The sequence below is a fragment of the Micromonospora sp. II genome (genome assembly GCF_001709195.1).
Classification (GTDB): Bacteria; Actinomycetota; Actinomycetes; order Mycobacteriales; family Micromonosporaceae; genus Micromonospora; species Micromonospora chalcea.
This window is the reverse complement of sequence record NZ_LYXF01000008.1, coordinates 115344-161074: the sequence shown is the minus strand read 5'-3', so window position 1 is coordinate 161074 and position 45731 is coordinate 115344. Positions and strand designations below refer to the sequence as shown.

The 45731-nt window shown below is 73.8% G+C and carries 47 protein-coding genes, 3 tRNA genes and 2 pseudogenes (1 of these 52 only partly in view); 17 read left to right on the top strand and 35 right to left on the bottom strand.

What is annotated here, in order from left to right; translation table 11 throughout:
- Positions 1–391 (top strand): transposase (locus tag A8711_RS05650; RefSeq protein ID WP_141707645.1); only part of this gene is annotated, 391 nt, incomplete at its 5' end.
- A gap of 151 nt (positions 392–542) precedes the next feature.
- Here the strand turns inward: A8711_RS05650 and A8711_RS05645 are convergent.
- The 9 genes from A8711_RS05645 to rsmD form a co-directional block, all read right to left on the bottom strand.
- Positions 543–2759: an MMPL family transporter gene (locus A8711_RS05645; protein ID WP_043325938.1), complete on the bottom strand. Its 2217-nt coding sequence runs from the start codon at positions 2757–2759 to the stop codon at positions 543–545.
- Positions 2760–2997: 238 nt separating this feature from the next.
- Positions 2998–3855: a bifunctional DNA-formamidopyrimidine glycosylase/DNA-(apurinic or apyrimidinic site) lyase gene (gene mutM, locus A8711_RS05640; RefSeq protein ID WP_043325939.1), complete on the bottom strand. Its 858-nt coding sequence runs from the start codon at positions 3853–3855 to the stop codon at positions 2998–3000.
- Positions 3848–4636 carry a ribonuclease III gene (rnc, locus tag A8711_RS05635; RefSeq protein ID WP_043325941.1) on the bottom strand — a complete coding sequence of 263 codons (789 nt, stop codon included), beginning with the start codon at positions 4634–4636 and terminating at the stop codon, positions 3848–3850. Before rnc ends, mutM begins: the two co-directional genes overlap by 8 nt.
- Positions 4633–5592: a phosphate acyltransferase PlsX gene (locus A8711_RS05630; RefSeq protein WP_176722757.1), complete on the bottom strand. Its 960-nt coding sequence runs from the start codon at positions 5590–5592 to the stop codon at positions 4633–4635. The genes rnc and A8711_RS05630 overlap by 4 nt, the downstream gene beginning before the upstream one ends.
- Positions 5593–5724: 132 nt before the next feature.
- A complete protein-coding gene (rpmF, locus tag A8711_RS05625; RefSeq protein WP_030500827.1) occupies positions 5725–5898 on the bottom strand; it encodes a 50S ribosomal protein L32 in 174 nt (57 codons plus the stop codon).
- A 5-nt stretch (positions 5899–5903) separates the two neighbouring features.
- Positions 5904–6467: a DUF177 domain-containing protein gene (locus A8711_RS05620; RefSeq protein ID WP_043325942.1), complete on the bottom strand. Its 564-nt coding sequence runs from the start codon at positions 6465–6467 to the stop codon at positions 5904–5906.
- Between the two features lie 123 nt (positions 6468–6590).
- Entirely contained in the window at positions 6591–7088 is a 498-nt protein-coding gene (locus tag A8711_RS05615) for a hypothetical protein (RefSeq protein WP_043325943.1), read from the bottom strand.
- A gap of 141 nt (positions 7089–7229) precedes the next feature.
- Entirely contained in the window at positions 7230–7706 is a 477-nt protein-coding gene (gene coaD, locus A8711_RS05610; RefSeq protein WP_043325944.1) for a pantetheine-phosphate adenylyltransferase, read from the bottom strand.
- On the bottom strand, positions 7703–8266 hold the full coding sequence (rsmD, locus tag A8711_RS05605; RefSeq protein WP_069087646.1) for a 16S rRNA (guanine(966)-N(2))-methyltransferase RsmD: 564 nt from the start codon (positions 8264–8266) through the stop codon (positions 7703–7705). Before rsmD ends, coaD begins: the two co-directional genes overlap by 4 nt.
- A gap of 249 nt (positions 8267–8515) precedes the next feature.
- Here rsmD and A8711_RS32380 point away from each other — a divergent pair, with 249 nt between their 5' ends.
- Positions 8516–9454: a cell wall anchor protein gene (locus A8711_RS32380; protein WP_069087645.1), complete on the top strand. Its 939-nt coding sequence runs from the start codon at positions 8516–8518 to the stop codon at positions 9452–9454.
- An 83-nt stretch (positions 9455–9537) separates the two neighbouring features.
- On the opposite strand, the gene A8711_RS05595 is transcribed toward A8711_RS32380, so the two are convergent.
- Genes A8711_RS05595 through A8711_RS05585 form a run of 3 tightly spaced genes read right to left on the bottom strand, consistent with a single transcriptional unit; the run spans position 9538 to position 14345 of the window.
- Complete coding sequence (locus A8711_RS05595) at positions 9538–10473, bottom strand: serine hydrolase (RefSeq protein WP_069087644.1); 936 nt, start codon at positions 10471–10473, stop codon at positions 9538–9540.
- Positions 10474–10533: 60 nt separating this feature from the next.
- Positions 10534–12735, bottom strand: coding sequence for an ATP-dependent DNA helicase RecG (gene recG / locus A8711_RS05590; RefSeq protein WP_069087643.1), 2202 nt, complete (start codon positions 12733–12735; stop codon positions 10534–10536).
- Complete coding sequence (locus A8711_RS05585) at positions 12732–14345, bottom strand: DAK2 domain-containing protein (RefSeq protein WP_069087642.1); 1614 nt, start codon at positions 14343–14345, stop codon at positions 12732–12734. Before A8711_RS05585 ends, recG begins: the two co-directional genes overlap by 4 nt.
- Before the next feature lie 210 nt (positions 14346–14555).
- On the opposite strand from A8711_RS05585, the gene rpmB reads away from it, so the two are divergent.
- Together rpmB and A8711_RS05575 are read left to right on the top strand one after the other, a co-directional pair.
- Positions 14556–14747: a 50S ribosomal protein L28 gene (rpmB, locus tag A8711_RS05580; RefSeq protein ID WP_011905179.1), complete on the top strand. Its 192-nt coding sequence runs from the start codon at positions 14556–14558 to the stop codon at positions 14745–14747.
- Positions 14748–14931: 184 nt separating this feature from the next.
- Complete coding sequence (locus A8711_RS05575; RefSeq protein WP_069087641.1) at positions 14932–16188, top strand: ATP-grasp domain-containing protein; 1257 nt, start codon at positions 14932–14934, stop codon at positions 16186–16188.
- Here A8711_RS05575 and A8711_RS05570 read toward each other — a convergent pair.
- Positions 16185–16652: a GNAT family N-acetyltransferase gene (locus tag A8711_RS05570; RefSeq protein ID WP_043325950.1), complete on the bottom strand. Its 468-nt coding sequence runs from the start codon at positions 16650–16652 to the stop codon at positions 16185–16187. The two genes, A8711_RS05575 and A8711_RS05570, sit on opposite strands and share 4 nt — an antisense overlap.
- A 62-nt stretch (positions 16653–16714) precedes the next feature.
- Entirely contained in the window at positions 16715–17665 is a 951-nt protein-coding gene (locus tag A8711_RS05565) for a thiamine-phosphate kinase (protein WP_043325951.1), read from the bottom strand.
- Positions 17666–17828: 163 nt separating this feature from the next.
- Here A8711_RS05565 and A8711_RS05560 point away from each other — a divergent pair, with 163 nt between their 5' ends.
- Complete coding sequence (locus A8711_RS05560; RefSeq protein WP_013284547.1) at positions 17829–18062, top strand: Lrp/AsnC ligand binding domain-containing protein; 234 nt, start codon at positions 17829–17831, stop codon at positions 18060–18062.
- Positions 18063–18647, top strand: coding sequence for a DUF3515 family protein (locus A8711_RS05555; RefSeq protein ID WP_043325952.1), 585 nt, complete (start codon positions 18063–18065; stop codon positions 18645–18647). It abuts the gene before it with no gap.
- A 16-nt stretch (positions 18648–18663) separates the two neighbouring features.
- Here the strand turns inward: A8711_RS05555 and A8711_RS05550 are convergent, their stop codons facing one another.
- Both A8711_RS05550 and A8711_RS05545 read right to left on the bottom strand, forming a co-directional pair.
- Positions 18664–19767 (bottom strand): D-alanine--D-alanine ligase family protein, encoded by a 1104-nt coding sequence (locus tag A8711_RS05550; RefSeq protein ID WP_043325953.1) that lies wholly within the window; start codon positions 19765–19767, stop codon positions 18664–18666.
- A 172-nt stretch (positions 19768–19939) separates the two neighbouring features.
- Positions 19940–20164, bottom strand: coding sequence for a hypothetical protein (locus A8711_RS05545; RefSeq protein ID WP_043325954.1), 225 nt, complete (start codon positions 20162–20164; stop codon positions 19940–19942).
- Between the two features lie 278 nt (positions 20165–20442).
- On the opposite strand from A8711_RS05545, the gene A8711_RS05540 reads away from it, so the two are divergent.
- Positions 20443–21288, top strand: a complete 846-nt coding sequence (locus tag A8711_RS05540) for a helix-turn-helix transcriptional regulator (RefSeq protein WP_043325956.1) — start codon at positions 20443–20445, stop codon at positions 21286–21288.
- A gap of 5 nt (positions 21289–21293) precedes the next feature.
- Positions 21294–21494, top strand: a complete 201-nt coding sequence (locus A8711_RS05535; RefSeq protein WP_064447251.1) for a DUF397 domain-containing protein — start codon at positions 21294–21296, stop codon at positions 21492–21494.
- A gap of 10 nt (positions 21495–21504) precedes the next feature.
- On the opposite strand, the gene A8711_RS05530 is transcribed toward A8711_RS05535, so the two are convergent.
- From A8711_RS05530 to A8711_RS05510, 5 genes are all read right to left on the bottom strand, one after another.
- Positions 21505–22569 (bottom strand): ROK family protein, encoded by a 1065-nt coding sequence (locus A8711_RS05530; RefSeq protein WP_069087651.1) that lies wholly within the window; start codon positions 22567–22569, stop codon positions 21505–21507.
- A 110-nt stretch (positions 22570–22679) separates the two neighbouring features.
- Positions 22680–23471 (bottom strand): putative protein N(5)-glutamine methyltransferase, encoded by a 792-nt coding sequence (locus A8711_RS05525; protein WP_043325957.1) that lies wholly within the window; start codon positions 23469–23471, stop codon positions 22680–22682.
- Between the two features lie 172 nt (positions 23472–23643).
- Entirely contained in the window at positions 23644–24762 is a 1119-nt protein-coding gene (locus A8711_RS05520; RefSeq protein WP_043325958.1) for a cystathionine gamma-lyase, read from the bottom strand.
- Between the two features lie 11 nt (positions 24763–24773).
- Positions 24774–25781 carry an NAD(P)H-dependent glycerol-3-phosphate dehydrogenase gene (locus A8711_RS05515; protein ID WP_030500847.1) on the bottom strand — a complete coding sequence of 336 codons (1008 nt, stop codon included), beginning with the start codon at positions 25779–25781 and terminating at the stop codon, positions 24774–24776.
- On the bottom strand, positions 25778–26503 hold the full coding sequence (locus tag A8711_RS05510) for a 1-acyl-sn-glycerol-3-phosphate acyltransferase (RefSeq protein ID WP_043325959.1): 726 nt from the start codon (positions 26501–26503) through the stop codon (positions 25778–25780). Before A8711_RS05510 ends, A8711_RS05515 begins: the two co-directional genes overlap by 4 nt.
- A gap of 95 nt (positions 26504–26598) precedes the next feature.
- Between A8711_RS05510 and cofC the strand changes: the two are divergent.
- The 4 genes and pseudogenes from cofC to A8711_RS05495 all read left to right on the top strand — a co-directional run.
- Positions 26599–27219, top strand: a pseudogene (cofC, locus tag A8711_RS05505) (2-phospho-L-lactate guanylyltransferase); the annotation flags it as partial.
- A 21-nt stretch (positions 27220–27240) separates the two neighbouring features.
- Entirely contained in the window at positions 27241–27438 is a 198-nt protein-coding gene (locus A8711_RS32705) for a cold-shock protein (RefSeq protein WP_043330566.1), read from the top strand.
- A gap of 54 nt (positions 27439–27492) precedes the next feature.
- Positions 27493–29805: an RNA degradosome polyphosphate kinase gene (locus A8711_RS05500; RefSeq protein ID WP_069087650.1), complete on the top strand. Its 2313-nt coding sequence runs from the start codon at positions 27493–27495 to the stop codon at positions 29803–29805.
- Positions 29806–29812: 7 nt separating this feature from the next.
- Complete coding sequence (locus tag A8711_RS05495) at positions 29813–30730, top strand: NUDIX hydrolase (protein ID WP_069087640.1); 918 nt, start codon at positions 29813–29815, stop codon at positions 30728–30730.
- 6 nt (positions 30731–30736) lie between these two features.
- Here the strand turns inward: A8711_RS05495 and A8711_RS05490 are convergent, their stop codons facing one another.
- The 4 genes from A8711_RS05490 to leuC form a co-directional block, all read right to left on the bottom strand.
- Positions 30737–32728 (bottom strand): endonuclease/exonuclease/phosphatase family protein, encoded by a 1992-nt coding sequence (locus A8711_RS05490; protein WP_069087639.1) that lies wholly within the window; start codon positions 32726–32728, stop codon positions 30737–30739.
- Between the two features lie 135 nt (positions 32729–32863).
- Entirely contained in the window at positions 32864–33469 is a 606-nt protein-coding gene (locus A8711_RS05485) for an HU family DNA-binding protein (protein ID WP_030270029.1), read from the bottom strand.
- A 159-nt stretch (positions 33470–33628) separates the two neighbouring features.
- Complete coding sequence (leuD, locus tag A8711_RS05480; protein WP_043325965.1) at positions 33629–34216, bottom strand: 3-isopropylmalate dehydratase small subunit; 588 nt, start codon at positions 34214–34216, stop codon at positions 33629–33631.
- A gap of 15 nt (positions 34217–34231) precedes the next feature.
- Positions 34232–35674 (bottom strand): 3-isopropylmalate dehydratase large subunit, encoded by a 1443-nt coding sequence (leuC, locus tag A8711_RS05475; RefSeq protein ID WP_043325966.1) that lies wholly within the window; start codon positions 35672–35674, stop codon positions 34232–34234.
- Positions 35675–35723: 49 nt separating this feature from the next.
- On the opposite strand from leuC, the gene A8711_RS05470 reads away from it, so the two are divergent.
- Positions 35724–36410: an IclR family transcriptional regulator gene (locus A8711_RS05470; protein ID WP_013284529.1), complete on the top strand. Its 687-nt coding sequence runs from the start codon at positions 35724–35726 to the stop codon at positions 36408–36410.
- Positions 36411–36558: 148 nt separating this feature from the next.
- On the opposite strand, the gene A8711_RS05465 is transcribed toward A8711_RS05470, so the two are convergent.
- From A8711_RS05465 to A8711_RS05450, 4 genes are all read right to left on the bottom strand, one after another.
- A tRNA-Glu gene (locus A8711_RS05465) sits at positions 36559–36631 on the bottom strand.
- 162 nt (positions 36632–36793) lie between these two features.
- Positions 36794–36866: transfer RNA gene (locus A8711_RS05460), tRNA-Glu, on the bottom strand.
- Positions 36867–36942: 76 nt separating this feature from the next.
- Positions 36943–37014: transfer RNA gene (locus A8711_RS05455), tRNA-Gln, on the bottom strand.
- 107 nt (positions 37015–37121) lie between these two features.
- The gene (locus tag A8711_RS05450; RefSeq protein ID WP_013284528.1) at positions 37122–37925 is read right to left on the bottom strand and encodes a fumarylacetoacetate hydrolase family protein; all 804 of its coding nucleotides are present in this window, start codon (positions 37923–37925) and stop codon (positions 37122–37124) included.
- Between the two features lie 214 nt (positions 37926–38139).
- On the opposite strand from A8711_RS05450, the gene A8711_RS05445 reads away from it, so the two are divergent.
- From A8711_RS05445 to A8711_RS05430, 4 genes and pseudogenes are all read left to right on the top strand, one after another.
- Positions 38140–39558, top strand: coding sequence for a hypothetical protein (locus A8711_RS05445; protein ID WP_069087638.1), 1419 nt, complete (start codon positions 38140–38142; stop codon positions 39556–39558).
- Positions 39559–39592: 34 nt separating this feature from the next.
- On the top strand, positions 39593–39913 hold the full coding sequence (locus tag A8711_RS05440) for a hypothetical protein (RefSeq protein ID WP_064447013.1): 321 nt from the start codon (positions 39593–39595) through the stop codon (positions 39911–39913).
- The gene (locus A8711_RS05435; RefSeq protein WP_064447012.1) at positions 39871–40839 is read left to right on the top strand and encodes a hypothetical protein; all 969 of its coding nucleotides are present in this window, start codon (positions 39871–39873) and stop codon (positions 40837–40839) included. The genes A8711_RS05440 and A8711_RS05435 overlap by 43 nt, the downstream gene beginning before the upstream one ends.
- 116 nt (positions 40840–40955) lie before the next feature.
- A pseudogene (locus A8711_RS05430) lies at positions 40956–41228 on the top strand (3-methyladenine DNA glycosylase); the annotation flags it as partial.
- Between the two features lie 24 nt (positions 41229–41252).
- Here the strand turns inward: A8711_RS05430 and A8711_RS05425 are convergent.
- The 6 genes from A8711_RS05425 to A8711_RS05400 form a co-directional block, all read right to left on the bottom strand.
- Positions 41253–42386 carry a cellulose binding domain-containing protein gene (locus tag A8711_RS05425; protein WP_064447009.1) on the bottom strand — a complete coding sequence of 378 codons (1134 nt, stop codon included), beginning with the start codon at positions 42384–42386 and terminating at the stop codon, positions 41253–41255.
- Between the two features lie 87 nt (positions 42387–42473).
- The gene (locus A8711_RS05420; protein WP_064447008.1) at positions 42474–43046 is read right to left on the bottom strand and encodes a GNAT family N-acetyltransferase; all 573 of its coding nucleotides are present in this window, start codon (positions 43044–43046) and stop codon (positions 42474–42476) included.
- Positions 43047–43095: 49 nt separating this feature from the next.
- A complete protein-coding gene (gene arfB, locus A8711_RS05415) occupies positions 43096–43521 on the bottom strand; it encodes an alternative ribosome rescue aminoacyl-tRNA hydrolase ArfB (RefSeq protein ID WP_043325975.1) in 426 nt (141 codons plus the stop codon).
- Positions 43522–43530: 9 nt separating this feature from the next.
- Positions 43531–43827 carry a hypothetical protein gene (locus A8711_RS05410; RefSeq protein WP_043325976.1) on the bottom strand — a complete coding sequence of 99 codons (297 nt, stop codon included), beginning with the start codon at positions 43825–43827 and terminating at the stop codon, positions 43531–43533.
- Positions 43828–43979: 152 nt separating this feature from the next.
- On the bottom strand, positions 43980–44840 hold the full coding sequence (locus A8711_RS05405) for a S1C family serine protease (RefSeq protein ID WP_064447007.1): 861 nt from the start codon (positions 44838–44840) through the stop codon (positions 43980–43982).
- A gap of 39 nt (positions 44841–44879) precedes the next feature.
- Positions 44880–45731, bottom strand: partial view of a VWA domain-containing protein gene (locus tag A8711_RS05400; protein ID WP_064447006.1) — the 3' portion only. Its footprint extends 108 nt past the window's final position; 852 of the gene's 960 nt are visible here — the last part of the coding sequence; its start codon lies beyond the right edge, outside the window; the stop codon is at positions 44880–44882.

The following is a 45731-nucleotide window of genomic DNA, read 5'->3' as shown; positions in this document are numbered from 1 at the left end:
CACCGACGCCCAGCAGGCCAAACTCGCCTGGATCGCCAAGACCCACCCCCGCCTGCACCGGGCCTGGGCGTTGAAAGAAGGCCTCCGACTGGTGTTCACCCTGGCCAAGACCAGCCCGACAGCCGCAGTCGAGGCCCTCGACCGATGGATCGGGTGGGCCCGCCGCAGCCGCATCGACATCTTCATCGACCTACAACGACGCGTCACCCGTCACCGCGACCAGATCATCGCCGCCATCACCCATGGCCTGTCCAACGGCCGCATCGAGTCCGTCAACGCCAAGATCCGCCTCATCACCCGCATGGCCTTCGGCTTCCACTCATCCGAAGCCCTCATTGCCATGGCCATGCTCAGCCTCGGCGGCCACCGACCCGAACTACCCCGCCCATGAACACCCGACCCACACATCCGTCACAAGACCCATAATTATGACTCTCAGGTATATCGCTCACTAGGGGATGCCGTCTCAGCCGCCAGCACGGTCCGGACCGGATGTCAAGCCGCGACGGACATGCCGCGCGGACCGGCGCCCGGACCCGGAATCAGCGGGCGCCGACCAGCTCCGGGGCCGGGGCGGGCGGCGGCTCCACCGCCGGGGCGACGACCGTACGGCGGCGCATGAAGCGTGGCGCCCACCAGTTCGCGTCACCCAGCAGCGTCATCACCGAGGGCAGCACGACCGCCCGGATGATCGTGGCGTCCAGCAGGATCGCCGCCGCCAGGCCGATGCCGAGCTGCTTGAAGTCGATCATGCTGAGCGTGGCGAAGATGGAGAACACCGCCACCATCACCACCGCCGCGCTGGTCACCACCCCGGCCGAGGAGGTGATGCCGTGCGCCACCGCCTCCCGGTTGGGCATGCCCCGGTCGATCGCCTCACGGATCCGGCTGACCACGAAGACGTGGTAGTCCATCGACAAGCCGAAGAGGACCACGAACAGGAACAGCGGCAGCCAGGTGACGATCGCGTCCATCGAGGTGAAGCCGAGGAGCCCTTCCGCCCAGGTGCTCTGGAAGACCAGCACCAGCAGCCCGTACGCGGCCCCGGCGGAGAGCAGGTTCAGCAGGATCGAGGTCAGCGCCACCACCACCGACCGGAACGTCCACGCCATCACCAGGAACGTCAGCGCCAGCACGAACGCGGCGACGATCGGCAGCTTCGCCCAGATGTGGGCGGCGTAGTCCTCGCTGGCGGCCACGCCGCCGCCGACCGCGTACTCCACGCCCGGGATGCCGCCGAGCGTGGCCGGCACCAGGTCCTCGCGCAGCTCGTGCAGCGACCGGGACGCCTCGTCGGAGCGGCTGGCGTGCGGCGTGGCCACCTCCAGCACCGACACCCGCCGGTCCGCCGACACCTGGATCTCCGGGCCGTCCCCCTCGGCCGGCGCGAAGAGCGGGTCCGTGGCGGTCCGGCCGGCCAGGTCGGTGAGCGCGGCCCGTACCCGGTCGGCCTGCTCGGCGGGCGCCCGCACGGCGACCGTGTGGCTGGTGCCGTTGCTCGGGAACGCCGCGGTGAGCCGGTCGTACGCCTGCATGGCGGCGGTGGTGCGCGGCACGTCCTCCGGGCCGGGGAACTTCAGCTTCATGCCGAGCGCGGGCGCGGCCAGCGCGAGCAGCAGCGCCACCGAGATCAGCAGCGTCGCCACCGGCGCGCGCAGCGCCGGCTTGAGCACCGCCGGCCAGAACCGGGGCCGGGCCGACTGACCGGTGCGCGGCGCGGTGAGGCGCCACAGCAGCGGCACCCGCGGCCGGTCCACCCAGCGGCCCAGCTTCGCCAGCAGCGCCGGCAGCACTGTGAGCGAGCCGATCACCGCGACCGCCACCACCAGGATCGAGCCGACGGCCAGCGAGGAGAAGATCGCGTCCTGGGCGAGCAGCAGACCGCCCATCGAGATGATCACGGCGGTGCCGGAGACCACCACGGCGTGCCCGGAGGTCTCCGCCGCGATCTCCACCGCGTCCAGACCGGAGCGGCCCTTCGCTCGTTCCTCCCGCTCCCGCCGCACGTAGAACAGCGAGTAGTCGACGCCGACCGCCATACCGATCAGCAGGATGACGCTGGCGGTGGTGTCGGTGGCCGGCACCAGGTGCGAGGCGAGCGTGGAGAGGCCCATCGCGGCCGCCACCGAGGAGAGTGCCAGCAGCACCGGCACACCGGCGGCGATCAGCGCGCCGAACGCGATGATCAGGATGGCCAGCGTCACCGGCAGGCTGAGCAGCTCGGCGCGCTTGAAGTCCTTGCCGAGCGTGTCGTCGAGCGCCTTGTCGATCGACGGGCCGCCGACCTGCTCCACCCGCAGCTGCGGGTGCGCGTCCTGCACCTTCGCGGTGGTGTCCCGCAGCGGCTGCACCCGGTCCCCGGCGGTGCCCGGGTCGCCCGACATGGTGATCGGCACCAGCAGCGCGCTGCCGTCGCGCGACGGCATCGGCGTACCGATCGACGCCACGCCGTCGACCTGCCGCAGCCGGTCGGCCGCGTCCTGCGCGGCGGCCTTCGCCGCGGTCTGGTCGAGCGAACCCGAGCGGGCGGTGATCAGCACGTTCTCGGTCGCCGGCCGGTCGAACCCGCCACTGTCGACGATCAGCTGTGCCCGTCCGAACTCGCCGATCGCCTGATCCTCGTCGGTCGCCTCGTTCAGCCCGGCGGCGCTGCCGCCCACGAAACACACCGCCACGAAGACCACCCACAACGCGATCGCGCGCCACGGATGCTCCGCACTCCACCGTGCCAGCCGCACGGTCACCGGTCGCCTGCCCATGTTCCGGGTTCCACCCTCCTGATGCCGGCCCTGCGCCGACCCAGATGACGCTAGGCAGCAGGCGGGGCCCCGGCATCGGGGAACGGCCCCCGCTCGTCCCCGATCCGGCGGGCGCGGTCCGCGCGGCCGGAACCGGCCGCACGGACCGGGCGGAAAAGGGCATCTCCGGGTACGCTCCGGCGCGTCTCCGGGGACCGTCGGGCGATGCACACCGGCGCAACCCCGAATCGGCTCGGGGTCAACCCCGGAGGGTGCCCCGGGGCCGCGGCTGGCATCGCGGGCAGCTGTAGGAGGACCGGTTCATGAACGCCTCCCGCCGGATCGGCGCGCCGCAGCGCGGGCAGGGTTCGGCCTCCCGGCCGTAGGCGTTCAGCGACCTGTCGAAGTAGCCGCTCTCGCCGTTGACGTTCACGTACAGCTCGTCGAAGCTGGTGCCGCCCTGCTTGATCGCCTCGGCGAGCACGTCCCGGACGTGCCCGAGCAGCCGCAGCGCGGCCGGGCGGGTGAGCGCGTCGGCCGGGCGGGCGCCGTGCAGCTTCGCCCGCCACAGTGCCTCGTCGGCGTAGATGTTGCCCACCCCGGAGATCAGCGTCTGGTCGAGCAGCGCGCGTTTGATCTCCGTACGCTTGCGGCGCAGCGCCGCCACGAACGCCTCGTCGGAGAACTCCGGGTCCATCGGGTCGCGGGCGATGTGCGCGATCTCGGCCGGCAGCTCCGCCCCGCCTTCGGAGACGGACAGCCCGCCGAACGTGCGCTGGTCGACGAAGCGCAGCTCCGGCCCGTCGTCGGCGAACCGGAACCGGACCCGCAGGTGCAGCTCGTCGGCCGCGCCGGCCGGCTGCAACAGCAACTGGCCGGACATGCCGAGGTGGCCGATCACCGCGTCACCGCTGTCCAGCGGCAGCCAGAGGTACTTGCCGCGGCGGCGTACGCCGGTGATCGTCCGCCCGGCGAGCACGTCGGCGAAGTGCGCGCTGCCCGGCGCGTGCCGGCGTACCGCCCGGGGGTGGCGCACCTCGACGGCGGCGATCCGCCGGCCGATCACCCACTGGGCCAGTCCCACCCGGACGGTCTCGACCTCGGGCAGCTCAGGCACGGCCGGCGCCCGCCTCGACGTCCGCCGTCTCGTCCTGCCCCGCCGTCTCGTCCCCCGCCGCCTCGGCCTCGGCCCGCTCGGTGATCATCCGCCAGGCCGACTCGGCGGCGCGCTGCTCGGCTTCCTTCTTGCTGCGCCCCTCCGCGCCGCCGTAGCGGTTGCCGGCGACCACCACCCAGGCGGTGAACGTCTTCAGGTGGTCCGGTCCGGTGCCCTCGATCCGGTACTCCGGCACGCCGAGCCCCAGCGCCGCGGTCAGCTCCTGGAGGCTGGTCTTCCAGTCCAGCGCCGCGCCCCGGCCCGCCGATTCGGCCATCAGCGGGTCGAAGAGCCGGTGGATCACGATGGCCGCGGTGTCCAGGCCGTACTGGAGGTAGATCGCGCCCAGCAGCGCCTCCAGCGTGTCGGCCAGGATGCTCGCCTTGTCCCGCCCGCCGGTGGCCTCCTCGCCCTTGCCCAGCAGCAGGTACGCGCCCAGCCCGTCCGGGCCCAGGCCACGCGCCACGTCGGCGAGCGCCCGCATGTTGACGACGCTGGCGCGCAGCTTCGCCAGCTGACCCTCGGGCAGGTCGGGGTGGTTGTGGAACAGCGCAGTGGTGATCACCACGCCGAGCACCGAGTCGCCCAGGAACTCCAGCCGCTCGTTCGTGGGCAGGCCGCCGTTCTCGTACGCGTACGAGCGGTGGGTCAGCGCGCGTTCCAGCAGTTCCGGGTCGAGCGACACTCCGAAGGCCGCCTCCAGGTGGCCGACGGGAGCACGCCGCCGCTTGTCGTTGGTCATGGTGCTACCTCGGTGTCGTGTCGGTCAGGTGCGGGTTCGTGCGCAACGTCGGCGAGCAGGGCGCGGACCGTTCCGGCGGCGTCGCGGCGCCACAGGTGAGCGGCCAGGGCGATGCCCGAGGCGACGTCCTCGGAGCCGGCCGCGCCGTGGCACACGACCACGGTGCCGCCCACCCCCAGCAGGGCGGCGGCGCGGGGCGCGCCGCCGCCGGGCGGAGGGCCACCGGCCATCGCGTACGCGCCCTCGATGGCCTTCAGCAGGACGTTGCCGGTGAAGCCGTCGGTCACCACCACGTCGGCGCGGGCGCCGAGGGAGATGTCGTACCCCTCGACCAGGCCGACGTAGCGCGCGTCACAGGGCAGCGCCAGGGCGGCGATCGCGGGATCGGTGTGGCGGCGCAGCCGGTCGCCCTTGCCGGTCTCGTGCCCGACGGAGAGCAACCCGACGCGGGGCGCGGTGACGGAGTGCGCCACTGCCGCGTAGGCGGCGCCCAGGACGGCGTGCCGGGTCAGCGTGGCGGGGCCGGGTTCGAGCGTGCCGCCCACGTCCAGCAGCACCACGGGCCCCTCGACGGCGGGCAGCGTGGCGACGAGCGCGGGGCGGCGTATCCCGGTCCAGCGGCCGAGGCCGAGCGCGGCGGCGGTGACTGTGGCGCCGGTCGAGCCGGCGGAGACCACGGCGTCGGCGAGGCCGTCGCGGACGGCCTGCACGGCCGTGCGTACCGTGCTCTCGCCGCGGGCGGCGGTGGGATGGTCGGCCATGCCGACGGCGGTCCGCACCGGGCGGACCGTGACCCGGGCTCGCTGCGCCGGGTCGAGCGCACCGATCAGCTCGCCGGCCACCTCGATCGGGCCGACGAGCATCAGGTGCAGGGCGGGATCAGTGCGTACCGCTCGCAGAGCGCCGTCAACCACGACGGCGGGAGCATCGTCCCCGCCGAGGAGGTCGACGGCGATCCGCGCGGTGCCCGGCTCCGCCGGCCCGCCGGCCGGGGGCCGGTCGGCGGTGGAGGGAGCCGGGGCACCGGGCGTGAGCCTTGGTGCGCGCGTCACCCGACCGGTGGTCGGGGACGTCACTCGGCGTCCGCGTCAGACCTCGAGGACCTGACGGCCGTTGTAGGTGCCGCAGACGGAGCAGGCGGCGTGCGGCAGCTTGGCCGACTTGCACTGCGGGCAGGCCACGGTCGCCACCGCCGAGGCCTTCCAGTTCGCCCGGCGGGCGCGGGTGTTGCTGCGCGACATCTTGCGCTTGGGGACGGCCACGGTTCTTACTCCTCTGTACGGGTCAGTTGCGTCAGGCTCGCCCAACGCGGGTCGACCTGCTGATGGCTGTGATCGGCCGGCAGATCGTCCCAGTGCACCCCGCAGTCGGGGCACAGGCCTGGGCAGTCCTCCCGGCAGAGCGGGTTCGTCGGCAGCGCCAGCACCACCGCGTCCCGCAACGCCGGCTCCAGGTCGATCAGATCGCCCTGCATCCGGCCCACCTCGTCCTCATCGGTCGTGTCGTCCGTGGTGCTGTTCTCGTACGCGTACAGCTCCTGGATCGTCACGGCCAACGATTCGTCGATCTCGCGCAGGCAGCGGCCGCACTCGCCCTTGACGGGACCGGTGACGGTCCCGGAGACGAGCACGCCCTCGGACACCGACTCCAACCTCAGGTCGAGGTCGAGGTCCGCGCCCTCCGGCACACTGATCAACTCCACGCCGAGGTCCGCCGGTGCCGGCACGACCCGCTTGTGCGTACGCAACGCGCCAGGTCGGCGCGGCAGTTCCCTCGTGTCGAGGACCAGCGGCGACCTGGGGTCGAGTGTGCTTGGCGAGTGTTTGGGCATAGTCAGACTCCGGCCGATGAGAGGCCGACAAAGAAGGTTACCTGCCTGGCGGCGGACCGTCGAACCGGGGGCGGACCTCCGGCTCGGCGGCAGCCGGCTGTCGGCGACCGGCCCGCGCGCCGCTCAGAAGGGTAGCGGGCGGTCCGGCTCGTCCCCGGCGAAGGTGCCGATCTCGCGCAGCGCGTGCATCTTGTCCCGGCCGCGCTCTATCGAGGCGAGCGCCCGGGTGAGGAACTGCTCGAAGTTCGCCAGCGCGGTGTCGACGTAGTCGTCCACCTCCTCGCGGAGGCGCTGCGCCTCGGCCCGCGCCTCGGCGATGATCCGCGCGCCCTCGTGCTCGGCCGAGACGGTGATCTCGTTGACCGAGACCAGCCGGGCGTGTTCCGCCTCACCCTCGCTGATGATCCGGTCGGCCTCGCGCTTGCCGGCCTCCATGATCTTGTCCCGTTCCTCCAGCAGCGCGGCGGCCCGGCGCAGGTCGGCGGGAAGCTCCGCGCGCAACTCGTCGAGCGCGGCGATCATCTCGCCCCGGTCGACCATGCAGTTGTTGCGCGACATCGGGACGGAGCGGGCCTGCTCCACCATGGCGATCAGTTCGTCGATGCGATCGAGCGGGTCCACCGGTACCTCACTCCTGTCTTCGTCGGCCGCCCTCCATGATGCGGCCTGCGCCCGGCTTCGGCGCTGCACACATCATGTCGCGCCCGAGCCACCCACGCCCCACCCGCCCCACCCGGCGCGTCGCCCACCCCCGGCGGAGGGTCAGGGGCGGAGGCGGGTGGCCAGCTGCTCCCGGACCAGGTCGGGGACGTGGGCGGAGACGTCGCCGCCCCACTTCGCCACGTCCTTGATCAGGCTGGACGAGATGAACGAGTAGAGCGGGTTGGTCGGCATGAACAGCGTCTCCACGCCGGCCAGGCCGATGTTCATCTGGGCCATCTGCAGCTCGTAGTCGAAGTCGCTCACCGCCCGCAGGCCCTTGATCAGCACACTCGCCTGCTGCGCCCGGCAGAAGTCGACGAGCAGACCGCGGAACGACTCGACCCGGACGTTGTCGTACGAGGCGGTGACCTCGTGGAGCATGTCGATCCGCTCCTCGACCGTGAACAGGCCCTGCTTCGACTGGTTGACCAGCACCCCGACGATCACCTCGTCGAACAGCCGGCTCGCCCGGCCGATGATGTCGAGGTGACCGTTGGTGACCGGGTCGAACGAGCCCGGGCAGACCGCACGTCTCATGATCGGCGACCGTACCAAAGAGTGGTCTCGCCGTAACGTCTGCTGCGCTCCGGAGTGACACCTTCCACCCACGTGACCGATCCGGAACGACTGGACCGCTCGACGATCACCAGGGCGTCCGGGGCGAGCCAGCCGCCGTCGACCAGCGCCGTCAGCATCGCGGTGATCTCGGCGTCCGGCACCGCGTACGGCGGATCGGCGAAGACCACGTCGTACGGGCCGTCGGCCGGACCGGCGGCCAGCACGGTGGCGACCTTGCCGGTGACCAGACGCGCGGCGGGAGCGGCCCGGAGCGCGGCGATGTTCTCCCGGATCACCCGGGCGGCACGCGCGTCGGACTCGACGAGCAGCACGTGCGCGGCGCCCCGGGACAGCGCCTCCAGGCCGACCGCGCCGGAACCGGCGTACAGGTCGGCGAAACGTGCCCCGTCCAGGTCGACGTGCGAGTGCACGGCGCTGAACAGCGCCTCCCGGACCCGGTCGGAGGTGGGCCGGGTGCCGGCGCCGGGCGGCGCGGCAATCCGCCGCCCGCCGAGCGTGCCGGCCACGATCCGGGTCACCGTCGCTCCCTGCGCATGCCCCGACGCTACGCGACCCGCGCGCCGGGGTGGATCGAGCACCCGAGGTGACGCCGGGTGACTCGACGTACATCAATGATCTCGGATTCATAACGGACCCTTTACGACCCGTCGATCTCGGTAACGCCCGCACTGTCGATCTCGCTAGGGTCTGGCCCGATTGCCGGACGGACGCGCGGCTCCGGCCCCTCCGCCCGGTCTCTCCCATCCTCCCCCTCGTCAGGAGCAGGCGTGAATCGTCTCCACCTCCGGCGTGCCGCCGCCCTCACCGCCGGCACGCTGCTCGGCCTCGCGGGCGTCGCCACCGTCGCCGGCCCGGCCGCCGCCCACCACCCCGAGCCGTCCGGCAGCTACTGCGCCACCCCGAACGGCGCGGTCACCGTCACCTGGTCCGTGACCAGCAGCGAGACCGACATCTCCGGCCGCATCACCAAGCTCGTGTCCACAGTGCCCGGCCCGGTCAGCGGGGACCTGGCGGTCGGCGCCGAGCTGAAGCCGGCCGGCAAGGGCACGCTCACCGGCACCCAGACCCACACGTTCGCCGGCGCGATTCCGGAGCTGAAGCTGACCGTCGGGGCGCACTGGGACCGGGGCCGCAAGTCGCACGAGGGCGAGCGGACCGTGATCGCCCGCCCGGCCCGCGACTGCGTGACGCCGAGCCCGTCGCCGTCGCCCAGCACGCCGCCGAGTCCCACGCCCACGCCGAGCACGCCGGCCTCGCCGACCCCGACGCCGTCGGCGTCCCTCCCGCCGAGCCCGTCCACCCCGCCGTCGCCGTCCGCCCCGCCGGCGGAGCCGATCTTCAAGCTGGACCAGGACTGCGACTCGATGACGTTCGTCGTGGAGAACCCGGCCCAGGGCGCGCCGTTCACCGCCACGCTGACCACCGAGAAGGGCGTCACCAGGACGCTCGCGTCCGAGCCCGGCAAGACCAGCTCGGTCGAGTTCGGCGCCTACCCGGGTCTCAAGGTCACGGTGAAGTACGACGTGGTCGAGGACGCCGAGACCATCCCGTACACCCAGCCGGACGACTGCTCCGGCCAGGGTGGCGGCCTGCCCGTCACCGGCCCGGCCGCCGGCGCCATCGTCGGCGGCGCCGCGCTGCTGCTAACCGCCGGCGCGGTGCTGTTCGTGGTGGCCCGTCGCCGCCGGATCCGCTTCACCGCCTGATCCGCACCCGAGGGCGCGTCGACCACCCGGTCGGCGCGCCCTCGCCGTGCCTGCCGCGGGTCCGGCACAGGGCGCGCGGGCGGTCAGACCGTGTCGAGCACCGACGTGACCGCGACCGGGTCGACCTCGGCCTGGTTGGTCAGCAGGACGAGCCGCTCGTCGGAGTCGGGCAGCCAGGCGGCGAACGCCTTGTAGCCACCGTTGTCCCCGGAGTGGTGCAGCGCCCGCCGGCCGGCCAGCGGGCCGACGAAGAACCCGTAGCCGTACGCCTCGTCGGGCCGTCCGGTGGGCGCGTGCGGCGCGGTCATCGCCGCCACCGAGGCCCTGGCGAGCAGCCGCCCCCGGCGCGGTACGTCGAGCCAGGTGAGCAGGTCCGCCCCGGTGCACCAGACGTCACCAGCGCCCATGCTCACCGTCACCAGGTCCCAGGACGGCACCGGGCGGCCGCCCTCGTGCCCGGTCGCCACGTCCGGCCGCCCCTCGCCGGAACCGGCGAAGCTGCCGGTCATGCCCAGCGGCGCGAAGACCTCCCCGGCGAGGAACTCGGCGTACGGCCGGTCGGCCACCTGCTCGACGGTCCGGGCCAGCAGCACGTAGCCGGGACTGCTGTAGTGCCACCCGGCGCCGGGCGGGAACAGTGGCGGCAGCGCCGCGAACCGGTCGAGCAGGTCGTCCGGCTCGGCCGGCCCGTGCAGGTCGATCGCCGGGTAGTCCTCCCAGTGCCCGAGCCCCGAGGTATGGGTGAGCAGGTGGTGCAGCGTGATGCCGGACCACTGCGGCGGCGGCGTGCCGGGCAGCCGGCGTACCACCGGGTCGGACAGGCTCAGCGCGCCCCGCTCGGCGAGCAGCAGCACCGCCACTGCTGCCATCTGCTTGCTGATCGAGGCGATCTGGAATCGGGTCGCCGGGGTGCAGCGCCGGCCGGACGTCTCGTCGGCGACCCCGGCGACCCGGTCCACCAGGAGCTCGTCACCTCGGGCCAGAAGCAGCACGCCGCGTTCGGGTGATGGTGTCGACATCTGCGCGAGCCTAGGCACGCCACGGGCGTGCCGCTGCCCCGCGACCGCACCGGCCCGCCGTCAGCCCTTCTCCAGGTATTCGGCGCGTTCCTCGTCGACGAGCGCGGCCACCGAGGCCGCGAGCGCCGGATGCCGGGCCAGGTCCGGGTCCTCCTCGACCAGTTCGATCGCCTCGGCCCGCGCGTCGCGGATCAGCTCGGCGTCGCGTCTCAGCGACAGCAGCCGCAGGTGCGAGCGCCGGCCGGACTGGGTCGCGCCGAGCACGTCGCCCTCGCGGCGCTGTTCCAGGTCGAGTTCGGCCAGCTTGAACCCGTCGGTGGTGGAGGCGACCGCGTCCAGCCGTTCCCGCGCCGACGAGCCCTCGACCGCCTCGGTGACCAGCAGGCACAGACCGGCGGCCGAGCCCCGGCCGACCCGGCCGCGCAACTGGTGCAGCTGGGAGACGCCGAACCGGTCGGCGTCCAGCACGATCATCACCGTCGCGTTCGGCACGTTCACGCCGACCTCGACCACTGTGGTCGCGACCAGCACGTCCAGCTCGCCGTCGGCGAACGCGCGCATCACCGCGTCCTTCTCGTCGGCGGGCAGCCGCCCGTGCAGCACCCCGATCCGCAGCCCGTGCAGGGGCCCCTCGGCCAGCAGCGGGGCCACCTCGGTCACCGCCAGCGGCGGGCGCCGGCCGTTGTCGTCCTCCCGCGGCGCCTCCTCGTCCGACACCGGACCCTCACCGATGCGCGGGCACACCACGTACGCCTGGTGGCCCTTCGCGACCTCCTCGCGCAGCCGGCGCCAGGCCCGGTCGAGGAACGCGGGCTTCTCGGCGGCCGGTACGACGTGCGAGGCGATCGGCGAGCGACCCTGCGGAAGCTGGGACAGCGTGGAGGTCTCCAGATCGCCGTAGACGGTCATGGCCACCGTGCGCGGAATCGGGGTGGCCGTCATCACCAGCACGTGCGGCGGCTGGTCGGCCTTGGCGCGCAGCGCGTCGCGCTGCTCCACGCCGAAGCGGTGCTGCTCGTCCACCACCACCAGGCCCAGGTCGTGGAAGTCGACGCCCTCGTAGAGCAGCGCGTGCGTGCCGAGCACGATGCCGGCCCGCCCCTCGGCCACCTCGGCCAGCGCCCGGCGCCGGGCCGCCGCGCCAAGCGAGCCGGTGACCAGCTCCACCCGGGTGGCGTCCTCGGCGGCGCCCAGCTCACCGGCCCGGCCGAGCGGGCCGAGCAGGTCGAGGATGCCCCGGTGGTGCTGGGCGGCGAGCACCTCGGTCGGCGCGAGCAGCGCGGCCTGCCCACCGGCGTCGACGACCTGGAGCATGGCGCGCAGCGCCACCACGGTCTTGCCGGAGCCCACCTCGCCCTGCAGCAGCCGGTGCATCGGGTGCGCGGCGGCCAGGTCGGCGGCGATCTCCCGCCCGACGACCTGCTGGCCGGAGGTCAGCTCGTACGGCAGCCGGGCGTCGAACGCGTCGAGCAGGCCGCCCGCCTTCGCCGGCCGGGCCCGCGCCGGCCACGCCGCGGCCCGGTGCTTGCGCTGCACCAGCGTGAGCTGCACGGCGAACGCCTCGTCCCACTTGAGCCGCCGACGCGCCCGGTAGAGCGCCTCCTTGCTGGTCGGGCGGTGGATCTCGCGCAGCGCGGTGCCGATGTCGGCCAGGTTGCGGGTGGCCCGCACGGTGGCCGGCAGTGGGTCGTCCGGCGGGGTGAACGTGTCCAGCACGACGCGCACGCAGCGGGCGATCACCCAGGTCGGTACCGCCGCCGCGGCCGGATAGACCGGGATCAGGGCACCGGCGAACTCCTCGACCTCCTCGTTCGCCGCCGCCTCGCCCTCGCCGCCCTCGCCGAGCAGGACGTACTCCGGGCCGTTGAGCTGCCGCTTGCCCCGGAACTCGGTCACCTTGCCGGCGAACAACCCCCACCGGCCGGGCCGCAGCTCCCGCTCCCGCCACGCCTGGTTGCCGAAGAACGTGCAGGTGAGCACGCCGCCGGAGCCGTCGCCGACGGTGACCTCCAGCAGGTTGCCGCGCCGCTGGCGCATCGGGCGCACGGCGGTGCGCTGCACCTGGGCGAGCACTGTGACCTGCTCCCCCACGTCGAGCGAGCGGATGTCGGTGTGCTCGCCGCGCTCGTCGTACCGGCGCGGGAAGTGGTAGATCAGGTCGCCCGCGGTGTGCAGGTCGAGATGCCCGGCCAACGCCTTCGCGGTGCGCTCGCCGACCAGCTTCTTCAGCGGCGTGTCCACAGTGGCCGCCTCGCTCGTCATTCGACCCCCACCAGGAGCGGATAGTGCGGCTGCCCGCCCTCGTACGCCTGCACCTCGACGAACGGCCAGGCCCGCTCGACATGCTCACGGACCCGGTCGGCCAGCCCGGCCGGCGCATCCGCGCCGCACAGCAGCGTGACCAGCTCACCGCCACCGCCGAGCATCCGGTCCACCACCGCGATGCAGGTGTCGGTCAGATCCTGCCCGATCAGGTGCACCTCGCCCTCGACCAGCGCCAGCACGTCACCCGCGCGGGCCGGGCCGGCGACGGTGAGCGCCTCCCGGGCGGCGTGGCACACCTCGGCGTACCGGCAGGCGCCGGCCGCCTCGGCCATCGCGATCACGTCGTCCTCGAAGCGCCGTTTCGGGTCGCGTACTGCGAGCGCCGCGAGCGCCTGCACCGGGGAACGGGTGGGCACCACGCTCACCTTGACGCCGAGGCCGTACGCCTCCTTCGCGGCCGCGCTCGCCACCGACTGCGTGTTCGGGTCGTTCGGCAGCACCACCACCCGGGCGGCGCCGGTGGCCCGGATCGCGTTCAGCAGCTCACCGGTGGACGGGTTGGCCGGCACCACCACGGCGCCCTCGGCGGCGAACAGCTCGGCGATGCCCGCGCCGGTGGCCACCACCACGGCGGCCCGCCCCTCGGGCAGCGGCGCCTGCGGCCCCGGCGCCGGGGCGGTCTGGTCGGCGAAGCGGGTCACGCCGATGCGGTGCGGCCGGCCGGCGACCACGCCCGCCTCGATCGCCGCTCCGACGTCGTTGACGTGCACGTGCACGTTCCAGGTGCCGGCGCCGTCGCCGACGATCGCCAGCGAGTCGCCGAGCACTGCCAGCTCGGCGCGCAGCCGGGCCACCGCCTCGTCGTCCGCGTCGAGCAGGTACTGCACCTCGTAGGCGTACACGTCGGAGCCGCTCTCCCGCACGGCGGTGGCCGGCGGACGGCGGGTGGGCGGCGCGGGCGCCGGCTGGGCCGGGCTCTCCCCCGTGACCACCTCGACCAGCGCGTCAAGCAGCAGACACAGGCCGCGCCCACCGGCGTCGACCACGCCCGCGCGGGCCAGCTCCGGCAACTGCTCGGGGGTACGCGCCAGCGCGTGCGCCGCCGCCTCGGCCGCGGCCCGGGCCACTGTGCGCAGGTCGTCGCTGTCCACGAGACGGGCCGCGTGGGCCGCCGCGGCGACCACGCTGAGCAGCGTGCCCTCGACCGGCCGGGCGACCGCGGCGTAGGCGGCTGTGGTGGCGTCGGCCAGCGCGTCGGCGAGTTGCCGCCCGCCCACCGCGGGAGCGGCGGCGAGCGTGTCGGCGAGGCCGCGCAGGATCTGCGAGACGATCACCCCGGAGTTGCCGCGCGCCCCGAGCAGCGCGCCCCGGGCCATCAGCCGCAGCGCGTGCCCGTGCGGGGTGTGCCCGTCGTCGGGGAGGGTGCCGAGGTCCATGGCCAGGGCCTGCTGGGCCGAGGTCAGCGTGAGGACCAGGTTGGTGCCGGTGTCGCCGTCGGGCACCGGGTAGACGTTCAGCTCGTCGATCTCGCCCTGGTGCCGCCGGAGGGCGGCCAGCCCGCTCGCGCACCAGCGGCGCACCGCGGCGGCGTCGAGGGTCTCCAGCACGTCGGGAAGCCTACTGGCGCGCACCGACACGCGCCGGGGTCGTCCGCCGCGTGTCCGCCCCGCCCGCCGGCCCGGCCGGGTCGCCGGTACGCTGGGTGGGCTCGCGAAAGGGCCGGTTGGGCGTACCGACTGTCATCGGGTAACCTGACCAGGTTGCCCGGGCAGCGCCTGGCGGCGACCTCATGAACGTTTCAATCCCAGGAGTATCCCGTGGCTAGCGTGTGCGACGTCTGTGGCAAGGGGCCGGGCTTCGGCCACAACGTGTCCCACTCGCACCGGCGGACCAACCGCCGCTGGAACCCGAACATCCAGTCGGTGCGCACCCCGGCCGGTGGCGGCAACACCAAGAAGTTGAAGGTCTGCACCTCGTGCATCAAGGCCGGCAAGGTCACCCGCGCCTGACGCGGTAGCGCCACCGAACATCGTCGGTCGCCGGCGGATCCCTCGGGATCCGCCGGCTTCTGTCGTATCCACCGACCCGCGCCGCACACCTGACCGACCGTACGGCGACCGGCTGGTACGGGCCGGTTAGGGTGCTGCTGCGCCGGCCGTCCGGTTCCGGCGCGAGCCGTGGGGAGGGTGACCGGTGGACCTCGATCTGGGTCGCGAGCAACTGGTGGTGGTGGGCGCGTCGTTCGGCTCACTGAGCTGGTTCGACCAGCAACTGCCGGCCGGCACCGTGGTACTGGTCGAGGAGCCGGACGTGATCGCCCGCCGCGACCTGGCCCGGTTCGCCGAGCGGCTGCCGATGATCGGGCGACTGGTCGAGGCCGAGTACCAGACCGGCTTCGACGCCGACGCCCTGCTCGCCCGCGAGCCCGCCCTGGCCGACGCCCGGCTGGTCCTGCCCGGCCTGGAGTACGCGGTCGGCGCCGCCGCCCGGCTCGCCGAGCGGCTCGGGTTGCCCGGCGCCGGGGCGGAGGCCGCTGACATCTTCTCCGACAAGCACCGGATGCGGCTGCTCGCCGACCGGATCGGACTGGCCAACCCCGTCTACGAGCTGGTCGACGACCCGGCGCGGGCGGTGGAGTTCGCACGGGCGCACGGCGGCCGGTGCGTGCTCAAGCCCACCCGCCGTTCCGGCAGCCTGGGCGTGCAGCTGATCACCGACCCGGCCGAGGTGCCCGCCCGCTGGGCGGCGAGCGCCGCGCCGCCGGACCCGGCCGAGGCCACCGAGCGCGGCCTGCCCACCGGCGTGCTGGTGGAGGAGCTGCTGGTCGGCTCCGAGCACAGCGTCGAGCTGCTGGTCGCCGACGGCGAGGTGATCTTCGCTAACGTCACCGACAAGCGGATCGCCGGTGGCCGGTACCCGGTCGAGACCGGCCACACCGTGCCGTCCGCGCTGCCCGCCACCGAGCACGACGCGCTGCGCGCCGCCGCGGTACGCCTCGCCGAGGCGGCCGGCTTCCGCAGCGGCATGCTGCACAGCGAGTGGATCCTCGTCGACGGCGTGCCGACGCTGGTGGAGTGCGCGGCCCGGATGCCCGGCGACATGATCACCGCGCTGATCTCGATCGCCTACGAGCGCGACGTCATCGAGGCGTACCTGCGGGTGCTGCGCGGCGAACGGCCGACGTTGCCGGCGCGGCCGACCGGCGCGGCGGCCATCGAGTTCCTGATCGCGCCGCCCGGACAGGTCACCGCCGTCGACGGCAAGCGCGACGCGCTGCGCGTGCCGGGCGTGCTCGACGTGCAGGTCGAGACGAAGGTCGGTCAGACCGTGCCGGAACTGCTCTCCTCGGCGCACCGCAGCGGGCACCTGATGGCCTGGGGCGCGACCCCGGACGAGGCGGCCAGTGCCGCGCGCCGCGCCGCGAACGAGATCCGCATCACCGTCGGCTAGAGCGTGCGGCCGTAGGACAGGCAGCCCGGGGCGTCCTTGTAGTAGCCGAAGTTCGGGATCCGCTCGTAGCCGGACGAGGTGTACATGGCGATCGCCTCGGGCTGCTTGTCGCCGCACTCCAGCACGATCCGTTTGCGGCCGTGGTCACGGGCGGAGCGCTCGACCGCGCCGAGCACCGCACGGGCCACGCCCCGGCCCCGGGCCGCCGGGTCGGTGTACATCCGCTTCAACTCGGCCGTGTCGCCGTCCTCGCCGTGGCTGCGCCAGCCGCCGCAGCCCACCGGACGCCCGTCGAGGTAGGCGACGAGGAACGCGCCGTCCGGCGGGGTGAACTCGGCCGCGTCGACAGGGGTGTCGTCGCCGCTGCCGCCGTAACGGGCGCCGAGGTCGGCCAGCGCCGCCCGGATCAGCGCCTGCGACTCGGGCGCGTCGAAGCGCCGCTCCCGGATCTCGATCTCGCTCACCGTGCCAGGTTACGACCGCCTCCGACCCCCGCCCGGCCGGGCGGCCGGGGGTCGGACGCAGATCACTCCGCCGTTCGGCGGAAGTGGTCCCAGCCGCGCGGGCCGTCGTACCCGGCGCCGTCGACGGTGACGCCGGCGCCGGCCGCCACCCGCCCGACCGGCCGCCAGCCGTCGGGCAGCGCGGCGTCGGGCGGGAAAGTCGCCGCCAGGGCGTGGTCGTCGCCGCCGGCCAGGATCCAGGTGTACGGGTCGACGCCGAGCGCCGCCGCCGCGTCGCGCATCTGCCGGGGCACCTCGAACGCCTCCCGGCTCAGGTCGACGGCCACGCCGCTGGCGGCGGCCACGTGCCCGAGGTCGGCCAGCAGCCCGTCCGACACGTCGATCATGGCGGTGGCGCCGGCCGCGGCGGCGGCCGGTCCGGCCGCGTACGGCACCTCCGGGCGGCGGAACGCCTCGACCAGCAGCCGGGGCGTGCGGAAGCCCCGGGACAGCACCGTGTAGCCCGCCGCCGCCCAGCCGGTGCGCCCGGCCAGCGCCACCACGTCGCCGGGCCGGGCGCCGGAGCGGACCACCGGTGGCCGCCCGGCCAGGTCGCCGAGCGCGGTCACCGCGATGGTGAGCGTCGGGCTGGCCGACATGTCCCCGCCGACCACGCTCGCGCCGACGAGCGCCGCCTCCGCGCCCAGCCCGTCGGCCAGCTCCTCGGCCCAGGCCGGGTCCAGCTCGGCCGGCATGCAGAGCGCGACGAGCAGCGCGGTCGGGGTGGCGCCCATGGCGGCGATGTCGGCGAGGTTGGCCGCCGCCGCGCGGTGTCCCACGTCCCGCGCCGCCGACCAGTCGCGCCGGAAGTGCCGTCCCTCCACCAGCACGTCGGTCGATGCGACCACCCGCCGGTCCGGCGCCGCCACCACCGCGCCGTCGTCGCCGGGGCCGAGCAGGCAGCTCTGTCCCTGTGCCAGCCGGGCGGTCACCCGGTCGATCAGCCCGAACTCGCCGACATCCGTGACCGTCATGCCGTCCCCTCGATCCGCTGCGTCGTTGCGCACGTTCCACCCCTGTCCGCGCCGGCGTGTGCTCGCTCACCGCGTACGACCGGCAACCGATAGGGATCACTGCCGCTCAGTACGGTAGTTTCACCCTTCGGGTCGCCCGGAGGCGACGGACGGAGGTCGAGTCGTGGTACAGGCGTACATCCTCATCCAGACCGAGGTCGGCCGGGCGCGTGACGTGGCCGGTCTGATCGCGGACCTGGCCGGCGTGGTACGGGTCGACGCCGTCACCGGGCCGTACGACGTGGTGGTGCTCACCGAGGCGAACACCGTCGACGAGCTCGGCAAACTCATTGTCAGCAAGGTGCAGATGGTGCCCGGCATCACCCGCACCCTCACGTGTTCGGTGGTGCGGCTGTAAGTGGACGAGAAGACTTCCCCGCGCCCGGACCGCTCCACCCGCCGCGCCGCGCTCTGGGCGACTCTGGTCGCCGTGCCGGTGACGGTGGCGGTGGCCGGGTTCACGTTCGCCAAGCTGGCCCCGGAGTCGCCGGACGCCGGGCCGAGCGCGTCGGCGAGCCCCCGGGCACAGTCGAGCGCGCCGGTCGAGATGGCCGCCCCGGCGCTGGCCGAGCGCCCGACCGTACTCTGCCGTGCCCTGATGTCGCAGCTTCCGGACAGCGTGCGTGACCTGCCGCAGCGTCCGGTCACCGCGGGCCCGGAGCAGAACGCCGCGTACGGCGACCCGGCGCTGACGGTGGCCTGCGGCGGCAGCCCGGCGCAGTTCCCGCCCACCGACGAGGTGTGGACGGTGAACAAGGTCTGCTGGCACGCGGCCGAGGAGGCCGACGCCACGGTGCTGACCACCGTCGACCGGGAGACGCCGATCCGGGTGCGGGTGCCGAAGTCGTACGAGCCGCCGCTGCAGTGGGTGACGACGATCTCCGACACCATCGTCAGCTCCGTGCCCTCGGCGAAGCAGGCCCCCTCGGGCTGCTCCGCCTGACGCCCGGCCGGCCGGTTCAGCGGCCGGCGCGGCGGTGCAGGGCGGTACGGATCAGCCGATTGACCAGCTTCGGGTACTCCAGCCCGCTGGCCGACCACATCCGCGGGAACATCGACGTCGGGGTGAAGCCCGGCATCGTGTTGATCTCGTTGAGGTAGACGTCCATCTGCGGGGTCACGAAGAAGTCGACCCGGGCCAGGCCGGAGCAGTCGAGCGCGGTGAAGGCCCGGGTGGCGTAGTCGCGCACCTGCCGCGCGACCGGCTCGGGCAGGTCGGCCGGTACGTCGTACTCGCAGACCTCGTCGGCGAAGATGTACTTGGCCTCGAAGTCGTACCAGTCGCGGTCGCCGATCATCCGCACCTCGGCGAGCACCGAGGCCTCCGGCGCGCCGCCGGCCTCGCCCTCCAGCACACCGCACTCGATCTCGCGGCCGACCACGGCGCCTTCGACGAGCACCTTGCTGTCGATCTCCCGGGCGGTGACGAGCGCGGCGTCCAGGTCCGCCCAGTCGTCGACCTTGGTGATGCCGAACGAGGAGCCGGCCCGGGACGGCTTGACGAAGACGGGCAGCCCGAGGCGCTCCTTGTCCTCCTCGCTCAGCGACATCCCGGCGCGCAGCACCGCGTACGGGCCGACCGGGATGCCCTCGGCGGCGCAGAGCTTCTTGGTGAACTCCTTGTCCATGGCCGCGGCGGAGGCGAACACGTTCGCGCCGACGTAGGGGATGTCGGCCATCTCCAGCATTCCCTGGATCGTGCCGTCCTCGCCGTACGCGCCGTGCAGCACCGGGAAGACCACGTCCACGTCGGCGAGCGCGACCGGCCCCTGGGCCGGGTCGAGCACCATCAGGCCGCCCGCGGCCGGGTCGGCGCGCAGCACCAGCTCGGCGCCGGACCCGGCGGTGATCTCCGGGAGCTTCCGGTCGGTGATGGCGAGCCGGCTCGGTTCGCCGTCGGCGAGCACCCACTGGCCCTGCCGGGTGATGCCGACCGGCACCACCTCGAACTCGTCCGGGTCGAGCGCGGCCAGCACGCTGCCGGCGCTGACGCAGGAGATGCCGTGCTCGGGGCTGCGGCCACCGAAGACGATCGCCACACGGGTCTTGCCTGGGGTGGTCATGGTCACCTCATCGTCGCGACTGCGGCTGGCCGTGCTCGCCGGTGGCGCTCACCCGATTGACCTTACTGTGCGTTGTCGGCGGGGGTGGTCGATACCCGGGGAGACGCGGAGCCGCGTGGCAAACGGTCAAGGTGACATATACAGGGAGTAACCATACGAGGGTGGCTCCGACTCAGAAGGCCGGGTGCCGGGGCCGGCGGCCGACCGCGATCACCTTGACGCGCTGCCGGCCGGCCCGCACCATGCCCAGCGCCATGAACGCGCCGGCGATCCGGTCGGCCGCCTCCCGGCTGTTCGCGCCGACGACCTGCCGTCGGCGTTCGGGGCTGGTCCGCTCGTCGCGCCCGGCGCCGTCCGGGGGTCGCACGTCGGTGAGGACCACGAGGAACCGGGTCATTCCCGGCCACCTCCGCTCCGCAGGCGGCAGGCCGTCACCGTCATCGCGGAACCCCTCCCCATCTCGTGGACCGGCAGGGGCACGCGGCGGCCGGATCGTGGGGGAGTAGAAATCCGACCACCGCGCGCCMCATCCCCTCCGGTCGCTCACCGCCACCGTCGCCACGACAACCGGCGGTGAGGACGCCGTCACAGGTTGACAGGTTCACGGGCGTGAATGCAACTCTCATCGACTTTCTCTCACGCACATTTTCCCACCAGATGTGCGACCATCGATGCATGGCGCCGAAGACCGCCCGGGCCCGACGGCTCGGCATCGCACTGCGGACCCACCGGGAGGCCGCCGGCCTCACCCTGGAGTCCGCGGCCGACGAGATCAACAGCACCCGGAGCACGCTGTCCCGCTACGAGAACGCGCAGACGCTGATCAGTCCCGCCACCGTGCGCGCGTTGCTGACCAGCTACGGCGTGGGCCCGGACGAGATCGCCGCGGCCGTGGAGCTCGCGAAGGACGCCCGCAAGCCCGGCTGGTGGGTGTCCTACTCGTACCTGCTGGACCGCCGCACCATCGACTTCATCGCGCTGGAGGCCGAGGCCACCGGCATCGCGAACTTCGAGCCGTCGGTGGTGCCCGGTCTGCTGCAGACCGCCGACTACATCCGCGGCGTGATGCGCGGCGGCCCGCACACCCTCAGCGACGAGCAGGTCGAGCAGCGGGTGCAGCTACGGCTGGACCGCCAGCAGCGGCTCTCCGGGGACGAGCCGCCGATCCTCGACGCCATCATCGACGAGGGCGCGCTGCTGCGCCCGGTCGGTGGGCCCTCGGTCATGTCCGCCCAGCTCCAGCACCTGGTGAAGATGGCCGAACTGCCGAACATCACGGTGCAGGTGATCCCCCTGGCCGCCGGTTACCACCGCGGCACCCGGGGCTCGCTGCACATGCTGGAGTTCGCCGACCCGGAGGACCCGATCATCGCCTCGGTGGAGACCGTCGCCGGGCAGATGATCCTCGATCGGCCGGGCGACCTGCGTACCTGCACCAAGATCATGGAGCACCTGCGGACCGTGGCGCTGAGCCCGGCGGCCAGTCGGGACCAGTTGCTCCGCCTGCTGAACGAGAGGTGACCCAGATGAACGGCACGAACCGTCCGCACCCGACACCGGCCGGCTGGCGCAAGAGCAGTCACAGCGGCGACGAGGGCGCATGCGTGGAGATGGCGCCGCTGCCCGGCTCGGTGGCGGTCCGCGACTCCAAGGACCCGGCCGGCCCGGTGCTGGTGTTCCGGCCGCACGCCTGGGCCGCGTTCACCGCGGCGCCGCCGCGCCCCTGACCGCGGCTCCTCAGGCGGACGCGCCGCCCGGCCGCAACGGCGCGGCCACGGCGGCGGCACGCACCACCTCCAGAGCGGCGATGGCCACCCCACGCGCCCCGGCCATGTCCCGGTCCGGCACCAGGGCGAAGGTGGCCACCGCCCGCTGCTCCGCACGGAGCACCGTGTGCTCGGCGACAGCGGCGAGGAACCAGTCCCGGAACTCCGGCGCCGCCTCCACCACGCCCCCGCCGACGAAGTACGCGTGCGGGTCGGTGAAGTTGGCCGCGATGGTGAACAGCCGCCCCAGCGCCCGCGCCTGCTGGCCGAACACCTGGCGGGCCAGCGGGTCGCCCCGCTCGCCGTAGCCGCGCAGCAGCTTCGCGGCCCGGTCCGGCTCCTCCGCGGCCAGCGGATGCTCCGGATGCCGGGCCAGCCAGTACGGCAGCAGGTTGCGCCGGATCGCGGTCAGCGAGGCGACGCTCTCCGCGTCACCGGTGAAGCCGCACGCGCAGACCGGCGCCGCCTGGTCCGGCTCGACCAGGCCGTCCAGCGGGATGTGCACGTGCCCGAACTCGCCGGCCATGCCGGCCGCGCCGCCGACCACCCGCCCGGACTCCACCACACCCCCGCCGAGCCCGGTGCCGACGATCGCGGCCACCGAGGACCGGGCCATCGCGTCCGCGCCGAAGTGCACGTGGTGGGCGTAGAGCGCGGCGGCGTTGCCGTCGTTGGCGTACACCACCGGCAGGCCGAGCCGCCGCTCCAGCGCGGTACGCACGTCGAAGCCGCGCCAGGCCGGCTGGGAGAAGTTGGTGGAGCCCCGCGAGGAGATGACCCCGGTGGCGCTGGCCGGGCCGGGCGTGTCCAGCCCGACCGCGCGTACCAGGTCGCGGGGCACGCCGGTGTGGGCGAGCACGCCGTCGAACGCCCGCGCCAGCGCCTCCACCGCCGCCTCCGGCCCGGCGCCCACGTCACTCGGGATCTCCAGCAGCCCGTCCACCAGGAACCGGCCGTCGACGGTCAGCACAGTGGCGTTGTCGCTCGTGCCCCCGTTGTCGAGCCCCACCACCACCGGCACACCTGCGCTGCCCACCGCCACCGCCTCCCGCCGCGCCTGACCCGAGGCTAGTTCCCGTCCGGCCCACCCGCCACGCCCCCGGCGGGACTCCCCCACCGCGATCAGCCGGGGCTCCCCCGCCGCGGTCAGCCGGGACGGCGGGCGGTCACCGCTGTCGCCTCGCGTTCCTCGTCGCGGACCACCGCCGGCTCCAGCCCGGCGGCGGTGAACACGGCGCACAACTCCGGGGCCTGCGCGACGCTCACCTCGACCACCACATGCCCGCCCGGGGCGAGCCACTCGGCCGCACCGGAGGCGACCCGGCGCAGCACGGCCAGGCCGTCCGTGCCGCCGTCCAGCGCCACCGGCGCCTCGTACAGGCGCGCTTCGGCCGGCAGCGAGGTCACCGCGGCGGTCGGCACGTACGGCGCGTTCGCCACCACCAGGTCCAGCGTCCCGCGCCGGCCGGCCGGCAGCGCGTCGAACAGGTCGCCCTCGTAGACCGGGACGCCCAGTGGTTCGAGGTTGCGCCGGGCGCAGGCCACCGCCACCGGGTCGATGTCGGCGGCGGCCAGCCAGCGCGGCGTCAGCCGCTCATGCAGCACCACGGCGGCGGCGCCGGAGCCGCAGCACAGGTCGAGCACCGCGGGGGCCGGCCCGGCCAGCGCCGTCGCGGCGTCGACGAGCAGGGCGGTCCGGCCGCGCGGCACGAACACACCCGGGTGGACGGCGATCCGCCGACCGCAGAACTCGGCCCAGCCGAGCAGATGTTCCAGCGGCAGGCCGGCGACGCGACGGTCGACCAGCCGGGTCAACGCCTGCGCCGAGTCGGCGGCGGCGATCAGCAGTTCCGCCTCGTCCTCGGCGAAGACGCAACCGGCGGCGCGCAGCCGGCGGACGAGGGCCGGACGGTCGGGAGTGAACACGGTGGATGCCATGGCAGGCCTTTCGGGAAGCGCTCGTCGGCGCTCCCGGCGTCGCCTCAGCTCCTGGGCGACGCGGACTCGGAGGGAACGCCGGTCCTCTGCTGGGGGATCGGACTCACCTCCTCGGGTCGGGGCCGCACGGGCCGTGGCTGCCCGTCACGATAGCCCAGCGGACGTCGCGCCGTCAGCCCGCCGCGTCCAGCGCAGCCGCCACGTCGGCGAGCAGATCGGCGGTGTCCTCGATGCCGCAGGAGAACCGCACGAAGCCGGGCGGCGTGGCGTCGCCCCACTGGGCGCGCCGGTCGGCGGTGCTGTGCAGCCCGCCGAACGAGGTGGCGGCGGCCACCAGCCGGGAGGCGCCGAGGAACCGGGCCACCCGGCCCTCGTCGCCCAGGTCGAACGAGACCACGCCCGGCACGCGCCGCATCTGTGCCGACGCGACCGGGTACGCCGGGTCGTCCGGCCGTCCGGGCCAGCGCACCCCGGTCACGTCCGGCCGGGCCGCGAGCAGGTCGGCCAGCGCCCGCGCGTTGGCGGTCTGCCGGGCCAGCCGCAGGTCGAGCGTGGCCAGTGACCGGTGGGCCAGCCAGCAGTCGAACGCGCCGGGCACCCCACCGGTGGCGTTGCGCCAGGTGGTCGCCGCGTCCCGCAGCCCGGCGTCGCGGGTGGCCAGATAGCCCAGCAGCAGATCCGAGTGGCCGGTCAGCGCCTTGGTGCCGGAGGCGACCACCACGTCCGCGCCGAGGTCCAGCGGGCGCTGCCCGAGCGGCGTCGCGGTGGTGTTGTCCACCGCCACCAGCGCCCCGGCGGCGTGCGCGGCGGCGGCCACCGCCCGCACGTCGACGACGTCCAGGCCGGGGTTCGCCGGGGTCTCCAGCAGCACCAGCCGCACGCCGTCGAACGATGGGTACGGCCCGGCGGTCGGCACCAGCGTCACCCGTACGCCGAGCTGCTCCAGCGTGCCCGAGGCGAACGAGCGCACCGAGTAGTAGCCGTCGGCGGGCAGCAGCACGGTGTCGCCGGGTCGCAGCACCGTCAGCAGCAGCCCGGTGATGGCGGCCTGGCCGCTGGCGAAGACGCGGCAGTCGGCGCCCTCCAGCTCGCCGATCGCCGTCTCCAGCAGTCGCCGGGTCGGGTTGTCGGGCCGCCCGTACCCGTCCGCCGCCGCCGACGGGCCGCGCTCCGGGTCGAGGTGGTACGGCGCGGCGAAGACCGGGCCGGGCAGGAACGGCTGCCCGGGTACCGCCTCCGGCAGTCCGGCGTGGACGCTGCGCGTGCCGTCGCCCCAGTTCTCGCCACTCATCCCGGCTCCGCTCACTCGTACGACTCAGGCTTGGCGGTACGGCTCATCAGCGCGTCCACCGCAAGGCGCGGGTCCATCCCCTCGTGGCAGATCCGCTCGATCTGCTCGGTGATCGGCATCTCGACCCCGTGCGCGCGGGCCAGGTCGCGGATGGCCAGGCAGCTCTTGACGCCCTCGGCGGTCTGCCGGGTGGCCGCCTGGGCCTGCTCCAGCGACTCCCCCCGGCCGAGGTGCTCGCCGAAGGTGCGGTTACGGGCCATCGGGGACGAGCAGGAGGCGACCAGGTCGCCCATGCCGGCCAGCCCGGCGAACGTGATCGGGTCGGCGCCGAGCGCCACGCCCAGCCGGGCGGTCTCGGCCAGCCCCCGGGTCATCAGCATGGCCCGGGTGTTGTCGCCGAAGCCCATCGCGGTGGCGATGCCGTACGCCAGCGCGATCACGTTCTTCACCGCGCCGCCCAGCTCGCAGCCGATCACGTCGTCGTTCGTGTACGGGCGGAAGTACGGGGTCCGGATGGACGCCTGCACCAGCGCGGTACGCCGGCTGTCGGTGCCGGCGACCACCGTCGCGGCCGGCTGCTCGGCGGCGATCTCCGGGGCCAGGTTGGGCCCGGAGACGACCACCACCCGGTCGGCGGGCACCCCGGCGGTCTCCATGATCACCTGGCTCATCCGCTTGGTGGTGCCCAGCTCGATGCCCTTCATCAGCGACACGAGCGTGGCGTCCGGCGCCACGTACGGCGTCCAGTCGGCGAGGTTGCCGCGCAGCGTCTGCGACGGCACCGAGAGCACCACCACCTCGGCGCCCTCGATCGCCTCGGCGGCGTCGCCGGTGGCGGTCACCCGCTCCGGCAGGCGCACGCCCGGCAGGTACTCCGGGTTCTCCCGGCCGGTCCGGATCGCCTCGGCCACGGCGGCGCGGCGGGCCAGCACTGTGACGTCCCGCCCGGCGTCGGCGAGGATCTTGGCGAACGCGGTCCCCCAGGACCCGGCGCCCAGCACCGCCACGTGCCCGCTCATTCGCCGGCCTCCCGGATGCCGGTGCGGGCGGGCCGCTGCCAGAGCGGCGGTGGTGTGCCGCCACGGATCTCCGCGACCAGATCCCGGATGCGCAGCATGATGGTGTCCGTCATCTCCTCCAGGATCGGCCGGGTCGGCGTGGCCCCGGCCCAGGGGCTCAGGTCCACCGGCGGGCCGGCGACCACCGTCACCGGGGTACGCGGGCGCAGCCCGAACCGCGCCGTACGCGGGTCGAACATCCGCTCCGGGCCGACCATGGCGATCGGGACCACCGGGGCGCCGGTCGCGAGCGCCAGCCGGGCCGCGCCGGTCTTGCCCTTCATCGGCCACAGGTCCGGCTCCCGGGTGGTGGTGCCCTCCGGGTAGATCACCACGGCGCCCCCCTCGGCCAGCGCGGCGACCAGCTTGTCCAGCGACTTGACCGCCTCGACGGTGCCCCGTTCGACAGGGATCTGCTGGCAGCGGTGCAGGATCGCGCCGACCACCGGCACCCGGAACACGCTGGCCTTGCCGAGGAAACGCGGCCAGCGCCCGGCGTCGTAGATGTAGTGGGCGACCACGAGCGGGTCGGCGTGCGAGATGTGGTTCGGCACGAGGATCACGCCGCCGTCGCCGCGCAGGTGCTCCATGCCCCGCCAGGTGCGCCGGGTCCAGACCGTCATCAGCGGCTTCACCAGCACCACGGCGAGCCGTCGCCAGAACCCCAGCCTCCGCCGTGCCACAGTGCCTCCTCGATCCGCCCACGCGCCCCGGCACAGAATCATGCCTGTTCGCCCCCGCTGCGGCCAGTGCGGGTACCGGCGCTCCCGCTGGCAGGATGGTCGGCGTGTCTGAGGCCCGCTGGACCGTGGTGATGCCGGTGAAGCGCCTGGGAGCGGCGAAGAGCCGGCTGCGGGGCGCGCTGCCCGGCGTACCCCATGAGGAGCTGGCGCTGGCCCTGGCGGCCGACACGCTGCGCGCGGCGCGGGCGTGCCCGGCGGTCGCCGGGGTGCTCGTGGTGACCGACGACGCGCGGGTGCGCGCGGCGGCGGACGCGGCGGGCGCCCGGGTCGCCGCCGATCCGGGCGCCGGGCTGAACGCGGCGTTCCGGCACGGCGCGGCCGTCGCCGGGCCGCGCGCCGCCGTGGCCGGCCTGACCGCCGACCTGCCCGCGCTGCGACCGGCCGAGCTGGCCGCCGCGCTGCGTGCCACCCAGGGGGTACGCGGGTACGTCGCGGACGCACCCGGCGGTGGCACCGTGCTGCTGGCCGCGCCGGCCGGGGTGCCGCTGGCGCCGCGGTTCGGGCCCGGCTCGGCCGCCGCCCACGCGGCGAGCGGGGCGCTGCCGCTGGCCGGTGACTGGCCCAGCCTGCGCCGGGACGTGGACACCCCGGCGGACCTGGCCGCCGCCGCCGGGCTGGGTCTGGGGCCACGCACGGCGGCGCTGCTGGCCGGGGCCGAAGTCCGGTACGGTGCTGGCATGCAGGGCACGGTGGCCACCTACGACGCGTCGACCCGCAGCGGCGTGCTGCTGCTCGACGACGGCACCGAGCTGGCGTTCCCGGCCCGCGCGTTCGACGCCTCCGGGCTGCGGCTGCTCCGATTGGGGCAGCGTGTCCGGATCGAGCGGGACGCCGACGGCGAGGTCGTCCGGGTGACCTTGCCGACCATGGCGTGAACAACCTGGCCGGAGTTCATTTTCCGTTCACCCTTATCGGGGAATCATGAGGTGGTGAGCACCCCTCGCGAGCACCCCGACGGCCCGCCGCCGATCCTCGACCCCGGCCCGCCCCACAACGGCCGCCCCAGCCGCGGCCCGGACGGGCGGTTCCGCCAGCCCCGGCCCCCGGAGGAGCGCCTCGGCGCCGACCCGGACGCGGCCGGCGCCACCGGGCTGGACGAGCCGCTCGACCCGGTCGAGGGCCCGGACGAGACCGGCCCGGACGAGACCGGCCCGGACGCCGGGTCGCCACCGGCGCAGCCGCTGCCGGAGGACCGCTTCCTCAACCGGGAGCTGTCCTGGCTCGACTTCAACGCCCGGGTGCTGGCGCTCGCCGAGGACCCGCGCACCCCGCTGCTGGAACGGGCGAAGTTCCTGGCCATCTTCGCCAGCAACCTGGACGAGTTCTACATGGTCCGGGTGGCCGGGTTGAAGCGCCGCCTCTCCGCCGGCCTGCCGGTACGCGGTGGCGACCGGCTGCCGCTGCGCACCCAGCTCGAACTCGTCACCGAGAAGGCCGCCGGCCTGGTCGCCCGGCACGCCGCCTGCCTGGTCGACGACGTGCTGCCGAAGCTCGCCGCCGAGGACATCCGCATCCTGCGCTGGAGCGACCTGGACGACGCCGAGCGGGAGCGGCTGCGCACCTGGTTCCGGGAGCACATCTTCCCGGTGCTCACCCCGCTGGCGGTCGACCCGGCGCACCCGTTCCCGTACATCTCCGGCCGGTCGCTGAACCTGGCCGTCTCGGTACGCGACCCGGACGGCGGCTCGGAGCTGTTCGCCCGGGTCAAGGTGCCGAACAACGTGCCCCGGTTCGTCCGGGTCCACCGGGAGCAGCCGGGCGTGCGGTTCCTGCCGGTGGAGGACCTCATCTCGGTGCACCTCGGCCAGCTCTTCTCCGGCATGCAGGTGGTCGAGTGCCACCTGTTCCGGGTGACCCGCAACGCCGAGGTCGAGGTGGACGAGGACCGCGACGAGGACCTGCTCCAGGCGCTGGAACGGGAACTGGCCCGGCGCCGGTTCGGTCCGCCGGTACGCCTGGAGGTGGCCGCGTCCATCTCCGACCACATGCTGGAGCTGCTCGTCCGCGAGCTGGACATGGACGACCACGACGTGCTGCGGGTACGCGGGCTGCTCGACCTGTCCGCGCTGTGGCAGGTCTACGGCGAGGCGGACCGGCCCGACCTGAAGGACCCGTCGTTCGTGCCGGCCACCCATCCGCGCCTGGCCGAGGGCGAGGTGCCGCGCAGCGTCTTCGCCACGCTGCGCGACGGCGACGTGCTGGTGCACCACCCGTACCACTCGTTCGCCACCAGCGTGCAGCGCTTCGTCGAGCAGGCCGCGGCCGACCCGAACGTGCTCGCCATCAAGCAGACGCTCTACCGCACCAGCGGCGACTCCCCGATCGTGGACGCGCTGGTCGACGCGGCCGCCGCCGGCAAGCAGGTGGTGGTGCTGGTGGAGCTGAAGGCGCGCTTCGACGAGGTGGCGAACATCGGCTGGGCGCGCACGCTGGAACGGGCCGGCTGCCACGTGGTGTACGGCCTGGTGGGCCTCAAGACGCACTGCAAGACCGCGCTCGTGGTACGCCAGGAGGGCAACCAGATCCGCCGGTACTGCCACATCGGCACCGGCAACTACCACCCGAAGACGGCAAGGCTCTACGAGGACTTCGGCATGCTCACCGCCGACCCGGAGATCGGCGCCGACCTGACCGACCTGTTCAACGTGCTCACCGGCTACAGCCGGCAGACCGCGTACCGGCGGCTGCTGGTGGCGCCGCAGGGCATCCGCAGCGGCCTGATCGAGCGCATCGACAGGGAGATCGAGCACGTCCGGCTGGGCATGCCGGGGCTGGTGCAGTTCAAGGTGAACTCCCTGGTGGACGAGGAGATCACCGACGCGCTCTACCGGGCGTCGCGGGCCGGCGTGCACGTGGACCTGCTGATCCGGGGCATGTGCACGCTGCGGCCGGGCGTGCCGGGGCTGTCGGAGAACATCCGGGTCCGCTCGATTCTCGGCCGGTTCCTGGAGCACTCCCGGATCTTCCGGTTCGGCAACAACGGCGACGCCGAGTTCTGGATGGGCTCGGCCGACCTGATGCACCGCAACCTGGACCGCCGGGTCGAGGCGCTGGTGCAGGTGAGCGATCCGGTGGCCCGCGCCGAGCTGGACCACGTCCTCACCGCCGCGTTCGACCCCGACGTGGACGCGTTCGAGCTGGCCGCCGACGGCACCTGGCACCGGCGTACCGGCGACGGCGACACGCCGCTGACCCACCTGCAGGACCTGTTGCTGCGCCGGGTCGGCGGCCGGGCGGACTGAGCGGGCCGTGGCGCGTGCCGGGCGGGCATACGGTGAGCGGGTGAGCGACGACGAGCCGGTACGGATCCGGGCCGCGGGCGGCGTGGTGTGGCGCCCGGGCCCGGCCGGCGTCGAGGTCTGCCTCGTGCACCGCCCCCGGTACGGCGACTGGTCGTTGCCGAAGGGCAAGCTGGACCGCGGCGAGCATCCGCTGGTCGCCGCCGTCCGTGAGGTCGCCGAGGAGACCGACGTACGCGCGGTGCCGCAGGTGCGCCTGCCCACCGTCCGCTACCGCAGCGAGGATCACGCCAAGGCGGTCGACTACTGGTCCATGCGGGCGGCCGGCGCCGGCGGCTTCCAGCCCGGCACCGAGGTCGACGACGTGGCCTGGTTCCCGGTCGACGACGCGGTACGCCGGGTCAGCTACCCGCACGACGCCGAGGTGATCGCCGCGTTCGCGGCGCTGCCGCCGGTCACCGCGACCGTGCTGCTGGTGCGGCACGCCAGCGCCGGCAAGCGCGGCACCTGGACCGGCCCGGACCACGGGCGCCCGCTGGACGACGACGGGCAGGCCCAGGCGCTGGCGCTGGTGCCGCTCGTGGCCCTGGTCCGCCCGGCCCGCCTGTGCTCCGCCTCGGCGCGCCGCTGCGTGCAGACGCTGAGTCCGGCCGCGGCCCGGCTGGACCTGCCGATCGAGGTGTGCGGCGACTTCGACGAGCCGGAGCCGGGCCAGCAGGCCGAGGAGTGCGCGCTCGCCGCCGCGGCCCGCCTGGTCGCGCTGGCGCAGGCCGCCGGGACGGTGGCGGTGTGCAGCCAGGGCAAGGTGATCCCGGGCGCGCTGGAACGGCTCACCGGCCGCGTGGACGAGGACTTCACCACCGCCAAGGGCGGTGGCTGGCTGCTGCCGTTCGCCGGTGACCGGCTGGTCCTCCCGGACCGGCTGTGAGGCGGCTCAGGGCAGCGTGACGGTGAGCGTCACCGGGAGGTGGTCGCTGGCCTCGGTACGCGGCGCGCGTACCTCGGTGGCGGTCAGGCCCGGGGAGACGAAGACGTGGTCGATCTGGGTGCGCGGGTCGTCGGCCGGGCTGGTCCGCAACGGCCGGGCCGGGGCCAGCGCGTCCACCAGCCCGGCGCCGGTGAACTCGGCGAACGCCGGGTCGGCCGGCTCGGTGTTCAGGTCGCCACCGAGCACCAGCGGACGGCCGGCGGCGTACCGGCCGGCGAACTCGGCCACCTCGCGGGCCTGCTCCACCGGATCCCGGCCGGGCGGCGGTTGCAGGTGCGTGGCCACGACTGCCAGCTCGCGACCACCGAGGTCGAGCGTGACGCCGAGGGCCTGCGCACCGGTCGGCGCGCTGTGCGCGGTCAGCCGCCGCGTCTGCCCGGAGCGCGCCGGGAACCGGCTGAGCACCGCGTCGCCCCAGACCGGGTCGGCGGCGGGCGCGAAGACGTACGGCATCTCCAGCCGCCGGGCCAGCAACGCCAGCGTGTCGTGGCCGCCGTTGAGCCACCAGCCCCGGTCCACCTCGCTGAGCAGCACGATGTCCGCGCCGCGCAGCTCCCGGGCCAGCGCGTCGAGGTCCAGCCGGCCGTCCAGGCCGAACCCCATCCGGATGTTGTACGCGGCCACCCGTACCGCCGCCGGCGCGGCCGTGGCCCGGGCCGGCGCGGGCGGTACGTGCAGCACGGCGGCGAGCCCGGCCAGCGCGGTGAGCGCGGCCAGGGCCGCGACCCGGACCGTGGTCGGCAGCACCGGGCCGGGTGCGGCTGCGCCGGGCGCCGTCGGGTCGGGTGCCGTCGGTGCGGGCCGGAGAGGCGCGGTAGCCGCCACCAGAGCCACCAGGACGGCCGTGGCGACCGGCGCCCAGCCGTTGGGGTACCCCAGGTCGTAGGCGGCGTAGTAGGCCACCGTGGCCACCGCGAACACCAGCATCCCGAGCGCCGCCGCCCGCCCGCGTCGCGCCCCCGCCCGTCCGTCGTCGCCCGGCCCGGCCGCGTCGTCGGCGGCTGCGGGCCCGTCGCCGGTCGTGTCGGTGAGGGCCAGGCAGCCGCCGAGACCGGCGGCGGTGAGCAGGTACGCCGGAACGAGATGCCCGGTCACGAACAGCACCGACCCGGCGAGCAACGCCAGTGGCCACAGCACCCGCGCCACGCGCGCCGGTGCCCGGAACAACGCCGCCGCGAGGAACAGCAGCACCGCGAGCGCGCCCGGCAGGGCACCGCTGCCGGGACGGGCGAGGCCGGGGAAGTCAGGCGATCCGGTGCCGGCGGCGGCGCTCCAGAGCGCCGGGGCGAGCGCCACCTGACCGGCCAGCAGCAGCGCCGGCCCGCACAGCAGCCAGGCCCGGCGTCCCGGAACGCGGATACGCCGCCCGGTTGTGCCGTGGCCCGCGCCCGTCGGGGACGGCCCCGCCGCCGACGTGTCCGCCCGCTCCCGCCGTACCGCCACCGAGGCGGCCAGGAACGCCGGCACCAGCAGGGCGCTCAGGCTCCAGGCAAGCACACCGCCGCGCCACACCAGGTCCTCGGTGCCGAGCAGGGCGTGCCCGACCGCGTTCCCGGCCATGCCCAGCGCCAGCCCGGCCACCGGCCGGGGCACGGACGCGGCGGTGGCGGCGAGCCAGACCAGGCCGGCGAGCAGCCCGGCGCAGGCCAGCCAGAGCTGGGCCGGACCACCGGGTTGCGCGGTGAGCGCCAGCCGCGCCGCCGCCAGCACAACGGCGGCGACGAGTCCGACCGGGGCGGCGCCGGTGCGGCGTACGAGCGCAGGCGCGGCGAGCGCGAGCAGGAACCAGCCGAGCGCGAACGCGCCGAGCAGCTCGGCCGGTGTCTCGGCGGCCCGCCCGAAGAGGGTGATGACCGACGGGAGCCAGACCCGCAGCACGTCCAGCAGGACCGCGATACCGAGCGCGAGCGTGAGGGTGGAGAGGTGACGGTGCCGCACGGGCGCCTCTTCTCGTGACCGACGGGGGTTTTCGGCACGGCGATTCTGCGGGGCGCGACGGCGGGCGGTCAACGGCGTACCCATGCGAAAGGGCGCCCACCGGCAACGGTGGGCGCCCTTTCGTGGGCCGTCCGGTCAGCGCCGGGTGGCGGCCTTCTTGGCCGGTGCCTTCTTCGCGGGCGCCTTCTTGGCCGCCGTGGTCTTCTTGGCCGTGGCGGACTTCGCCGCGGTCGTCTTCTTGGCGGTGGTGGTCTTCTTCGCCGCGGTGGACTTCGCCGCGGTCGTCTTCTTCGCCGCCGTGGTCTTGGTCGCGGCGGCCTTCTTCGCCGGCGCGGCCTTCTTGGTAGCGGTGGTCTTGGTGGCCTTCGCCGCCGTGGTCTTCTTCGCGGCCGCGGTGGTCTTCGCCGCTGTGGTCTTCTTCGCGGCGCCGGTGGTCTTCTTCGCGGCGGCGGTGTCCTTCGGCACCTTGCCGCTGGCCACCATCTCCTTGAAGCCCGCGCCCGCCCGGAACGTCGGGACGGAGGTCTTCTTGACCTTCACCGCCTCGCCGGTACGCGGATTGCGCGCTGTTCGGGCTCCCCGGACGCGCTTCTCGAACGCTCCGAAACCGGTGATCGCCACCTTCTCGCCCTTGGTGACCGCCGCCTGGACCTCAGCGAGAACCGCGTCGAGCGCGGCCGTCGCCGTCTTCCGGTCCCCCAGGCGAACGGCGAGCGCCTCGATGAGCTCGGCCTTGTTCACGACTTCCTCCCGATTGTGCAACTGACTCGACGCGAGCCATTCTGCGCGCACGTTATGCCCTGTGCTGCCTGGACACAAACATTCGGTGGAAAAAAGCCCTTGTGTCGTAACGGATTCGCCCCCACCGGGCGCACCGGTGGGGGCGAATTCGGGCCGGAGTCAGGCTACCGAGGGCAGGAACGACGGCCGGGACGCCTCGTACGAGGCGATCTCCGCCTCGTGCCGGAGGGTGAGTCCAATGTCGTCCAAGCCCTCCATCAGCCGCCAGCGGCTGTGGTCGTCCAGCGGGAACGCCCAGGTGGCGTCACCGGCGTGGACCTGGCGGGCGGCGAGGTCGACAGTGATCGGCGTGGTCGGCTCGGATTCCACGAGATCCCACAGTTCTTCCACGGCTTTCAATTCCAGCTCGACCGGAAGGAGGCCTTCCTTGAGCGCGTTGCCGCGGAAGATGTCGCCGAAGCGGGGCGAGATGACGGCCCGGAAGCCCCAGTCCCGCAGCGCCCAGACGGCGTGCTCCCGGGATGATCCGGTGCCGAACTCGGGGCCGGCGATCAGAATCGACGCACCCGAATGGACGGGATCGTTGAGGACGAATGACGGGTCCTCCCGCCACGCGTTGAACAGACCGTCGGCAAATCCGGTCCGGGTCACCCGCTTGAGGTACACGGCGGGGATGATCTGGTCGGTGTCCACGTTGGATCGGCGCAGCGGCACGGCGGTGCCGGTGTGGGTGGTGAACTTGTCCATCTCTCGGCTGCCCTTCTACAGGTCGGCGGGGGCGGCCAGCCGGCCGACCACGGCGGTGGCGGCGGCGACCGGCGGGGACACCAGGTGGGTACGCCCGCCCCGGCCCTGGCGGCCCTCGAAGTTGCGGTTGGAGGTCGAGGCGGAACGCTCACCCGGCTTCAGCGTGTCCGGGTTCATGCCCAGGCACATGGAGCAGCCGGCGAAACGCCACTCGGCGCCGGCCTCGGTGAAGACCTTGTCCAGCCCTTCGATCTCGGCCGCCTCGCGGACCGCGGCCGAGCCGGGGACCACGAGCATGCGTACGCCGTCGGCGACGCGGTGCCCGCGCAGCACGTCGGCGGCGGCACGCAGGTCCTCCAGGCGGCCGTTGGTGCAGGAGCCGACGAAGACCACGTCCACGGCCAGGTCACGCATCGGCGTGCCCGGGGTGAGGTCCATGTACTCCAGCGCGCGCCGGGCGGCGACCCGCTCCGGCTCGGTGACGAAGTCCTCCGGGGCCGGCACCGTCGCGCCCAGCGGCACACCCTGCCCGGGGTTGGTGCCCCAGGTGACGAACGGCGTGATCCGGCTCGCGTCGAGCGTGACCTCGGTGTCGAACGTCGCGCCGTCGTCGGTGGGCAGCGTCCGCCAGTACTCCAGCGCCGCGTCCCAGGCGTCGCCCTGGGGCGCGTTGGGCCGCCCCTTCAGGTACGCGAACGTGGTCTCGTCCGGCGCGATCATGCCGGCCTTGGCGCCCCACTCGATGGACATGTTGGCGATGGTCATCCGCCCCTCCATGGAGAGGTCGCGGATCGCCTCGCCCCGGTACTCGACGATGTGACCGCGACCGCCGCCGGTGCCGACCTGCGCGATCAGCGCGAGCACCAGGTCCTTGGCGGTGACGCCGGGCGCCAGCTCGCCGACCACGTTCACGGCCATGGTCTTCGGCCGGGCCTGCGGCAGCGTCTGCGTGGCCAGCACGTGTTCGACCTCACTGGTGCCGATGCCGAACGCGAGCGCGCCGAACGCGCCGTGGGTGGCGGTGTGCGAGTCGCCGCACACGATCGTCATGCCGGGCTGGGTGAGGCCAAGCTGCGGGCCGATGACATGCACGATGCCCTGGTTCTCGTCGCCCAGCGCGTGCAGGCGGACGCCGAACTCGGCACAGTTGCGACGCAGCGTCTCGATCTGGGTGCGGGAGGTGGGGTCCGCGATCGTGAGCAGGTCGCCGCGCCGGAGGCGGAACGCCGGGTCGTCGTACCCGGTCGGGGTGTTGTGGTCCTCCGTCGCGATCGTCAGGTCGGTACGGCGGACCCCGCGCCCGGCCAGACGCAGCCCGTCGAACGCCTGCGGGCTGGTCACCTCGTGCAGCAGGTGCAGGTCGATGAAGAGCAGGTCCGGCTCGCCGTCGGCGGAGCGGACCACGTGTGCGTCCCAGACCTTCTCGGCCAGGGTCCTCGGTTGAGTGACTCCCACCATCTGGACATCCTAAATTCTGGGAGGTAAATTTCGGCTTGTGGGACACAGTATGAGCGGTGTCGGCGTTCTCGACAAGGCGGTGGTCATCCTGGCCGCCTGTGTCGACGGCGCCAGCCTGGCCGAACTCGTTGAACGCACCAAGCTGCCCCGGGCCACCGCGCACCGGCTGGCACAGGCGCTGGAGATCCACCGGATGCTCGTCCGGGACACCCAGGGGCGCTGGCGCCCGGGTCCACGCCTGGGCGAGCTGGCGAACGCGGCCCCGGACGTGCTCCTGACCGCCGCCGAGCCGCTGCTCGCCGCGCTACGGGACGCCACCGGCGAAAGCGCCCAGCTCTACCTGCGGCGCGCCGACGAGCGGATCTGCGTGGCCGCCGCCGAGCGTGCCAGCGGCCTGCGGGACACCGTCCCGGTCGGCTCGGTGCTGCCGATGACCGCCGGGTCGGCGGCGCAGATCCTGCTCGCCTGGGAGCCGCCGGAGGCGGTCATGCCGCTGCTCCCCCGCTCCAAGTTCACCGGCCGCACGCTGGCCGAGGTGCGGCGGCGCGGCTGGGCCCAGAGCGTCGCGGAGCGGGAGGCGGGTGTGGCGAGCGTCTCGGCGCCGATCCGGGACCGCACCGGCCGGGTGATCGCCGCGATCAGCATCTCCGGCCCGATCGAGCGCCTCGGCCGCCGCCCCGGAGAACGCCACGCCATGGCCGTCGTCCGAGCCGGCCAGCGCCTCTCCGGCCTCTGACCCACCCACCCCCACCCCCCTCTCGCGTTGATCATGAAGTTGGCGGCATTTTTGATCTCCCAGACTGCCGCTAACTTCATGATCAACGGGGTGGGGCGGGGAATGCGAACGGCCCGCCTCGCGTAGCGAGACGGGCCGTTCGGTGACGTAGCCCCGACCGGATTCGAACCGGCGCTACCGCCTTGAGAGGGCGGCGTCCTGGGCCGCTAGACGACGGGGCCAGGCACTTTTCCTGCTTCGCCGCCCTGCCGGGTGGCGTGGCAGTAGTCTAGCGGCATCGCGTCCGGCACCGCGCCGCGGGGGTCACCCCCACCGCACGCGGAAAACGTTGCCCGGACAGCAGAAAGCCCGCCCCGGGGAAACGGGACGGGCTGTCGGTGCTGTAGCCCCGACCGGATTCGAACCGGCGCTACCGCCTTGAGAGGGCGGCGTCCTGGGCCGCTAGACGACGGGGCCAGAACCTTCATTGCACTCCGCCAGCGTGACCTGCCGGAATCCAGCGTCCGCGAGCTCTTGCGAACCCGCGGCTGCGCTGGGGTACCAGGACTCGAACCTAGACTAACTGAACCAGAATCAGTCGGGCTGCCAATTACCCCATACCCCATTGGCCCCTTGCGGCGCCGGGAATGAACTTTACCCTCCCGGTGCCGACAGGCCAAATCCAACCCCTCGAAACCCACCTGACCAGCGGAAACGAGGCATCGGAGCGAATCAGGCGACAGGGACCACCGGGTTGCTGAGCTCCCCGATCCCCTGGATCCGCACGGTGACCGTATCCCCCTCGGTGAGCGGACTAACCCCCGCCGGCGTGCCGGTCAGGACCACGTCGCCGGGCAGCAGCGTCATCACGTGCGAGATGTACGACACCAGGCCCGGTACGTCGAACACCATGTCCTTGGTCCGGCCGAGCTGGCGTACCTCCATCTCCTCCGGGTTGCGGCCCACCTCACACCGGATCTCCAGGTCGCTCACGTCGAGCCCGGTGGTGATCCACGGCCCGATCGGGCAGAACGAGTCGAAGCCCTTGGCGCGGGTCCACTGGCCGTCGGAGCGCTGGAGGTCCCGCGCGGTGACGTCGTTGGCGCAGGTGTAGCCGAAGATGGCCCGCTCGGCGGCGGCCCGGTCGGCCCGGCGGGCGCCCGGAGCGCCGATCACCACGGCGAGTTCCGCCTCGTGCTCGACCTGCTTGGAGAAGATCGGCAGCCGGATCGCGTCGCGCGGACCGATGACCGACGTGGACGGCTTGAGGAAGAGCAGCGGCTCCTTCGGCACCTCGCTGCCGTGTTCGGCGGCGTGCTCGGCGTAGTTGCGGCCGACGCAGACCACCTTGCTGGGCAGGATCGGCGACAGCAGCCGGACGTCGGAGAGCGCCCAGCGGGCGCCGGAGAACTGGATCTGCCCGAACGGGTGGCCCTCGATCTCGGCGATGGTCAGGCCCTGCGGCCCGGCCTCCGGCTCGCCCTCGACGACCCCGAACGACATTCCCTTGGCATGAGCGAAACGAGCGATACGCACCCGGCCAATCTATCCCCGCCCGCGCGTCGCCCGTCGGACACCGGCAGGCAGCGCGCCCGGGCGGCCCGCGCCGCACCCCTCGCCGCCCGCCGGCGCCGGGACCGGCGAGAGAGCGACAGGGTACGCCGGATCGCGCCGGACGGGGCGGGAATGGCGGCTTCGTACCCGCCCGGCGGGGCCCGGCCCATAGCTTCGGTTCCGGAGGTTCGTTGGTATGCCTGCATCGAGACGACACCACAAGGCCCTGGCAGTGTTCGTGAACTGCCTCGGCGTCATCGCCGCCGTACCGGCGCTGTCCCCGGCGACGCCCCGCGCGGCCGAAACCCCCGCCCGACCGGCTCCACCGCCGGCCGCCGTCCCGGTCGCCCTGCCCGGCGCGGGGGCGACCCCGATCCCGACCGGCGTGCCGGCGGTCCCGCCGGCGGTGCCGACCACCGGCCCGGCGCCGGTCCGCCCGTCGATGCCGCCGGTGAGCGTGGCGGTCGGCGCGGCGGGCACTCCGGCGCCGGGTTACCGGATCGAGGTCCGCAACGCCGGCACGGCGCCGGTCGACACGATGGTGCGGCAGGAGCTGCCGAGCGGGTCGCGGGCCACCACGGTGACCGGCGGCGGGCGGACCACCCGGCCCGCCGGGTCCAGCGCCGGGGAGGTGACGTGGCGGCTGCGCCTGCCGGCGAAGAGCACCACCACGTTGCACACCGCGCTGTCGGTTCCCGGCCCGGGCCGGTCGGTGACCGCGCCCACCTGCGTCTACGGCACCGACGGCACGCGCCCGTACGACTGCGCCACGGCGACCTGGGTGGGCGCCGCGACGGCCCCGGCGGCGCAGGTGACGGCCGCCCCCGCCTGGCGGCGGCCACCGGTGCTGCTTGCCGCGTTCACCGCGTTGCTGGTGGTGACCGCGGGCGTGCTGTGGTGGGCCCTGTGGCGCCGCCGCCGGCGCACGGCCGCGACGGCGGGCACCGGCCTGTCCGGAGGCGGGGCGATGTCCGCCGGTGCCGGCGCGCCGGGAAGCGGCGTCCCGGGGCAGGGCAGCCCGGCCGAACGGGGCACGGTCTATCCGCGTACTGCGGTGCCGGCGCCCGCGAGCCGCCGTCGCCGGCCGCCGGTCTGGCTGGTGGTGGGCGTGGCGGCGGCGGTGCTGGCCGGGGTGGTCGGCGCGGCGGCCTGGTCGGCCACGCAGCGGGTGGCGGCGATGGACACCACCAAGCAGCCGACGAGCGGCGCGTGGGTGGGCAGCAGCGTCACCGGCGCGTTGGGCCAGCCGCTGCGGGAGACCGCGTTCGAGTTCACCGTCTACCGGGTGAGCTGCGGCGCGGACGTCCTGCCGGCGGCGCCCGGCGGCGGACGCCCCTGTCTGGCCACGGTCGGGGTGCGCAACGTCACGAACGAGGACCAGACCTGGCACGGGCAGTTGCAGCGCGCGTACCTGCCGAGCGGGAACTGGGTGGCCGCCGACGAGGACGCGACCCGGGTGGCGAACCTGGGCCGGGACGTGTTCTCCCAGCCGGTGGCCGCCGGGCGGCGGGTGCTGCTGCCGCTGGTGTTCACCATGCGCGGCGACGAGCCGCCGAAGCGGCTGGAGCTGCGCAGCGGCGTCTTCTCCGCGGGCGTGCGGGTGGACGTGCCGTGACCCGGCGACGGGCGGCGGTCGTACCCTGGGGTGCGTGACCGCCGCCCTCGCCCCCGCGCTCGACGTCGCCGACTGGCAGGCGCGCCGGGCCGCCCACGAGCAGCGGGTGGACGCCTGGCTGACGCCGCATCTCGGCCGCCGCCGGGCGGGCGTGAAGCATCCGGTGGAGGACTTCCTCTTCACCTACTACTCGCACCGGCCGGCCCAGGAGCAGGTACGGCACAACTCCTGGCCGCTGCGGCTGAGCCCGGCGGCGACGGCGGCGGTGGCCGAGGAGCGCGGCGTGCGGTGCAGCCACTTCGAGTGGGGGGTATGCAAGCGGCACGAAGCGGACAACAAGGGTCCGAGCCGTTGACCAGCATCCCCGCCGCGAGCTGGCTTCCCCTCTTCGAAGCTCACGAGAAGCGTGCCGACTCACTTACCGCAGGCCACCGTGCCCGCAGGGCCACGAGGGAGCGCCACGCGATCGATGACTTCTTGTACGACTACTACGGCACCCGACCCTCTGTGCTCCGACGCTGGCACCCGGGCGTGGGCATCTCCTTGGAGCCCGGACCGAACGGCCCCGCCCCACACCGACAGTGGCGTTGGTACGGCACCGACGCAGACGGAGTCGTGAGCTTCGACGTCACAGCCTTCCTCGCCGACCGAGCTGAGTCGGTGCGCTTCATCCACCGGCTGTTGTCCGCGATCGCGTCGCGACCAGCCTTCACTGGCTGCTTCGGCCTGCATGAGTGGGCGATGGTGTACCGCCAACGTGAACATCGGCATCCACTCCCCCTGCGACTTGGGCAAGAGGGAACTGACGCGGTAGTCGAGTCTCACCAGATCCGCTGCACGCACTTCGATGCGTTCCGGTTCTTCACCCCTGACGCAGTCAGCCTCAACCGGCTCCAACCAACGAGGGAGAGCCAGGTAGAGCTTGACCAGCCAGGCTGCTTACATGCCTCGATGGACTGCCACAAGTGGGCAACCAAGCTGGGCCCTGCGGTGCCGGGGGATCTGGCGCTCGACTGTTTCGAGCTGGCGAGGGACATCCGGCTACTCGACATGCAGGCGTCCCCGTACGACTTCTCCTCCTACGGGGAACCGGCGGTGGCCATCGAGACACCCGAGGGCAAGGCCGAGTACGTCGCTCGTCAACGCGCGTTCTCGCAGCGCGCGGGCCGGCTACGTGCCCGGTTGATCGATGTGTGTGCGGCGCTGCTTGAGGGAGCGGAGCCACCGGCAAGGGTGGGGCATGACCCCCTGAGACACCCTCTCCGCACCGCTACGTCATAGCATCCGCCATCTTGCCCCGGTTCTTGGGATGCAGGGGCACTGACGCGAAGCGTCCGCGCCACAGGATCACTGCGCTCCCTGGTGTTCATGCGTCGGCGGAGAACCCGAAGATCAGGAATCTCTACAAGTGGGCGTACAAGCTGTCGCCGCTGGTCTGCTCGGAACTCGTGGCCGACTGCTTCGAGCTGGCCCGGGAGATCCGGACGCTGGACATGCGCGCCAGCCCGTACGACCTGGCCGCCCTGGGCTACCCGCCGGTGCCGGTGGAGACGCCGGAGGGCCGGGCCGAGTACGCCGCCGCGCAGCGCGGGTTCGCCGAGCGTGCCGCCGGGTTGCGCGCCCGGCTGCTGGCCGCGCTGGACCGGGCGGTGCCGGCCGACCACCGCTGAGCGGGGCCGGCCGGCACGCGACGGTCAGCTCGGCGCGCAGGTCAGCGCCGGGCTCGGCGCGGTTCCCTCGGCCAGGAACCCGAACGTGGTCTGGGCGGCCGGGGCCAGCGCGCCGTTCCAGCTCGCGTTCCGGGCGGTCACAGTGGTTCCGCTCTGCGTCACGTCGGCGCTCCACGCCTGGCTGACCCGCTGTCCGCCGGCGAGCGGGAAGCGCACGGTCCAGCCGGCGATCGGCGCGGCGCCGTCGTTGCGCACTGTCACCTCCCCCTGGAAGCCGCCCGGCCACTGACCGGCGAGGCGCCAGGTGGCGGTGCAGCCGCCGGGCGCCGACGTCGGGCTCGCGGTGGGCGACGGGCTGGTCGTCGGTGACGGGCTGAGCGTGGGCGACGGCGTGGGGCTGACGGTCGGGGACGTGGTCGGGCCGGGCGTGGCGCGGCCGAGCGCGGCGACCAGCGCCGGGTACCACCTGTCGGACATCTTCTGGTCCCCGGCCGCGTTCGGGTGCACCCCGTCGTAGGTGTCGGTGGCGGTGCTGAACCCGGTCCACTGGTCGACCACCACGATCGGGGAGGCGGCCGTGGTCTTCCCGGCCGCCCAGCCGTCGATGAGCGAGTTGAGCGCCACGGTCCGCTGGCCGCACTCCGGGCAGCTCGCCGGGTTCATCGGGATGATCTTCGCGACCAGCACGGTCGTGGCCGGGTTGGCGGCCCGCATCTGGTCCACCAGCTTCGAGTACGCGGCGAGGATCGTGGCGGGCGCGATGTTGCTCCACACGTCGTTGGTGCCGAAGTGCATTAGCACGACGTCCGGGCGGGTGGCGGCGAGCCAGCCGGGCAGCAGGTTCTGGTTGGCCACGTTCGTCGCGAGGTAGCCGCCGTGGCCCTCGTTGTCGCCGTCGTAGGGCACGCCGCAGCCCTGCGGCCCGAGCGTGCCGACGAAGTCGACGTCGGTGTGGCCGGTGGACTGGAGGCGGTTCCAGAGCAGGGCGCGCCAGCAGCCGGGCGACCCGGTGATGGAGTCGCCCAGTGGCATGACGCGGACCGGCGTGGCCGCCGCGGCGGCCGGGGGTGTGGTGGCGGTGAGGGCGAGGCCGAGAGCGAGGACCGGTAGCAGCGCGGCGAGCGCGGTCAGCGCGGCGCGTACGGGGTTTCGGGACATGCGGAAGGGACTCCTGTCACTGTGACGTGGTGGTCGGTGACGGCCCTGAAGCTCCCGTACGCATTGAAGCGCTTCGACGCCTCCGGCTCAACCCTCCGGGTGCCCCCGGTGCCGGTTCCACTCCGGAGCGAGGATCGACATGACAGTGGCGTCCACCCAGCCGTCGCCGTCGCGCAGCACCTGCCGCAGCGTCCCCTCGGCGACGAAGCCCACCTTCTCGTAGGCGCGCCGGGCACGCGGGTTGAACGCGAACACCTCCAGGCCGATGCGGTGCAGGCCGAGCTGCTCGAAGCCGTACCCGACGATCAGCCGCACCGCCTCGGTGCCGAGGCCGCGGTCGCGGCCGCCGGGACCGATCAGCGTGCGGAAGTTGCAGCTCGCGTTGGCCCGGTCCCACTCGTTGAGGACCACCTCGCCGACGCAGGCGCCGCCGGCCCGGTCCACCACCGCGAGGTCGAGCCGGTCGTCCTGGCTGTTGCGGGTGCCGTACCAGGCGCGCAACCGGGCCGGTTCGAACGTCTCGCCGGCCGGGCTGCCGGTCAGCCGGACCACCTCCGGGTCGGCCAGGATCTCCGCGAGCGCCGGCAGGTCGTCGTCGTGGAACGGGCGCAGCGCCACACGCTCGCCGGTGAGCGTGGGCTTGACGGAGAAGTCGATCACGGGGCGGAATTCTCCGGTCGGCGCGCCGGGCGGTTCAACCGTTTTTCGGTCAGTCGCCGTCCACCCGGCGGTCGCGTTTGCGCTGGGACTGGCGCTTCTTCTCGGCCAGCCGGCGCTCCTTGGCGCCACGGGAGGGGCGGGTCGGGCGGCGCGCCTTCGGCGGCGGGGCGACGGCCTCGCGCAGCAGCGCCGCCATCCGTTCCCGGGCCGCTTCCCGGTTGGCCAGTTGCGCGCGGTGCTCACTGGCGGTCACGGTCAGCACGCCGTCGACCAGGCGTCCGGCGAGCCGGGTCAGCGCCCGTTCCCGGAGCGTCTCCGGCACACTCGGCGAGCGGCCCAGGTCGAAGCTCAGCTCCACCCGCGAGTCGGTGGTGTTCACCCCCTGGCCGCCGGGCCCGGACGACCGGGAGAACCGTTCCCGCAGCTCGACTGCGGGCACCACGAGCCGATCGGTCACCCGCAGTCCGTCGTCCACTCCCCGAGGCTAGCGCCCGGCGCGGTGACTCGGGGTGGGGGTGGCGCTCGGGGTGGGACCGGCCCGTTCCTCGCCGCCGCCGGAGGCCGCGTACGCGGCCGCGCCGACCAGCAGCAGGGCGATCACCGCGAGCTTGACGACCACGCCGCGAATCGCGAGCCAGGCGTTGCGGCGGGCGCCCGGCACGCTGGTCCGGATCGTCTGGTAGTCGGTCCAGCCGCGTTTCGCACGCGCGTAGGACGCGCCGACACCGGCGCCGATGATCAGGCCCATCACGAGGAGGGCCGCAATGACAGCTTGCTCCACCTCCGCCAGTATCCATACTCAGCGTAATATTTCTATGCCCCAATGATCCCACGCCGGATATCCGACAGTTCGCACCGATCTTGCAGTGCTTGTGCAGGTCAGCGCCGCGCGAAGCGCCGAGGCGACCCGCGCGGGAGACCGCGCCCGGTGACTCAGCCGCCCCGGCCGATGATGGTGTCGGCGGTCTGCTGGACCTGGTCGATCGGGATGGCGAAGCCGATGCCGATCGACCCGTTGCCGTCGATGGTGGCGATGGCGGTGTTCACGCCGACCACCTCACCGCGCGCGTTCACCAGCGGCCCGCCCGAGTTGCCCGGGTTGATGGAGGCGTCGGTCTGCACCGCCGTGTGCCGGCCGTTGCCGATCCGCACCTGCCGGTTGAGCGCGCTGACGATACCGGCGGTGACGGTCCCGGCGAGCCCGAGCGGCGACCCGACCGCGAGCACCGGCTCCCCCACCCGGGTCGAGTTCGCCTTGGCCAGCGGCAGCGGCGGCAGCCCGGCGGACGCGGGCACCTTGAGCACGGCCAGGTCGCTGGCGGGTTCCCGGCCCACCACCTCGGCCGGGAAGCGACGCCCGTCCGAGGTCTCCACAGTCACCGCGCCCGAGCCGCCGCGGGCCAGGATGTGGTCGTTGGTGACGATGTGCTGCTCGTTGTCGATGGCGAATCCGGAGCCGGACGCGGACGCGCCGGATCGACCCCCGACCATCACCGAGACCACGCCGGGCACCGTCTTGCCGGCGGCGGTGACCAGTTCCGCGGGCACCGGCGCGGCGGACGCCGCGCTCGGCCCCGGCGAGCCCTGGTCGGCCGCCCAGGTGCCGGCCACCGCGCCGGAGACGGTGGAGAGCGCCACCACCGCCGCCACGCTCAGCAGCCGGTGCCGCAGGCTGCGCCGTCCGGCCTCCGGCCCGCCCCCGGGTACGTCCCGGTGGCCGCGCCCGTCCGGGTCCAGCTCCGGCGAGACGAACCACGGTCCGCGTGGCTCGCCGAGTCCGGTCTGCACTGCCATGCCTGGCTCCTCACATGTCGTGCGGTAGTGGTGTGCGGGTCAGGGCAGCCGGGAGAACCACCGCAGCGAGCCGGCGGCGGCGCCCATCGCCAGGACCAGCCCGAGGCCGATGAAGCGGGCCGAGATGTCCTGCCGTTCGGTGCGGTAGCCGACGGAGGTGCCGATGTCCTCGTAGACGTCCTTCAGCTCGGCGGTGGTGGACGCCTCGTGGAATCCGCCACCGGTCTGCTCGGCGACCGCCCGCAGCGTCTGCCCGTCCACCGGCACCTGGATCGCCCGGCCGCCCCGGTCGACCGATCCCCCGGGCGTGCCGAAGGAGATCGTGTGCACCGGGACCTTGGCGGCGACGGCCTGGTCGGCGGCCTCGATCGGGTCCATCCCGGAGGTGTTCGCGCCGTCGGAGAGGATGATGATCCGGGCCGGCGGCGGGTCCTTCGCGGCAGTCGCGTCAAGGCTCTTTACCGCGCCGAGCGAGGTGCTGATCGCCTCGCCGATCGCGGTGCCCTGCACGCCGGTGATGCCCTCGGCCAGCCGCCCGATGCCGTCGTGCAGCGCCTCCCGGTCGGTGCTCGGCGGCACCAGCACCGCGGCGCTGCCGGCGAACGCGACGAGGCCAACGTTGAACTCGTCGGGCAGCCCGTCGACGAACCGCCGGCCGGCGTCCTTGGCCGCTGTCAACCGGTCCGGGTCCACGTCACCGGCGAGCATCGAGGTGGAGACGTCGACAGCCACCATCACGGTGGCCCGTTCCCGGGGGACCCGCACCTCCGCCTCGGGGCGGGCGAACCCGACCACGAGCAGCGCCAGCATGGCCAGGAACAGGCCCGCCGGCACGTGCCGGCGCCAGGCCGGGCGGCGCGGGGCGACCCGGTCCAGCAGGCGCAGGTTGGT

What these genes read in the sequence shown, in the direction of transcription:
- recG (WP_069087643.1), bottom strand. Translation starts at nt 12,735, where the DNA reads ATGACGAGCGAGGCGGCCACTGTGGACACGCCGCTGAAGAAGCTGGTC.
- A8711_RS05520 (WP_043325958.1), bottom strand. Translation starts at nt 24,762, where the DNA reads ATGAGTGGCGAGAACTGGGGCGACGGCACGCGCAGCGTCCACGCCGGA.
- leuD (WP_043325965.1), bottom strand. Translation starts at nt 34,216, where the DNA reads ATGGACAAGTTCACCACCCACACCGGCACCGCCGTGCCGCTGCGCCGA.
- A8711_RS05565 (WP_043325951.1), bottom strand. Translation starts at nt 17,665, where the DNA reads ATGACGGTCACGGATGTCGGCGAGTTCGGGCTGATCGACCGGGTGACC.
- A8711_RS05525 (WP_043325957.1), bottom strand. Translation starts at nt 23,471, where the DNA reads ATGGCATCCACCGTGTTCACTCCCGACCGTCCGGCCCTCGTCCGCCGG.
- A8711_RS05515 (WP_030500847.1), bottom strand. Translation starts at nt 25,781, where the DNA reads ATGAGCGGGCACGTGGCGGTGCTGGGCGCCGGGTCCTGGGGGACCGCG.
- A8711_RS32705 (WP_043330566.1), top strand. Translation starts at nt 27,241, where the DNA reads ATGCAGGGCACGGTGGCCACCTACGACGCGTCGACCCGCAGCGGCGTG.
- A8711_RS05445 (WP_069087638.1), top strand. Translation starts at nt 38,140, where the DNA reads ATGCCTGCATCGAGACGACACCACAAGGCCCTGGCAGTGTTCGTGAAC.
- A8711_RS05405 (WP_064447007.1), bottom strand. Translation starts at nt 44,840, where the DNA reads ATGGCAGTGCAGACCGGACTCGGCGAGCCACGCGGACCGTGGTTCGTC.
- A8711_RS05435 (WP_064447012.1), top strand. Translation starts at nt 39,871, where the DNA reads ATGCAAGCGGCACGAAGCGGACAACAAGGGTCCGAGCCGTTGACCAGC.
- A8711_RS05540 (WP_043325956.1), top strand. Translation starts at nt 20,443, where the DNA reads ATGGCGCCGAAGACCGCCCGGGCCCGACGGCTCGGCATCGCACTGCGG.
- coaD (WP_043325944.1), bottom strand. Translation starts at nt 7,706, where the DNA reads ATGAGACGTGCGGTCTGCCCGGGCTCGTTCGACCCGGTCACCAACGGT.
- A8711_RS05535 (WP_064447251.1), top strand. Translation starts at nt 21,294, where the DNA reads ATGAACGGCACGAACCGTCCGCACCCGACACCGGCCGGCTGGCGCAAG.
- A8711_RS05425 (WP_064447009.1), bottom strand. Translation starts at nt 42,386, where the DNA reads ATGTCCCGAAACCCCGTACGCGCCGCGCTGACCGCGCTCGCCGCGCTG.
- A8711_RS05550 (WP_043325953.1), bottom strand. Translation starts at nt 19,767, where the DNA reads ATGACCACCCCAGGCAAGACCCGTGTGGCGATCGTCTTCGGTGGCCGC.
- leuC (WP_043325966.1), bottom strand. Translation starts at nt 35,674, where the DNA reads ATGGTGGGAGTCACTCAACCGAGGACCCTGGCCGAGAAGGTCTGGGAC.
- A8711_RS05545 (WP_043325954.1), bottom strand. Translation starts at nt 20,164, where the DNA reads ATGACCCGGTTCCTCGTGGTCCTCACCGACGTGCGACCCCCGGACGGC.
- A8711_RS05595 (WP_069087644.1), bottom strand. Translation starts at nt 10,473, where the DNA reads ATGTCGACACCATCACCCGAACGCGGCGTGCTGCTTCTGGCCCGAGGT.
- A8711_RS05620 (WP_043325942.1), bottom strand. Translation starts at nt 6,467, where the DNA reads ATGCCCAAACACTCGCCAAGCACACTCGACCCCAGGTCGCCGCTGGTC.
- A8711_RS05645 (WP_043325938.1), bottom strand. Translation starts at nt 2,759, where the DNA reads ATGGGCAGGCGACCGGTGACCGTGCGGCTGGCACGGTGGAGTGCGGAG.
- A8711_RS05470 (WP_013284529.1), top strand. Translation starts at nt 35,724, where the DNA reads ATGAGCGGTGTCGGCGTTCTCGACAAGGCGGTGGTCATCCTGGCCGCC.
- rnc (WP_043325941.1), bottom strand. Translation starts at nt 4,636, where the DNA reads ATGACCAACGACAAGCGGCGGCGTGCTCCCGTCGGCCACCTGGAGGCG.